Source organism: Streptomyces sp. NPDC056361 (assembly GCF_042262805.1).
Classification (GTDB): Bacteria; Actinomycetota; Actinomycetes; order Streptomycetales; family Streptomycetaceae; genus Streptomyces.
Genome location: NZ_JBHJQI010000036.1, coordinates 1 through 54,080 on the forward strand (window position 1 = coordinate 1; position 54,080 = coordinate 54,080).

Annotated in this window: 57 protein-coding genes (1 of these 57 running past the window's edge); 30 read left to right on the top strand and 27 right to left on the bottom strand. The window is 72.7% G+C overall.

Translation table 11 applies throughout. The features are described from left to right. Nucleotides 1-43: 43 nt before the first annotated feature. The 3 genes from ACFCY7_RS14455 to ACFCY7_RS14465 form a co-directional block, all read right to left on the bottom strand. Nucleotides 44-1,342, bottom strand: a complete 1,299-nt coding sequence (locus tag ACFCY7_RS14455) for a DUF2637 domain-containing protein (RefSeq protein WP_376484603.1) — start codon at nt 1,340-1,342, stop codon at nt 44-46. Nucleotides 1,343-1,461: 119 nt separating this feature from the next. Continuing rightward, nucleotides 1,462-2,193: a DUF3558 domain-containing protein gene (locus ACFCY7_RS14460; RefSeq protein WP_376484606.1), complete on the bottom strand. Its 732-nt coding sequence runs from the start codon at nt 2,191-2,193 to the stop codon at nt 1,462-1,464. A 137-nt stretch (nt 2,194-2,330) separates the two neighbouring features. Next, complete coding sequence (locus ACFCY7_RS14465; RefSeq protein ID WP_376484608.1) at nt 2,331-3,245, bottom strand: DUF3558 domain-containing protein; 915 nt, start codon at nt 3,243-3,245, stop codon at nt 2,331-2,333. 174 nt (nt 3,246-3,419) lie between these two features. On the opposite strand from ACFCY7_RS14465, the gene ACFCY7_RS14470 reads away from it, so the two are divergent. After that, complete coding sequence (locus tag ACFCY7_RS14470; RefSeq protein WP_376484610.1) at nt 3,420-4,613, top strand: RtcB family protein; 1,194 nt, start codon at nt 3,420-3,422, stop codon at nt 4,611-4,613. 49 nt (nt 4,614-4,662) lie between these two features. Here the strand turns inward: ACFCY7_RS14470 and ACFCY7_RS14475 are convergent, their stop codons facing one another. Further along, nucleotides 4,663-5,526 (bottom strand): LAGLIDADG family homing endonuclease, encoded by an 864-nt coding sequence (locus ACFCY7_RS14475; protein WP_376484612.1) that lies wholly within the window; start codon nt 5,524-5,526, stop codon nt 4,663-4,665. Nucleotides 5,527-5,668: 142 nt separating this feature from the next. Beyond that, entirely contained in the window at nt 5,669-6,433 is a 765-nt protein-coding gene (locus tag ACFCY7_RS14480; protein WP_376484614.1) for an SDR family NAD(P)-dependent oxidoreductase, read from the bottom strand. A gap of 165 nt (nt 6,434-6,598) precedes the next feature. On the opposite strand from ACFCY7_RS14480, the gene ACFCY7_RS14485 reads away from it, so the two are divergent. Beyond that, entirely contained in the window at nt 6,599-7,081 is a 483-nt protein-coding gene (locus tag ACFCY7_RS14485) for a hypothetical protein (RefSeq protein WP_376484617.1), read from the top strand. Between the two features lie 33 nt (nt 7,082-7,114). Here ACFCY7_RS14485 and ACFCY7_RS14490 read toward each other — a convergent pair whose 3' ends face one another. Then, the gene (locus tag ACFCY7_RS14490; protein WP_376484619.1) at nt 7,115-8,530 is read right to left on the bottom strand and encodes an FAD-dependent oxidoreductase; all 1,416 of its coding nucleotides are present in this window, start codon (nt 8,528-8,530) and stop codon (nt 7,115-7,117) included. A gap of 115 nt (nt 8,531-8,645) precedes the next feature. Between ACFCY7_RS14490 and ACFCY7_RS14495 the strand changes: the two genes are divergently transcribed. Further along, nucleotides 8,646-9,206, top strand: a complete 561-nt coding sequence (locus tag ACFCY7_RS14495; RefSeq protein ID WP_376484622.1) for a TetR family transcriptional regulator — start codon at nt 8,646-8,648, stop codon at nt 9,204-9,206. Nucleotides 9,207-9,238: 32 nt separating this feature from the next. Next, a complete protein-coding gene (locus ACFCY7_RS14500; protein WP_376484624.1) occupies nt 9,239-9,724 on the top strand; it encodes a MarR family winged helix-turn-helix transcriptional regulator in 486 nt (161 codons plus the stop codon). A 114-nt stretch (nt 9,725-9,838) separates the two neighbouring features. On the opposite strand, the gene ACFCY7_RS14505 is transcribed toward ACFCY7_RS14500, so the two are convergent. Beyond that, nucleotides 9,839-10,576, bottom strand: a complete 738-nt coding sequence (locus ACFCY7_RS14505) for a Mut7-C RNAse domain-containing protein (RefSeq protein ID WP_376484627.1) — start codon at nt 10,574-10,576, stop codon at nt 9,839-9,841. A 416-nt stretch (nt 10,577-10,992) separates the two neighbouring features. Beyond that, the gene (locus tag ACFCY7_RS14510; RefSeq protein ID WP_376484629.1) at nt 10,993-11,844 is read right to left on the bottom strand and encodes an NAD(P)H-binding protein; all 852 of its coding nucleotides are present in this window, start codon (nt 11,842-11,844) and stop codon (nt 10,993-10,995) included. Between the two features lie 165 nt (nt 11,845-12,009). On the opposite strand from ACFCY7_RS14510, the gene ACFCY7_RS14515 reads away from it, so the two are divergent. Then, complete coding sequence (locus tag ACFCY7_RS14515) at nt 12,010-12,459, top strand: GNAT family N-acetyltransferase (RefSeq protein WP_376484630.1); 450 nt, start codon at nt 12,010-12,012, stop codon at nt 12,457-12,459. Here the strand turns inward: ACFCY7_RS14515 and ACFCY7_RS14520 are convergent, their stop codons facing one another. Further along, entirely contained in the window at nt 12,460-12,990 is a 531-nt protein-coding gene (locus ACFCY7_RS14520; RefSeq protein WP_376484633.1) for a GNAT family N-acetyltransferase, read from the bottom strand. A 14-nt stretch (nt 12,991-13,004) separates the two neighbouring features. After that, nucleotides 13,005-13,976 (bottom strand): DUF6597 domain-containing transcriptional factor, encoded by a 972-nt coding sequence (locus tag ACFCY7_RS14525; protein WP_376484635.1) that lies wholly within the window; start codon nt 13,974-13,976, stop codon nt 13,005-13,007. Nucleotides 13,977-14,061: 85 nt separating this feature from the next. Between ACFCY7_RS14525 and ACFCY7_RS14530 the strand changes: the two genes are divergently transcribed. Beyond that, a complete protein-coding gene (locus tag ACFCY7_RS14530; protein WP_376484638.1) occupies nt 14,062-14,640 on the top strand; it encodes a TIGR03086 family metal-binding protein in 579 nt (192 codons plus the stop codon). A gap of 125 nt (nt 14,641-14,765) precedes the next feature. Here ACFCY7_RS14530 and ACFCY7_RS14535 read toward each other — a convergent pair whose 3' ends face one another. Next, nucleotides 14,766-15,014, bottom strand: a complete 249-nt coding sequence (locus tag ACFCY7_RS14535; protein WP_376484640.1) for a hypothetical protein — start codon at nt 15,012-15,014, stop codon at nt 14,766-14,768. 263 nt (nt 15,015-15,277) lie between these two features. Between ACFCY7_RS14535 and ACFCY7_RS14540 the strand changes: the two genes are divergently transcribed. Next, the gene (locus ACFCY7_RS14540) at nt 15,278-16,105 is read left to right on the top strand and encodes an ABC transporter substrate-binding protein (RefSeq protein ID WP_376484642.1); all 828 of its coding nucleotides are present in this window, start codon (nt 15,278-15,280) and stop codon (nt 16,103-16,105) included. Between the two features lie 239 nt (nt 16,106-16,344). Here ACFCY7_RS14540 and ACFCY7_RS14545 read toward each other — a convergent pair whose 3' ends face one another. Next, on the bottom strand, nt 16,345-16,746 hold the full coding sequence (locus ACFCY7_RS14545) for a MerR family transcriptional regulator (protein WP_376484741.1): 402 nt from the start codon (nt 16,744-16,746) through the stop codon (nt 16,345-16,347). A 136-nt stretch (nt 16,747-16,882) separates the two neighbouring features. Between ACFCY7_RS14545 and ACFCY7_RS14550 the strand changes: the two genes are divergently transcribed. Continuing rightward, nucleotides 16,883-18,841, top strand: coding sequence for an APC family permease (locus ACFCY7_RS14550; protein ID WP_376484644.1), 1,959 nt, complete (start codon nt 16,883-16,885; stop codon nt 18,839-18,841). 124 nt (nt 18,842-18,965) lie between these two features. Here ACFCY7_RS14550 and ACFCY7_RS14555 read toward each other — a convergent pair whose 3' ends face one another. Then, nucleotides 18,966-19,568: a hypothetical protein gene (locus tag ACFCY7_RS14555; RefSeq protein WP_376484646.1), complete on the bottom strand. Its 603-nt coding sequence runs from the start codon at nt 19,566-19,568 to the stop codon at nt 18,966-18,968. Between the two features lie 270 nt (nt 19,569-19,838). Here ACFCY7_RS14555 and hemL point away from each other — a divergent pair, with 270 nt between their 5' ends. The 8 genes from hemL (at nt 19,839) to ACFCY7_RS14595 (ending at nt 28,163) form a co-directional block, all read left to right on the top strand. Then, nucleotides 19,839-21,146: a glutamate-1-semialdehyde 2,1-aminomutase gene (gene hemL, locus ACFCY7_RS14560; protein WP_376484649.1), complete on the top strand. Its 1,308-nt coding sequence runs from the start codon at nt 19,839-19,841 to the stop codon at nt 21,144-21,146. Next, nucleotides 21,143-21,847 (top strand): histidine phosphatase family protein, encoded by a 705-nt coding sequence (locus ACFCY7_RS14565; protein WP_376484651.1) that lies wholly within the window; start codon nt 21,143-21,145, stop codon nt 21,845-21,847. Before hemL ends, ACFCY7_RS14565 begins: the two co-directional genes overlap by 4 nt. 229 nt (nt 21,848-22,076) lie before the next feature. After that, nucleotides 22,077-23,345: a hypothetical protein gene (locus ACFCY7_RS14570; protein ID WP_376484744.1), complete on the top strand. Its 1,269-nt coding sequence runs from the start codon at nt 22,077-22,079 to the stop codon at nt 23,343-23,345. A 77-nt stretch (nt 23,346-23,422) separates the two neighbouring features. After that, nucleotides 23,423-24,040, top strand: coding sequence for a TlpA family protein disulfide reductase (locus ACFCY7_RS14575; protein WP_376484653.1), 618 nt, complete (start codon nt 23,423-23,425; stop codon nt 24,038-24,040). A 4-nt stretch (nt 24,041-24,044) separates the two neighbouring features. Then, entirely contained in the window at nt 24,045-24,782 is a 738-nt protein-coding gene (locus ACFCY7_RS14580; RefSeq protein WP_376484655.1) for a cytochrome c biogenesis CcdA family protein, read from the top strand. 5 nt (nt 24,783-24,787) lie between these two features. Continuing rightward, nucleotides 24,788-26,500 (top strand): cytochrome c biogenesis protein ResB, encoded by a 1,713-nt coding sequence (locus ACFCY7_RS14585; RefSeq protein WP_376484656.1) that lies wholly within the window; start codon nt 24,788-24,790, stop codon nt 26,498-26,500. Continuing rightward, complete coding sequence (gene ccsB, locus ACFCY7_RS14590) at nt 26,497-27,582, top strand: c-type cytochrome biogenesis protein CcsB (protein ID WP_376484659.1); 1,086 nt, start codon at nt 26,497-26,499, stop codon at nt 27,580-27,582. The genes ACFCY7_RS14585 and ccsB overlap by 4 nt, the downstream gene beginning before the upstream one ends. A gap of 44 nt (nt 27,583-27,626) precedes the next feature. Further along, complete coding sequence (locus ACFCY7_RS14595) at nt 27,627-28,163, top strand: SRPBCC domain-containing protein (RefSeq protein WP_376484660.1); 537 nt, start codon at nt 27,627-27,629, stop codon at nt 28,161-28,163. Between the two features lie 18 nt (nt 28,164-28,181). Here the strand turns inward: ACFCY7_RS14595 and ACFCY7_RS14600 are convergent, their stop codons facing one another. The 5 genes from ACFCY7_RS14600 to ACFCY7_RS14620 form a co-directional block, all read right to left on the bottom strand. After that, nucleotides 28,182-29,717, bottom strand: coding sequence for a hypothetical protein (locus ACFCY7_RS14600; RefSeq protein ID WP_376484663.1), 1,536 nt, complete (start codon nt 29,715-29,717; stop codon nt 28,182-28,184). A 4-nt stretch (nt 29,718-29,721) separates the two neighbouring features. Beyond that, entirely contained in the window at nt 29,722-31,785 is a 2,064-nt protein-coding gene (locus ACFCY7_RS14605; protein WP_376484664.1) for a hypothetical protein, read from the bottom strand. A 116-nt stretch (nt 31,786-31,901) separates the two neighbouring features. Continuing rightward, nucleotides 31,902-32,810: an isopenicillin N synthase family dioxygenase gene (locus ACFCY7_RS14610; protein WP_376484666.1), complete on the bottom strand. Its 909-nt coding sequence runs from the start codon at nt 32,808-32,810 to the stop codon at nt 31,902-31,904. Further along, complete coding sequence (locus ACFCY7_RS14615) at nt 32,803-33,255, bottom strand: nucleoside deaminase (protein WP_376484668.1); 453 nt, start codon at nt 33,253-33,255, stop codon at nt 32,803-32,805. Before ACFCY7_RS14615 ends, ACFCY7_RS14610 begins: the two co-directional genes overlap by 8 nt. 31 nt (nt 33,256-33,286) lie before the next feature. Continuing rightward, a complete protein-coding gene (locus ACFCY7_RS14620; RefSeq protein ID WP_376484671.1) occupies nt 33,287-33,553 on the bottom strand; it encodes a GntR family transcriptional regulator in 267 nt (88 codons plus the stop codon). 162 nt (nt 33,554-33,715) lie between these two features. Between ACFCY7_RS14620 and ACFCY7_RS14625 the strand changes: the two genes are divergently transcribed. Beyond that, complete coding sequence (locus ACFCY7_RS14625; protein WP_376484674.1) at nt 33,716-34,051, top strand: hypothetical protein; 336 nt, start codon at nt 33,716-33,718, stop codon at nt 34,049-34,051. Then, entirely contained in the window at nt 34,048-34,401 is a 354-nt protein-coding gene (locus ACFCY7_RS14630; protein WP_376484676.1) for a hypothetical protein, read from the top strand. Before ACFCY7_RS14625 ends, ACFCY7_RS14630 begins: the two co-directional genes overlap by 4 nt. Here the strand turns inward: ACFCY7_RS14630 and ACFCY7_RS14635 are convergent. Beyond that, on the bottom strand, nt 34,374-34,991 hold the full coding sequence (locus ACFCY7_RS14635; protein ID WP_376484679.1) for a flavodoxin family protein: 618 nt from the start codon (nt 34,989-34,991) through the stop codon (nt 34,374-34,376). The two genes, ACFCY7_RS14630 and ACFCY7_RS14635, sit on opposite strands and share 28 nt — an antisense overlap. A gap of 152 nt (nt 34,992-35,143) precedes the next feature. Here ACFCY7_RS14635 and ACFCY7_RS14640 point away from each other — a divergent pair, with 152 nt between their 5' ends. Then, a complete protein-coding gene (locus ACFCY7_RS14640) occupies nt 35,144-36,079 on the top strand; it encodes a DMT family transporter (protein WP_376484680.1) in 936 nt (311 codons plus the stop codon). On the opposite strand, the gene ACFCY7_RS14645 is transcribed toward ACFCY7_RS14640, so the two are convergent. Continuing rightward, a complete protein-coding gene (locus tag ACFCY7_RS14645; RefSeq protein ID WP_376484683.1) occupies nt 35,976-36,866 on the bottom strand; it encodes a LysR family transcriptional regulator in 891 nt (296 codons plus the stop codon). The genes ACFCY7_RS14640 and ACFCY7_RS14645 overlap by 104 nt on opposite strands. Before the next feature lie 40 nt (nt 36,867-36,906). Next, the gene (locus tag ACFCY7_RS14650) at nt 36,907-37,293 is read right to left on the bottom strand and encodes a PLD nuclease N-terminal domain-containing protein (protein ID WP_376484685.1); all 387 of its coding nucleotides are present in this window, start codon (nt 37,291-37,293) and stop codon (nt 36,907-36,909) included. An 89-nt stretch (nt 37,294-37,382) separates the two neighbouring features. On the opposite strand from ACFCY7_RS14650, the gene ACFCY7_RS14655 reads away from it, so the two are divergent. Genes ACFCY7_RS14655 through mqnP form a run of 3 tightly spaced genes read left to right on the top strand, consistent with a single transcriptional unit; the run spans nt 37,383 to nt 40,149 of the window. Beyond that, complete coding sequence (locus tag ACFCY7_RS14655; RefSeq protein ID WP_376484688.1) at nt 37,383-38,840, top strand: menaquinone biosynthesis decarboxylase; 1,458 nt, start codon at nt 37,383-37,385, stop codon at nt 38,838-38,840. Further along, complete coding sequence (locus tag ACFCY7_RS14660) at nt 38,837-39,229, top strand: hypothetical protein (protein WP_376484691.1); 393 nt, start codon at nt 38,837-38,839, stop codon at nt 39,227-39,229. The genes ACFCY7_RS14655 and ACFCY7_RS14660 overlap by 4 nt, the downstream gene beginning before the upstream one ends. Then, on the top strand, nt 39,226-40,149 hold the full coding sequence (mqnP, locus tag ACFCY7_RS14665) for a menaquinone biosynthesis prenyltransferase MqnP (protein WP_376484692.1): 924 nt from the start codon (nt 39,226-39,228) through the stop codon (nt 40,147-40,149). Before ACFCY7_RS14660 ends, mqnP begins: the two co-directional genes overlap by 4 nt. A 31-nt stretch (nt 40,150-40,180) precedes the next feature. Here the strand turns inward: mqnP and ACFCY7_RS14670 are convergent, their stop codons facing one another. Next, a complete protein-coding gene (locus tag ACFCY7_RS14670; protein WP_376484695.1) occupies nt 40,181-40,903 on the bottom strand; it encodes a TetR/AcrR family transcriptional regulator in 723 nt (240 codons plus the stop codon). Nucleotides 40,904-41,116: 213 nt separating this feature from the next. On the opposite strand from ACFCY7_RS14670, the gene ACFCY7_RS14675 reads away from it, so the two are divergent. From ACFCY7_RS14675 to ACFCY7_RS14695, 5 genes are all read left to right on the top strand, one after another. Continuing rightward, a complete protein-coding gene (locus ACFCY7_RS14675; RefSeq protein ID WP_376484696.1) occupies nt 41,117-41,944 on the top strand; it encodes a glycosyltransferase family 2 protein in 828 nt (275 codons plus the stop codon). Continuing rightward, nucleotides 41,941-43,527 (top strand): glycosyltransferase, encoded by a 1,587-nt coding sequence (locus ACFCY7_RS14680; RefSeq protein ID WP_376484698.1) that lies wholly within the window; start codon nt 41,941-41,943, stop codon nt 43,525-43,527. Before ACFCY7_RS14675 ends, ACFCY7_RS14680 begins: the two co-directional genes overlap by 4 nt. A gap of 29 nt (nt 43,528-43,556) precedes the next feature. Then, nucleotides 43,557-44,942 (top strand): lipopolysaccharide biosynthesis protein, encoded by a 1,386-nt coding sequence (locus tag ACFCY7_RS14685; protein WP_376484701.1) that lies wholly within the window; start codon nt 43,557-43,559, stop codon nt 44,940-44,942. Then, nucleotides 44,939-45,943, top strand: a complete 1,005-nt coding sequence (locus ACFCY7_RS14690; protein WP_376484704.1) for a glycosyltransferase family 2 protein — start codon at nt 44,939-44,941, stop codon at nt 45,941-45,943. The genes ACFCY7_RS14685 and ACFCY7_RS14690 overlap by 4 nt, the downstream gene beginning before the upstream one ends. Before the next feature lie 62 nt (nt 45,944-46,005). After that, nucleotides 46,006-46,971 (top strand): polysaccharide deacetylase family protein, encoded by a 966-nt coding sequence (locus tag ACFCY7_RS14695; protein ID WP_376484705.1) that lies wholly within the window; start codon nt 46,006-46,008, stop codon nt 46,969-46,971. Between the two features lie 71 nt (nt 46,972-47,042). On the opposite strand, the gene ACFCY7_RS14700 is transcribed toward ACFCY7_RS14695, so the two are convergent. From ACFCY7_RS14700 to ACFCY7_RS14715, 4 genes are read right to left on the bottom strand one after another with little or no spacing between them, the layout of a single operon-like run. After that, nucleotides 47,043-47,879: a family 16 glycosylhydrolase gene (locus tag ACFCY7_RS14700; protein WP_376484707.1), complete on the bottom strand. Its 837-nt coding sequence runs from the start codon at nt 47,877-47,879 to the stop codon at nt 47,043-47,045. Continuing rightward, nucleotides 47,876-49,120 carry an FAD-dependent oxidoreductase gene (locus ACFCY7_RS14705; RefSeq protein WP_376484710.1) on the bottom strand — a complete coding sequence of 415 codons (1,245 nt, stop codon included), beginning with the start codon at nt 49,118-49,120 and terminating at the stop codon, nt 47,876-47,878. Before ACFCY7_RS14705 ends, ACFCY7_RS14700 begins: the two co-directional genes overlap by 4 nt. Beyond that, entirely contained in the window at nt 49,120-49,566 is a 447-nt protein-coding gene (locus ACFCY7_RS14710; RefSeq protein WP_376484713.1) for a hypothetical protein, read from the bottom strand. The genes ACFCY7_RS14705 and ACFCY7_RS14710 overlap by 1 nt, the downstream gene beginning before the upstream one ends. Then, a complete protein-coding gene (locus ACFCY7_RS14715; protein WP_376484714.1) occupies nt 49,563-51,440 on the bottom strand; it encodes a glycosyltransferase in 1,878 nt (625 codons plus the stop codon). Before ACFCY7_RS14715 ends, ACFCY7_RS14710 begins: the two co-directional genes overlap by 4 nt. Before the next feature lie 266 nt (nt 51,441-51,706). On the opposite strand from ACFCY7_RS14715, the gene ACFCY7_RS14720 reads away from it, so the two are divergent. Beyond that, nucleotides 51,707-52,954 (top strand): ATP-grasp domain-containing protein, encoded by a 1,248-nt coding sequence (locus tag ACFCY7_RS14720; RefSeq protein WP_376484715.1) that lies wholly within the window; start codon nt 51,707-51,709, stop codon nt 52,952-52,954. 112 nt (nt 52,955-53,066) lie between these two features. Beyond that, nucleotides 53,067-53,750: a UbiX family flavin prenyltransferase gene (locus ACFCY7_RS14725; protein ID WP_376484717.1), complete on the top strand. Its 684-nt coding sequence runs from the start codon at nt 53,067-53,069 to the stop codon at nt 53,748-53,750. Here the strand turns inward: ACFCY7_RS14725 and ACFCY7_RS14730 are convergent. Beyond that, nucleotides 53,747-53,884, bottom strand: coding sequence for a hypothetical protein (locus ACFCY7_RS14730; protein ID WP_367824551.1), 138 nt, complete (start codon nt 53,882-53,884; stop codon nt 53,747-53,749). The genes ACFCY7_RS14725 and ACFCY7_RS14730 overlap by 4 nt on opposite strands. A 112-nt stretch (nt 53,885-53,996) precedes the next feature. Between ACFCY7_RS14730 and ACFCY7_RS14735 the strand changes: the two genes are divergently transcribed. Beyond that, nucleotides 53,997-54,080, top strand: the 5' end (the start) of a protein-coding gene (locus ACFCY7_RS14735) for an Lrp/AsnC family transcriptional regulator (protein ID WP_128976305.1). It continues 372 nt past the right edge of the window; the window shows 84 of its 456 coding nt (coding positions 1-84); the start codon lies at nt 53,997-53,999; its stop codon lies beyond the right edge, outside the window.

A 54,080-nucleotide genomic window follows, 5' to 3' on the forward strand; every position in this document is an offset into this window, starting at 1 on the left:
CCCCGGAATCCGGGGAGCGGCCCTCTTCACGTACCTCAGCGGTCTACGGGATGTCGACGTCGGCCCTCGCCTGCTGCACCCGCTCCTCCGCCCTCGGCACGGCCCGCCGCAGCAGGTCGATGTCGGACGGGGGGAACTCCTGGAGGCCGTACTGCTCGGCCACCAGCTGCGCCAGCTCGGCCTCGCTCGGGGCCTGGCCGTACTCGATCACGAACGTCTCCAGGACCTTGTAGACGACGTCCTCGAACTCGTCGTCCCGCGGCTCCTGCGGCTGCTCCTCGACGTACTCCGGGTACTCGACGAACTCCTCGGGACCCGGCGGCGGCACGTCCTCCGGCCCCTGCGGGACCGGGACCGGCATGGGCTCCAGGCCCTCGACGATCTGCGGGTTGTACGTGCCCTCGTACGTCTCGCTGGTGACCTGCTGCGTGTCGAACCACGGGCTGTCGTGGTTCACGGGCACCGGCTGCCCCTCAGCGGGCGGGAGCCCGGGGTGCGGGAGCCCGGGCTGCGGGAGCCCGGGCTGCGGAAGCCCGGGGTGCGGCAGCTGCTGCGGCACGGCGGCCTGCGGGACCGCCGCCACCGGCTGGGACGGGGCGGGCAGCTCGGCGTGGGCCGGCGCCACCGGCTGGGGCTGCGGGGGCAGCACAGCGGGCTCGATGCCCGCCGCGGCGAGGCCGGCGGGGGCGGTTTCGGCCAGCGGGACGCCGTAGCGGGCGAGCCGGAGGGGCATGAGGGCCTCGACCGGGGCCTTGCGGCGCCAGCTGCGGCCGTAGCGGGCCTGGAGGCGGGCCTGGTAGATCAGCCGCTCCTGCTCCAGCTTGATGACCTGCTCGTACGAGCGGAGCTCCCAGAGCTTCATGCGGCGCCAGAGCCGGAAGGTGGGCACCGGCGACAGCAGCCAGCGGGTGATGCGCACGCCCTCCATGTGCTTGTCGGCCGTGATGTCCGCGATCCGGCCCACCGCGTGCCGGGCGGCCTCGACCGCCACGACGAACAGGACCGGGATCACCGCGTGCATGCCGACGCCCAGCGGGTCCGGCCAGGCGGCCGCGCCGTTGAACGCGATCGTCGCCGCCGTCAGCACCCAGGCGGTCTGACGCAGCAGCGGGAACGGGATCCGCAGCCAGGTCAGCAGCAGGTCGAGGGCGAGCAGCACACAGATGCCCGCGTCGATGCCGATGGGGAAGAAGTACGAGAAGGTGCCGAAGCCCTTCTGCAGCGCGAGCTCGCGCACGGCGGCGTACGAGCCCGCGAAACCGATCCCCGCGATGATCAGCGCACCGGCGATGACGAGGCCGATGAGTATTCGGTGTGTGCGTGTCAGCTGCATCGCGGCCACCCGCGATCCCTCCCGTCAAACGACATCCGGCGCGCACAGAGTGGCACATGCGCGCGAAACCCGGCCCCCGGGGGAGGGACGGGCTCCGCTTTAATGTGCCGCTCTGCGCCGGTCTGTGACTACTTGTTCGCCGCCGCGACGGCCGCGACGGCTTCCTTGGCCGCCTTCACGGCACCGTCCATGACCTGCTTGTCCGTCGGCCCGATGGCACCCGCGTATCCGGCGCCGTTGAACGAGAGGAGGACCAGCACGTTGCCCGTACGCGCCACGACCGAGGTGTAGACGAAGTCCTCGTCCGTCTTGCGCAGCTGGTAGGAGACGGCCTGCGCCTCGTCGCCGACACCCGCGGCCGTCGTCGTGCGGAGCTTCTTGGCGCCGGGGGTCTCCTGGACCTTCGCGACCTCCTTCGCCAGGTTCTCCTGGGCGCGCTCCTGGCCACTGCCGAGCGAGGCGTCCGACTCGTACCGGTAGAACGACACGTCGAGCCAGCGGTAGTGCGAGCCGTGCACGCCCTTGTCCTCCAGGCCGTTCCACGAGCAGCCGCCGCGGCTGGCCAGGTCGCTGGACGCGATCGGCGTGCCGTTCTTGGTCTTCGCCTTGGGGACCAGGGAGGCCGTGGTCTTGGCGGAGATCGACTTGCAGACGTCGGGCAGCTTCGCGAACTTCGCGGGCTCGACCGTCTTCGTCGACTGCTTCGGCGACGGGGTCGCGGAGGAGGAGGCGGACGTCTTGTCCTGGCCCTTGCCCGTGCCGGAGCCACCGGAGTCGGAGGAGCAGCCGGCGGCGACGAGCATCACCGGGACGGCGGCGCAGGCGAGTATGCGGGAGAGTCGCGGAGCTGATCGCTGCATGGTTCCTTCAGTCGCTTGTCGTACGGTCCGGCCGGCGGTCCGGTGGGGGTCGGCCATGGCCGTGGCCATGGGGGACGGTCACGGGTACGCCGACACGTTACGTGGTCGCCGACCGCTCACGCGGTGGAGCCGGACGGCTACTCCTCCAGGCGCTCGGCGAGCAGCCGGGCCAGGTTCCGGGCCTTTTCCTGCAGTTCCGTGCTGTCGGGGGCCTCGGTGGAACCGGTGGTCTGCTCCCGGTAGGAGATGGTCACGATGACGTTGGATGTGCGGAAGACCACGCTGACGGCGCGCTGGTGGCCGTTCGCGCCGACCTTGCCGAGGGTGTCGTCGAGGTACGCGATGTCGCCGAGGTCGTCGAGGAGGCGCGGTTCGAGGCCGGTGGAGGTGGAGGTCGGCGCGGGGTCGGCGGAGCCGGTGCCGGACGGGGTGGCACCGGTCGTCGGCGCCTTGGTCGCCGGGGGCTTGCCCGGGGTGGTGAGCGGGGCTCCGGTCGTCGCCTTGGTCGCGGTGGCCGTCGGCGTCGGCGTCGGGGCCGTGGCGGTCGGCGAGGGGGGAGCGGTGGGCGCCAGGGGGATGCCCGCTTCGAGCTGCCTGGCGGTGAACACGGACTGCGCGCGGTCGGCGTCGCTGATGGTCGTGTCGTACGAGACGACCCGCTCGATGTCGAGCGTGAGCCGGTGCGAGGCGTCCGGGCTGTCGGCCCGCCAGGTGCAGCCGACGCGCCGGTCGGTGTCGTACGTGACGGCGGCGGTGCCGCGGTACGCCTTGTCGCGCTCGGTGTCGGGCAGCGAGGCGGCGCCGGGCAGCAGGTCCTTGAGGGTGGCCTGGGGGACGGAGCCGCAGGGCTCGAAGAGGGTGCGGTAGCGGCCGGGCGGCGCGACGGGGGCGGCGGGGCCGGCCTTGGCGTCGACGGTGATGTCGTCGGCGGGCGCGCCGGCGGAGCACCCGGTGAGGCCGAGGCCGAGGCCCAGCCCGAGGACGCTGGTGAGGGCGACGGCGGTCCGAGCCGTGGACCCGGTGCGACCGGGGGCGTACCTCTTTCGCTGCACGGTCCCAGGCTCCCTTCTCCCGAAGTCTTTCCCGAAAACTGTTTGCCGCGCGAACCCGGCCGATGGACACAATGTCTATCGCACACGCAGCTGTTGATGCCGGTCCGCTGTCACCTGTACGGGCTTTGGCTCCGGTTTTTGCGTTATCAGACTTTTCGGGGGAATCGAGGAAGTATGTCGTACGTAGAGGTACCCGGAGCGAACGTACCGATCCGCATGTGGGCCGATCCCTCCACGGTCGAGGGCGGCGCCATGCAGCAGCTGCACAACGTGGCCACCCTGCCCTGGATCAAGGGCCTCGCCGTCATGCCGGACGTCCACTACGGCAAGGGCGCGACGGTCGGCTCGGTCATCGCGATGCAGGGCGCGGTCTGTCCGGCGGCGGTCGGTGTGGACATCGGCTGCGGCATGTCCGCCGTCAAGACGTCGCTCACGGCGAACGACCTGCCGGGCGACCTGTCCCGGCTCCGCTCGAAGATCGAGCAGGCGATCCCGGTCGGGCGCGGGCTGCACCGCGAGGCGGTGGACCCGAAGCGGCTGTTCCAGTTCCCGACGGCGGGGTGGGACGACTTCTGGTCGCGGTTCGACGGGGTCGCGGAGTCGGTCAAATTCCGTCGTGAACGGGCCGGACAGCAGATGGGTACGCTCGGATCGGGCAACCACATGATCGAAGTCTGTCTGGATCAGTCGGGGTCGGTCTGGCTGATGCTGCACTCCGGCTCCCGCAACATCGGCAAGGAGCTGGCCGAGCACCACATCGGCGTGGCCCAGAAGCTGTCCCACAACCAGGGCCTGGTCGATCGCGACCTGGCGGTGTTCGTCTCGGACACCCCGCAGATGGCGGACTACCGCAACGATCTGTACTGGGCGCAGGAGTACGCGAAGTACAACCGCGCGATCATGATGGCGCTCCTGAAGGAAGTGATCCGCAGGGAGTTCCGGAAGGCCAAGGTGACCTTCGGGACGGAGATCTCCTGCCATCACAACTACGTGGCGGAGGAGCGGTACGAAGGCATGGACCTGCTGGTCACGAGGAAGGGCGCCATTCGGGCAGGCTCCGGGGAGTTCGGGATCATCCCCGGATCGATGGGGACCAGCTCGTACATCGTGAAGGGGCTCGGCAACGAGAAGGCCTTCAACTCCGCGTCGCACGGCGCGGGGCGCAGGATGAGCCGGAGCGCGGCCAAGAAGCGCTTCACGGTGCGGGACCTGGAGGAGCAGACACGGGGCGTGGAGTGCCGCAAGGACTCCGGCGTCGTCGACGAGATCCCGGGGGCTTACAAGCCGATCGAGCAGGTGATGGAGCAGCAGCGGGACCTGGTCGAGGTCGTCGCGAAGCTGAAGCAGTTCATCTGCGTGAAGGGCTGACGCTGAGATGGGCCTCCGGCACGACGTGCCGGAGGCCCATCGGCGTGCCCTAGAGGCCGCGTGGATTCGGGCCGATGCCGTTGGCGAGGCGCCACCGCCGCACTTGGCAGCCGCTCTGGGACCGACCCAGTTCTGTGGCCGCGTGGGCCATTGTGGGCGCAGCGAGCAGGGTGCGGTCTTCCTCGGCGGTCCAGGGTTTCCGGGGAGGCCGGATCTTCATCCCGGGCGGGCGCACCCAGGAGGCGAGAGAAACGGCGGCACTCTTCTTGCGCTCCAGAGCGAGGCAGGCGGGGTAGTAGAGGTGTGCGGCCAGCTGGACGGCCGCCTCCTTCGTGTACAGGACGTTGTAGACCCCGTCGCGGGTGTTCCGGCTGATCCGGCGTTCCGCACCGGTGACCCGCTTCGCGTAGTGGCACAGGTAGGCGCCAACGGCGGTGCTGGACGTCGTGAGGGAGACGAACGGGAAGCCCTGGCCCGTGTAGCCGACGGAGCCGTCGGCGTCGATGATGCCGCGGAGGTAGTCACGGCGGGAGAACTCGACGCGGGGCGGCTTGATCTTCGTGGACTTCCTGCCGTAAGGCAGGCCGGCCTGGTTGAGCGTGGTGCGCGCTTCGAGTGCGCACAGGCTCCAGATGGCCGAGTGGTGCTCCTTCGAGAAGTTCGTGGACCTGGTGCGTTCGGTGATGCTGCTGTTGTACGGGGTCAGCCGCTGGAACTCACGGAGGATGTCGACGTCCCGCACGTTGACCTCGACGGTCAGTCGCCCCCGGTGACGTGTCTGTTCGCTGAGGTGTCCGTCGGCTTGCAGGAAGCCGAGCATGTAGGCGTACTCGGGGTCCTTGACGTTCATGAAGATGGGCGCGAGGGCGCTGATGTCGAAGAGCGCGGGCGCGCTAGGGTCCTGTTCAGCCATGGGAAGTCGTCTCTTCCTTCTGGTGAGGCCCTCGGCGGGGACTGCAATCCCTGCCGAGGGCCGTTCTGTATGGAGTTGTCTTCGACGTTAGGTCGGGGTTTCGGTTGTCGTGCGGGTGATCGGGGGGATTCACCCGGACGTGTCAGAGCTCGCGGTGGACCTTGGTGTTGGAGGCCTGGGCGCGGGGGCGGACGACGAGGAGGTCGATGTTGACGTGCGGGGGGCGGGTGCAGGCCCAGGTGATGGTGTCGGCGACGTCGTCGGCGGTGAGGGGTTCGGCGACGCCGGCGTAGACCTTGGCGGCCTTGTCGGTGTCGCCGCGGAAGCGGGTGGTCGCGAACTCGTCGGTCTTGACCATGCCGGGGGCGATCTCGATGACGCGGACGGGGGTGCCGACGATCTCGAGGCGGAGGGTCTCGGCGATGACGCGGGCGCCGTTCTTGGCGGCGACGTAGCCGGCGCCGCCCTCGTAGGTCGAGTGGCCCGCGGTGGAGGAGAGGACGACGACCGTGCCGTCCCCGCCGGCGGTGAGTGCGGGGAGCAGGGCCTGGGTGAGGTTCAGCGTCCCGATGACGTTGACCTCGTACATCCGGCGCCAGTCGTCGGGGTCGCCGGTGGCGACGGGGTCGGCGCCGAGGGCGCCGCCGGCGTTGTTCACGAGGACGGCGAGGGTGCGGAAGGCGGTGGCGAACTCGTCGACGGCGGCGCGGTCGGTGACGTCGAGGGCGTAGGCGGTGGCCTGGTGGCCGGCTTCGTTGATCTCGGCGGCCAGGGCCTCGATGCGGTCCTTGCGGCGGGCGGTGAGGACCACGCGGTAGCCGGCGGCGGCCAGCTGCCTCGCGGTGGCGGCGCCGATTCCGCTGCTCGCTCCGGTGATGACGGCGATGGGGGTACCGGGGCCGGTCATGACGTGCTCCTCGCGCAGGTGGTCGATTACGTCGATCGCCCGGTCAGGATAGGTGGGGGCGGGGGGCGGCGGCCGCGTGGGGCGAGTGCGGCCGGGGCGGGGGCTCGGGACACGCGGGCTGAAGGGTTGTCAGAAGATGTGATGGTAGGTGGGTATTTTGGGCCTATGCGTGGATTGCGGAAGGGTGTGCTCGGGGTTGCTCTCGCGGCCGTGGTGGTGATGGGCGCGGGGGTGAGTGCCGGCGCCGTGGGGCCGAAGGCCGGGCCCGAGGCGGATCTGTCCCATCACGGACACGCCTCCCTCTGGGACGGGAGGCTCGGCGTCTGGCTGGTCAGTGAGAACCACGGGCCCTCCGACCTCTCCCAGGCGACGGTCAGGCTCGCCTTCTCCGCGCAGATGGCGGGCGGCCAGGAGCTGCCGCCGGCCTGCCTGTGGAGCAGCGACCGGGTGGTGTCCTGCCGGACCGGCGAGCTGCGGGCCGTGGGGGGCGTCGGGGAGCTGGCGCTGGACCTGCGGACCGCGGGGATGCCGGACGAGCTGACGGTGGAGATCACCACGGCCTGGCGGGACGGGGTGGCCGACCGGAACTCGAGGAACGACCGGCACCGGGTCCTGGTGCTCGCCACCGGCGACCCGTACGTCTTCTGACGCGTTCCGGGGCGGCATCGGCAGGCCGGTGGGTCAGCGGTCGGCCGAGAAGACGTATCCGTCGGGGCGGACGAGGACGGTGGCGCGCTCGGCCGGGTCCGTCCAGGTGGCCCGGGTGAGGTGCTTCGCCGTGACGGGCGCGGTCGGCGGGAGGGCGGGGGACGCGCCTTCCGGGGCGATCAGGACGAACTCGCCCCCGCGGAGCAGCTCGTAGAGCCGGCCCTCGCGGAGGCGCACGTCGGGTGCGCGGCGGCCCGAGGGGCGGCCGGTGCCGGGCGCCGGCGCGTACGCGATGCCGATTCCGCTGATCATGCCCATGGCCCGGTTCGTGGCCGGCCGGATCGCGCCCAGGAGGCGGGCGGCGAGTGAGCGGGCGGCGCGGGTGAGCGGGGTGTGGGCCATCGCGAGGCGCACGATGGCGCCGCTGCTGCGGAGCACCGCGGCGCCGACCGGGTGCCGCTCGGACTGGTAGCTGTCGAGGAGGGCCTCGGCGTCGGGTGCCTCGCCGCGGAGGGCCGCGACGAGTTTCCAGGAGAGGTTGGCGGCGTCCTGGAGGCCGGTGTTCATGCCCTGGCCGCCGGCGGGGGAGTGGACGTGGGCGGCGTCCCCGGCGAGGAAGACCCGGCCGACGCGGTAGGCGGGGGCCTGGCGCTCGTCGCTGTGGAAGCGGGAGATCCAGCGGGCGTCGTGCATGCCGTAGTCGGTGCCGAAGGCGAGGCGGGCGATCTCGCGGACCTCGTCGAGGTCGACGGGCTCGCTGTCGGGGACCTGGTGGGTGCGGTCCCAGCCCATCACCCGGTACCAGCCGTCGCCGAAGGGGGCGAGGAAGCCGAAGGTCTTCCCGGAGCCGCTGACGGTGAACGACTCGGCCGGCTCCTCCGCGAGCCGGACGTCGGCGAGGACGATGGAGCGGATCACGGAACGGCCGGGGAAGGGCAGGCCGAGGGCGGAGCGGACGGCGCTGCGGACGCCGTCGGCGCCGACCAGATGGCGGGCGCGGAGGGCGAGGGGGCCGTCGGGGCCGGTGAGGTCGGCGGTGACCGCGTCGGCGTCCTGGCGCAGTCCGCGGAGCTCGGTCTCGTACCGGAAGGTGACACCGGCGGCCACCGCCCGGCGCTCCAGGAGGCGCTCGACCTCGTACTGCGGGGTGACGAGCAGGTGGTCGAAGCGGGTGGCGAGGCGGGTCAGGTCGAGGTCGAGACGGCCGAAGAGCCGGGCGTGGGTGAGGGTCGTGCCGGTGGTGAGGAGCTCGTCCGCGAGGCCGCGGGCGTCGAGCTGCTCCAGGGTGCGGGCGTGGACGCCGAAGGCCCGGGTGAGGTTGCCGAGGCCGTGCGGGCGGCGCTCGACGAGGGTGACGTCGATGCCGGCGGCGGCCAGGTCGCCGGCGAGGAGCAGGCCGGTGGGACCGGCGCCGACGACGAGTACGTCCGTGTCCGTGGTGGTGCTCATGGCTGCCTCCAAGGGGTCCACGCCCGTTGGCCAACGGTTGTTTGCCAACGCTCGTTGACCACGGTAGGGCCGCCCCTGATGACATGTCAACACCCGTTGGCCTACAGTCGTTGGTATGACGACCGTCCGCCGCTCCGACGCCACCCGGGCCGCCATCCTGGAGGCCGCCCGCGAGCGCTTCGCCTCCGACGGGTACGAGCGCGCCACCATCCGGGCCATCGCCCGTGACGCAGGGATCGACCCGTCGATGGTCATGCGCTACTACGGCAACAAGGAGGGGCTGTTCGCGGCCGCCTCCGAGATCGAGCTCGACCTTCCCGAGCTGGGCCTCCTGCCGGCGCGGCACATCGGGGCCGTCCTCGTCACCCACTTCCTGGAGCGCTGGGAGCGGGACGAGGTCCTGACCGGGATGCTGCGGGTGGGGGTCACCAACGAGGCCGGGGCCGCGCGCATGCAGGCGGTCTTCGCCCGGCAGCTGGGGCCCGTCACCGCCGGCGTCTGCCCCGATCCGGACGAGGCCCCGCGCCGGGCGGCGCTGGTCGCCTCGCAGATCCTCGGCATGGCGCTCGCCCGCTACGTGCTGAGGCTGCCGCCGGCCGTCGAGATGTCCACCGACGAGATCGTCGCCTGGCTGGGGCCGACCGTGCAGCGCTACCTCACGGCGGAAGCCCCCTGACCCCGGCGGTCCCCGAGCCGTACGATCTCTGCATGACGCAGAAGAGTTCCGCCCGGCGCGAGGCCCTCATGACCGAGCTGTTCGGGGAGGCGCGGCGCTACATGGCCGCCTACGCCCTGTTCAACCAGGCCGTCGCCGATCACCTGGGGCTCCACCCGACCGACGTGCAGTGCCTGAACCTGCTCAGCCTGGAGGAGGGCCCGGTGACCACCGGGCGGGTCGCCGAACTGACCGGGCTCACCACGGGCTCGGCGACCCGGCTCGTCGACCGCCTCGAACGGTCCGGGTACGTGACGCGCGAGCGGGACACCGAGGACCGCCGGCGGGTCCTCGTGGCCCTCGAACCCGCGCGGATGGCGGAGCTCGGCGCCCTGTGGCGGAAGCTGAACGGGACCTGGGGCACGATGTTCGACGTCTACACCGATGCCGAAGTCGCCCTGCTCATCGCCCACATGCGGCGCACCGTCGAGGTGAGCGCCGCGCAGATCGAGCGGCTGCGCGGCGGCGAGCTCGACTGATCGGACCGAGGCGAGCCGACCGGCCCCGGTCCGACCCGAGCCGACCGGGCAGACCGGAGCCGATCCGGCCGACCTGAGTCGACTTGGTCCGACCCGGCCCGCCTCGGGGCGGGGTCAGGCGGTCGTCGCGCCGCCGAACTCCCGTACCGCGTCGGCGACGATCTCCTCCAGGCGGGCGTGGTGGGCGCCGCGCCAGTAGACCCGGCCGCAGGCCGCGCACTGGGCGAAGACGTCGTACGTCTTCTCGGTGCCCTGTTCGAGGCGCTCGCGGACGGTGTCCTTGTCGGCGTCGGTCAGCTCGCCGTTGCACGCGGTGCAGCGGCTCCAGGGCGCCAGCTGCGGGGCGAACCGCTCCAGGACGTCGCGGAGCTGGTCGTCCGGCCGGTCGCTGTAGACGTAGGCGCCCGCCCACAGTTCGCGGCGGCGCAGCAGGCCGCGGTCGCGCGAGAGCATGACGCGCCGCTCGCGCGCGGAGAGCGCGGCGAGGGCGGGGTCGCCGATGTCCTCGCTCTCGTACGCCGCGTCCACGCCGAGTAGCCGCAACCGCCGGGCCAGCGTGCCGAGGTGCACGTCCAGCAGGAACCGGAGCGGTGCGCCGGGTACCGGCTGCGGACGGGCCACGCCCTCCACCTCGACCGTCTCGCCCGCCGCCGGGACGTGCGACGTGTCGACGGGGCGGCCGTCGACCAGGAGTCGCCCGGCCTCGGTGAGCGGCACCCCCAGCGACTCCACGACATGCCCCAGCGAGGAGCTGCCGTCGGTGGTCACCGGGGTGCGGCCCGAGCGCCGCTCCGAGGCGACGAAGACCTGCAGGCCGGGGGCGAAACTGATCTGGATCTCCGGTCCGTTCACGGGGACAGGATGTCACCGGGGCGAGCCGGACGGCCAGGGAATTCGCCCCGGGCGAGGGCCGCGGTGAGGCCTGCGGCAAGGGCGCCCGGGCGAGGTCTGCGGCGAGGGCGCCGGGGTGGGGGCTCAGCGCGCCTCGTGGGGTGTCCGGGGCGGGGGCCGGGCCGGTCTCAGTACGAGTCGGGGGCCGGGCCCGGGCTGAGCGCGAGTCGGGGCCGAGCGCGGGTCGGGGTCGGGTGCGGGGCCGAGCGCGGGTCGAGGGCGGGCGCGGGGCCGAGCGCGGGTCGAGGGCGGTCGGGGTGTCGTGCCTGGCCGGATGGGGTGGCTGAGGCGTCGGGCGGGAGCTCCGTGCTGAGGCGCCGGGCAGGCTGTGGGTGGCGGCGCCGTGGTGGGGGCGCCGCGCGGTGGTTCGGGGCGGGTCAGGGGCGGAAGGCCTCGGCGTGGTCGGCGACCCAGGTGGCGAAGGGGCGGGCCGGGTGGCCGGTGAGCTCCTCGACGGTGCGGGTCAGGGGGACGGGGCGGCCGTCGTGCGAGGCCCAGTAGGAGAGGAGGGCGTTCGCGAAGGCTTCCGGTATGAAGCCGGCGACCGACCGCTTCCATTCCTCGGGGGTGACGACGGTGTGGGGAGCGGGCCGTCCCGTCACCTCGGCGATGATCGCCAGCTGCTCGGTGAAGGTCAGCGACTCGGGGCCGGTCAGCAGGTACGAGGAGCCGCGCAGCCGGGGGTCGGTGAGCACCGCGAAGGCGGCCTCGGCGACATCGCACTCGTGGATCGGGTCGCCGTGCGTCCGCGGATGGGGGAGGGCCGGCGCCTGCCCGCCGCGGAGCGCGCCGGCCCACTGCAGGGCGTTGGTGGCGAAGGCGCCCGGCTGGAGGTGGGTGGCCTCGAAGGCCCCGGCGGCCGCGGCGGCGGAGAGGGCGCGCTCGGCCGCGAGGTGGGAGGCGGCGATGGGGTTCTCGGCGGCGTCCGGGGCGAGGACGGAACTGGAGGAGAGCAGGACGACGTGCTCGACGCCGGCGGCGCGGGCCCGGTCGGCGAAGGCCTCGGCGTGGGTGGCATCGGCGTACAGGAAGACGGAGTCGACCCCGGCCAGGGCGGCGTCGAAGGTGGCCGGATCGGCGAGGTCGCAGCGCACGGTCTCGGCGCCGCCGGGTGGGGAGAGGTCCTCCGGGTGCTTGGAGGCGGCTTTCGCCTTGATGCCCGCGGCGTCGAGCAGGCCGAGCAGGGTGGTGGCGACGCGGCCGCGACTGCCGGTGACGAGAACGGTCATGGGAGGTCCTTTCGGAGGGGCGGGGCGGCACACGGCGCACGGCGCACGGCGCACGCGCGCCACTGCCGGTATCGCTGCGTTGCGAATAATCTGCGTTACGCAGATAAATATCCGTGAGGAAGCCTCGCCCGTCAACCCCGAAAAAACCTGGGGTACCGTCCCGGCATGAAGATCACCGACCTCGAACCCGGCGACCTCCGGCTGGAGAGCGACCTCCTGCCGGTCCTCTCCGAGCTCCGCCCGCACCTCACCCCGGAGCTCTTCCGCGAGGTGTACGAGGCCGGGCACCCCCAGGGCCTGCGGTTCAGCGCCGCCTACACGGACGACGGCCGCTGCGTCGGTGCGGCCGGCTGGCGGATCGTCAACAACACCAGCTCGCTGCGCAAGCTCTACGTCGACGACCTGGTGACCGCCGCCGCCGACCGCTCGACCGGCGTCGGCCACGCGCTCGTCGCCCACCTGGAGACCCACGCCCGCGCGGCCGGCTGCCACGAGCTCAACCTGGACTCCGGCACCCACCGCACCGGAGCCCACCGCTTCTACCTGCGCGAGCGCTTCGACATCGTGGCCTTCCACTTCACCCGGCCGCTCACCGCGCAGGACGACACCCCCTAGCTAGGGGGTGTCTCGCCGCAGATCGGCCCGCCAGTCGTTGCAGCGCATCGGACGCCCCGGCGGGTACTCGAAGTCCCGCTCGCCGAGCAGCTCGAACCCCGCCTTGCGGCACACCGCGTTCGACGCGGCGTTGTCCGCCGACGGGAAGGCGTGCAGGTGGTGGTGGCGGCCCGCGGCACGGGCCCGCTCCACCACCGCGCGCGTGGCGGCCGTCGCCAGGCCGCGGCCCTGGAAGCCCGGCAGCACCGACCACCCGGTCTCGTACACCGGCTCGCCGTCCCAGGTCTGCGCCCAGTAGCCGATGCTGCCCACCACGGCCTCCTCGGGCAGCAGCACGATCCGGAACATCCGCCCCGCGCCCGTGTCGTCGGCGCTCAGGTCCACGTACCGACGGTGGCGCCGGGTGAGCTGCTCCTCGGTCTCGGGGCCGCCGAGGTGGTGCGTCGACTCGGGGGAGTTCAGGGCGCGCAGCAGGCCGGCGTCCTCCTCGGACCAGGCCTCCAGGCGTACGCGTGCGGTGTCGTCGTCCATGCCCGAACGGTAGGTCAGGGCACTGACAGCCCGCGGGCGTACGCGGTCGGCGACACCCCGATCGTCGCCGTGAAGTCCCGTACGAGATGGGCCTGATCGCTGTAGCCCAGTTCGGCCGCGAGCCCGGCCCAGTCCGCGGACTCCGCCGACTCGGCCCGTTCCAGGGCCTCGTGGATGCGGTAGCGCAGGATCACCCACTTCGGGCCGACGCCGACGTGGGAGGCGAACAGCCGCTGGAGGGAGCGCGCCGAGAGGCCGGACGCGGCCGCCAGCAGGGACACCTTCCGGACGCCGCGGTCCGAGCGGATCAGGTCCACCAGCTCCATCGCCTGCTCGGCGGCCGGGTCGGGTGCCGGCTCCCGGGCCAGGAGGAAGGCGTCGAGCGCCGCCACGCGCGCGTGGTCGGTGTCGGGGGTGAGGACGGCGGCGAGCGGACCGGCGTCCCCGTTCCCGATCGGCTCGGCGGTGCAGGAGTCCCCACCCCCGGCCGGCTCGGCGGTGCGAGGGTCCCCGCCCCCGGCCGGCTCGGCGGCGAGCGGACCGGTGTCTCCGCCCCCACCCGGCTCGGCGGTGCGCACGGCCTCGTCACCGAACACCTCCGCGAGGGGGACCCGGCGGCCCGTCCAGGTCGACGCCGGCCACGCGGGCGCGAAGGGGCGGAAGCCGCCGGGTCGGAACTGCACGCCGCAGACCCGGCCCGTGCCGGTCAGCTTCTGCGTGAAGAGGCCGAGGCCGATCCCGGAGACCTCGGCCGACGACTCGGCCTCGTCCGGCGGGCCGTACCGCTGGAAGACGACGTTCACCGACGGGTGCGGGACGACGTGGCTCGCGTACGGCTCCGGCAGGTCCCAGTCGATGAGCCAGTAGTGCTCCAGGTAGGGCCGCAGGGCGGGCGCCGGGGTGTGGCGGCGGAAGCGGACGCGGGAGAGCAGCTCGGCGGGGTCGACGATGCCCCGGGTGTCCCGGCGGGGAGCGGAGGCGGACATGACCCGCATGCTAGATCGGGGACCCGCTCGCGCATGGCGTGTTTCTTCAAGACCGGGGCGGGCATGCTCGCCTAGCGTCGATTCCATGACGAACCAGGACACGCCCCGCATCGCCGACCTGCTGAACACCGCCGCCGCGCAGGCCGCGCCCCTGGTCGAGGGCACGGACGACGCCTCGCTCGGCGCGCCCACGCCGTGCGCCGAGTACGACGTGCGCGATCTGCTCAACCACCTGTTCTCCGTCGTGGTGAACTTCCAGGCCCTCGCCGCGAAGCAGGCGCCCGACTTCTCCGTGACGCCCGACCGGGTCGCCGAGGCCGGGTGGCGGGCGGGCTTCGAGGCGGAGGCCGGGAAGCTGGTCGAGGCCTGGGCGGCGCCGGGTGCGGAGGAGGGCACGTCCGGGGCGATGGGGCTGCCCGCGCGGACCGTCGGGTCCATGGTGCTGCTCGACCTGACCGTGCACGCCTGGGACCTGGCGCGGGCCACCGGGCGGTCCTTCGAGCCGGACCCGGCCGTGGTGGCGGGGCTCGTGGAGGAGGTGGAGCGGATGGCGCCGATGGCTCGGGAGATGAACGTCTTCGGGGAGGCCGTCGACCTGCCGGAGGGGGCCACCGCCTTCCAGCGCCTCCTCGCGACGACCGGCCGCGACCCGCGCGCCTGGTAGGACCGCGCCTGGTAGGACCGCGATGTGAGGACCGCGATGTGAGGGCCGTGACGTGAGGGCCGCGATGGTGGGACCGCAGCAGGGGGACAGGGTCCTGGGCGGTGGCGTCCGGGGCTCGGCGGCGGTCAGCGCAGGCGGCCGGGGGAGCCCGGGGAGAGGCGGGAGACGACCTGGCCGAAGGCGTGCTCTTCGGCGGGCGTGAGGGCGACGGACTCCTGCGGGTGCCAGACGCGTTCGAGCGGGGTGTTCGCCCGGTCGCGGCGGTCGCGGGCGCGGGCCCGCAGGCCCAGCGTCAGCCAGACGACCGTCGAGACGGCGAGGACGCCGAAGAGCGTGAGGACCCGGGGGTCGGACAGCTGGCCGGGCAAGGACATGGCTCACTCCAGGACGTGAGGGCCGTCCGTGATCCGCGCGCCCCGGCAGGCGGCGCGCTGTGCGACGGCACCGGTGATTCCTTCTGCTTCCTCCCGACCTGTTCAGTTAACACCACCCTGGGGGACTTTCGGCAGGGGGTCCGGGACCGAAGTCCCGGCCGGCCGGCACGGCGCCCCGTCGGCCGCAGGCCCTCTTGTGCGGGCCGGAGAACCGCTTCAAGGTGACGGGAGAGGGTGATTCCGGCCGGGGAGGGAGCTGCCGCATGTCCGGAGCACAGGCATGGGGATTCACGGACGACAGAGGCGCGGAGCAGAGTGCGGCGGCCGTGCCGCGGCGGGTGGTCGCGTACGTCCGGGCCGGAGCGGCCCTGCACGACCTGGGGGTGACACCGGTCGCCGTCTACGGCTCCGGGCACGACGGCGAGGTGCTCGATCCGGCGAAGGCTGGCGGCCTCGCGGAGGCCGGGGTCCCGTACGTCGGTCCGGGCCGGGCCCTGGACGAGGAGCGGCTGCGGGAGCTGCGGCCGGACCTGGTCGTGGACGTGACCTACGACGGGAAGAGCCCGTACGCGCTGGACGAGGGGGTCGCCGAGCGGCTCGGGGTGCCGCTCGTCGCGCTCTCCGTCGGCAACGAGCTGCCCCTCGCGGCGATCCTCGACCGGTTCGGCGCGCTGGCCGCGTCCCTGGGGGCGGCCCCGTCGGAGGAGTCCGGGCTGGGGGCCGCCGAGGCCGCCCTCCGGGAGGCGGCCGGCCGGATCGGGCTCGGGGTGCTCGTCCTCTCCGGTGCGGGCCCCGACCAGGTCCATCTGGCCCGGCCGCAGGCCTGGCCCGAGCTGGCGCGGCTCGCGGAGCTCGGGGTGCGGCTGCTCGACCCGGGCCCAGGGCCGGGGGCCAACTGGCTCACCGCCGACTGGGACCGCGCCGCCGAACTCCGTCCCGGCCTCGTCCTCTTCGACAGCCGGGAGCACGCCACCCCGCCGCACGGGGCTCCGGCCGCGGCCCGGCTCGCCCCCTGGAACCCGGAGACACCGCCCAGCCCGGCCGCGTACGCGCGCTTCTTCCACGACCTCGCCCGAGCGCTGACGGCCTGAGCGGTCGCGCACCACCCGGGCGGCCCCCGAGCGGGCAGCCGCGCACGGCCCGGGCGAGGGCGAGCCCCGGGGCCCGTCCTCGGGCCTGTCGTCACCTTCCCGTCTGCCCCGCCCTTCGGGCCCCCGCCCTTCGGGCCCCCGCCCTTCGGGCCCCCGCCCTTCGGGCCCCCGCCCTTCGGGCCCCCGCCCTTCGGGCGACGGCGGGAAGTGACGACAGGCCCTCGCGCAGCCCTCGGAGGTCAGGCCGGGGTCGTCGTGAGGCGGGTGCGGAGGGAGTCGGCGAACTCCTCGGCGCGGGCGAGCTGGGCGCGCAGTTCGGCGACGCGCTCGGCGGCGGCCTGCTCGTAGCGGCGGACGCGGGCCGTGAGCGCGGCCCGGTCGTCGGGGTCGAGTTCCGCGGCCGTGCCGGCGCGGTCGGCGGCGAGCCGGTCGACGGCGGTGAGGAGTTCGCGGGTCTCGTCGAGGGTGAAGCCGAGGGGCTTCATGCGGCGGACGACCATGAGTCGGGAGACGTCCGCGTCCGTGTAGAGGGGGAAACCGCCGGGGGAGGCGGCGGACGGGACGACGAGGCCGCTGTCCTCGTACTGGCGGATGGTCCGCAGGGACAGTTCGGTCCGTGCGGCGACCTCGGCGATCTGCATGGGTCCGCCGGTCGTGCGCACTCCTCGTGCTCCGCTCACGCGTGGTCCTTCCTCGTTCGGGGCTTCCCAGGGCGTACGGCTCCCCTAGGGCGCGGCTTCCGTGCATTACATACCATTCGTCCTAACTTCAGCACTTATGAGAGCTGGAAGTGCGGCGAAACGCCTGCTCGTGGGTCGGCCGTTGGACAGCGGACGGCTCGGGGAGACCCTGCTGCCGAAGCGGGTCGCCCTGCCGATCTTCTGCAGCGACCCGCTCTCCTCGGTCGCGTACGCCACCGAGGAGATCCTGCTGATCCTCGCCCTCGGCGGCCTGGCCGTGCTCCACCTGGCCTGGTACGCGGCGGTCGGCATCGTCATCCTGCTGCTCGTCGTCGTCGCCTCCTACCGGCAGACCTGCTACGCCTATCCGGGCGGCGGCGGGGCCTATGTCGTGTCCGCCGAGAACCTCGGGCAGCGCGCGGCCCTCACGGCCGCCTCCGCGCTGCTCATCGACTACGTGATGACCGTCGCCGTCTCGGTCGTCTCCGGGGTCGCCGCGATCACCTCCGCCGTGCCCTCGCTCGACGGGCACGCCGTGGCCATGTCGGTGGCCTTCGTCGTCGTGCTGGCCTGGATGAACCTGCGGGGGGTGCGCGAGTCGGGGCGCTGGTTCGCGATCCCCACGTACGCCTTCATCGGCGTCATCTACCTGATGTTCGCCGTGGCGGCGGTGCGGATGGGGACGGGGACGACGATCCGCGCCGAGTCCGCCGACCTGCCCGTGGACGCGGTCTCCACCTATTCGGGGTTCGCGCTCGTCCTGCTCGCCCTGCGCGCCTTCGCCTCCGGCTGTACGGCGCTGACCGGTGTCGAGGCCGTCAGCAACGGCGTACCGGCGTTCGCGAAGCCCAAGAGCCGCAACGCGGCCATGACGCTCGCGATCATGGGCGGGCTGTCGGCGACCATGTTCTTCGGGATCACCGTGCTCGCCATGGTCTACGAGGTCCACGTCGCCGAGGACCCCACCGAACTCGGTCTCGCCCCGGGCACCCCGATGTCCACCGCGCTCGCGCAGATCGGACGGGCCACCTTCGGCGACTGGCACGTGCTCTTCTACGTGCTCCAGGCCGTCACCGCGGGAGTCCTGGTCCTGGCGGCCAACACCGCCTTCAACGGCTTCCCAATGCTCGCCTCCGTGCTCGGACGCGACCGCTACGCGCCCCGCCAGCTCTTCCACCGGGGCGACCGGCTCGTCTACTCGAACGGCATCGTCCTCCTCGCGCTCGCCGCCATCGTCCTGATCGTGGCCTTCGACGCGCAGCTGACCCGCCTCATCCAGCTGTACATCATCGGCGTCTTCGTCTCCTTCACCCTTTCCCAGGCGGGGATGGTCAAGCACTGGCGGCGAGAACTCGCCACGCCGGCCGGGGCCGCCGACCGGCACCGCATCCGGCGCCGCCTCGCGATCAACGCGTTCGGCGCCTGTCTGACGGCGGTCGTCCTCGTCATCGTCCTCGTCACGAAGTTCACCCACGGCGCCTGGATCGTCGTCGTCACGATGCCGGTGCTCTACGCGGGGATGAAAGGCGTGAAGCGGCACTACGACGCGGTCGCCGAGGAGGTCGCCGTCGGCCCCGGGGCGCGGCCGCGGGCCCTCGCCGAGAACCACGTCCTCGTCCTGGTGGCCTCGGTCAACGCGCCCAGCCTCCGGGCGCTGTCGTACGCGAAGACGCTGCGCCCCGACTCCCTCACGGCCGTCACCGTCGCCGAGGACCCGGCGGACGCGGAGGTGCTCAGGGCGTCCTGGGAGGCCCACGGCATCGACGTGCCGCTGCGGGTGCTCAGCTCTCCGTACCGCTCGGTCGTCCAGCCGGTCCTGCGGCACGTGCGCGAGGCGCCGGAGCGGAAGGAGGACGGGGTGGTCACGGTCGTCATCCCCGAGTACGTGGTGGGGCGCTGGTGGGAGCAGCCGCTGCACAACCAGATCGCGCTGCGCCTCAAGACGCGGCTGCTGTTCATGAAGAACGTCGTCGTCATCGACGTGCCGTACCGGCTCGCCTCCGCCCGCGAGCTCGCCGCCGAGCACGCCCGGCGCGCGGACACGAACGCGCCCTGAACGCCGAGCACGCCCTGAACGCCGAGCACGCCCTCGCCCCGGGAGCCCAGGGCCGGACGGGACGCCGCCGGCTCAGGCCCGGACGGGCCGCCGCCGGCTCAAGGTCGGACGGGACCGTGTCGGCTCACGGCCAGACGAGACAGTACGGCTGGTGGCCCGCCTCGTGGAGGCGGACGGAGAAGTCCTGCCACTCGTGGAGGAGCTGGTAGACGTCGAAGGCGTCGCGGGGGCCGCCGCGGTCGGGGACGGTGGACCAGATGAAGGCGGCGGCGCCGACCGACTCCTCGCCTATCCCGCGCAGGGGGTCGACGACGGTCATCGGCAGTTTGACGACGGCGTAGTCGGGGTGGAGGACGACCAGTTCCAGCGGGGGCACCTTGTTCAGGGGCATGCCCTGGATTCCGGTGAGGACCATCGCGGCTATGGTCTCCGGCTTGATCTTGGTGAACATTCCGCCCATGCCGAGCTCGTCCCCGCCGAGTTCCTCCGGCCGCATCGAGATCGGGACGCGGGCGGCGGTGGCGCCGTCGGGCGCGCCGAAGTACTTGTACGTCACCCCCAAGCTCCGGCCTCCGGTCGTGGGGGGTGCGTCCGCAGCGGGGTCCGGCTTCGGCCGGCCGCCCGACGCGGTCTGGTCCTCGGTCCGCCGGCGCCGGTGCCTCCCGCGCCGGGCAGACTCCGGACCCAGGTCGTCCGTCCCCTCGCCCGGTCCGCCACCGCGATGCATATCTCCACCCGACTGCTTTTTCTCGGCAACACGACCCCGCCGCGCAACCCGATCATCGTGTCAGTGACCTCCCCCGCGTTCGTACGGTGAAACACCTGTCCGCAAGAACGCCGTGGCCTCTGACACCATGGATTCCGTGAGTCATCCCTCTGACGCCCCAGTTTCGCAGACGCGGAGGGCGAGCGCCCCGGCGTAATACAGAGGATGTCCACCACCGTCCCTCCGTTCCCGATGTCGTGCCCGAAGTCGTTCTCGCAGGTCAGGATCACAGTGCCGTATTCATACGAAGCCCCAGTCTCACAGACGCTTTTCGACCGCGCTTCCCTCGTGACGCCCGGCGGCGTGAACTCACCGGTGCGTGCCTTCCGGGCCGTGGGCGGAACGCCCCGGTTCATGGTGTCCGGTTCCGGTCCGTACCTCACCGACGCGGACGGTCGTGAGTACGTCGACCTGGTCTGCTCGTGGGGGCCGATGATTCTCGGCCACGCGCACCCCGAGGTCACCGCCGCGGTGCAGGCCGCGGTGGCCCGCGGCACGTCGTTCGGTACGCCCGGCGAGGGCGAGGTCGCGCTCGGCGAGGAGATCGTCGCGCGGATCGAGCCGGTCGAGCAGGTGCGCCTGGTCTCCTCCGGCACGGAGGCGACGATGTCCGCGATCCGGCTCGCCCGCGGGTTCACCGGGCGCGCCAAGGTCGTCAAGTTCGCGGGCTGCTACCACGGCCACGTGGACGCGCTGCTCGCCGCCGCCGGTTCCGGTCTCGCCACCTTCGGCCTTCCGGACACGCCCGGCGTGACCGGCGCGCAGGCCGGCGACACCATCGTGCTGCCCTACAACGACCTGGACGCGGTCCGGGCGGCGTTCGCCGCGCACCCGGGCGAGATCGCCTGCGTGATCACGGAGGCCTCGCCGGGCAACATGGGCGTCGTGCCGCCGGCCGAGGGCTTCAACCAGGGCCTGGCGGACCTGTGCCGGGAGAACGGCGCGCTGTACATCTCCGACGAGGTGATGACCGGTTTCCGTACGAGCCGGGCCGGCTGGTACGGCGTCGACGGCGTGAAGCCCGACCTGATGACCTTCGGCAAGGTCATGGGCGGCGGCTTCCCGGCCGCGGCGTTCGGCGGTCGCGCCGACGTCATGGGGCACCTGGCGCCGGCCGGGCCGGTCTACCAGGCGGGCACCCTGTCGGGCAACCCGGTCGCGACCGCCGCCGGTCTCGCGCAGCTGCGGCTGCTCGACGAGGCCGCGTACGCGACGGTGGACGCGGTCTCTGCGGAGATCCAGGGCCTGGTCACGGGCGCGCTGGCGAAGGAGGGCGTGGCGCACCGGCTGCAGACCGCGTCCAACATGTTCTCGGTGTTCTTCACCGCCGACGAGGTGCGGAACTACGACGACGCGAAGAAGCAGGAGGCCTTCCGCTTCAACGCCTTCTTCCACTCGATGCTGGCCGACGGCGTGTACCTGCCGCCGTCCGCGTTCGAGTCGTGGTTCGTGTCGACCGCGCACGACGAGCGGGCGATCGAGCGGATCGCCGCGGCCCTGCCGGCCGCCGCCCGCGCCGCCGCGGAGGCGACGGCATGAGCGACGTGACGAGCTCCCCGAAGAGCGATCAGGACATCACCGTCGTCCATCTGGTGCGGCACGGCGAGGTGCACAACCCGGAGGGTGTCCTCTACGGCCGCCGCGCCGGCTACCACCTGTCCGAGCTGGGCCGTCGGATGGCGGACCGGGTCGCCGAGCACCTGGCCGACCGGGACGTCACGTACGTCGTCGCCTCCCCGCTGGAGCGGGCGCAGGAGACGGCGATGCCGGTCGCGAAGGCGCACGGCCTCGACCTGGCCAGCGACGCGCGGCTCATCGAGGCGGCGAACGTCTTCGAGGGCAAGACCTTCGGCGTCGGCGACGGGGCGCTGCGCAAGCCGGCGAACTGGAAGCACCTGACCAACCCGTTCCAGCCGTCCTGGGGCGAGCCGTACGTCGAGCAGGTCGTGCGGATGATGGGGGCGCTCGACGCGGCGAAGGACGCGGCCCGGGGGCACGAGGCGGTGTGCGTCAGCCACCAGCTGCCGATCTGGATCGTCCGCAGCTTCGTGGAGAAGCGGCGGCTGTGGCACGACCCGCGGCGGCGGCAGTGCACGCTGGCCTCGCTGACCTCGTTCACGTACCAGGGCGACACGATCGTCTCGGTCGGGTACAGCGAGCCGGCCCGGGACCTCGTCCCGGCGCACCTCCTCGCGGGCGCGAAGCCGGTGAAGGGGAAGTCGAAGGCCTTCGGGGCGTAGTTCCCGCGGGAGCCCCGCGCTCGGGGCGCCTCCGCTGTCCGGCCCACTGGACAGCGCGGTGGCGAAGGGCCACAGTTCAGGGCGGTCGGTGATGTTCATGTCATCCGACCGCCCTGAAATTTTTGTGCTATTTCCCGGAACCTCCGTGTTCCTCCCTGCATCTCACTCATTGTCGGTTTGGATGACGTTCAGGTCATACGTCAGCGCGAATGGGGTAGTCATGCGCGGGATCAGTGGAATCAGTCGAAGGGGGCTGCTCGGGGCGGGTGTCGGCGCCGCGGCGGCGATCGGTATCGCGGGATGTAGTACCAAGAACGAGGACAAGCCGGGGCGTTCCGGACCCGGCAAGGGCGGCGACACCACGGCGGACCCGGGGACGCCCACCCCGACCAAGGACGACGCCCGGCCCATCGGCGACGGTTCCACCGCCGACACCGGCAAGCAGCCGCACCAGCCCGACGCCCCCGTCCCGCTCGAACCCGGCCAGACCCCGCCGCAGTTCGTGATCTTCTCCTGGGACGGCGCGGGCGAGGTCGGCAACGGCCTCTTCCCTCGTTTCCTCGAACTCGCCAAGAACCACGACGCGGCGATGACCTTCTTCCTCTCCGGGATCTATCTCCTGCCCGAATCGAAGAAGGACCTCTACCGCCCGCCGAACAACCGCGTCGGCGCCTCCGACATCGGCTACCTCACCGACGCCCACATCAAGGACACCCTGAAGTACGTCCGGCAGGCCTGGCTCGAAGGCCACGAGATCGGCACGCACTTCAACGGGCATTTCTGCGGCGGCTCCGGCTCGGTCGGAAACTGGACCCCGGCCCAGTGGCAGAGCGAGATCGACCAGGCGATGAAATTCGTCACCGAATGGAAGACCAACAGCGGCTGGACCGACCTCGACCCGCTCCCCTTCGACTACTCCAAGGAGCTCGTCGGCGGCCGCACCCCCTGCCTCCTCGGCCAGGACAACCTGCTCCCCACGGCCAAGCGGCTCGGCTGGCGCTACGACGCCAGCTCGCCCGGCGGCCGCCAGACGTGGCCGGTCAAGCGCCAGGGCATCTGGGACCTGCCGCTGCAGGCGGTGCCCTTCCCCGGGCACTCCTTCGAAGTCCTGTCCATGGACTACAACATGCTCGCCAACCAGTCGAAGAACACGACGAAGGGCATGCCCTCCCGCTACCCCGGCTGGCGCAAGCAGGCCACCGAGGCGCTCCTGGGCGGCTTCACGCGCGCGTACGAGTCGAATCGCGCGCCCTTCTACATCGGCAACCACTTCGAGCAGTGGAACGGCGGCATCTACATGGACGCCGTCGAGGACGCGCTCAAGGGAATGGCCGGAAAGAAGGACGTCCGGCTCGTCTCCTTCAAGCAGTTCGTCGACTGGCTCGACGTCCAGGACCCGAAGATCCTCGACCAGCTGCGCACGCTGGAAGTGGGACAACGGCCCGACGGCGGCTGGAACACCTTCCTGAAGGCCGCGTCTCCCACCCCGACCGCTTAGGCGATCTTGACAAGGGGCTTTACGGGCACGTAGGGGGGTGCCCAAGATCCCCCAAACGCCCATGCGAAACTTTTCACATGAGCCTTAGCCGTGCCCCTCGACGCACCCGGCGCACCCTGGTCGCCGTCGGAATGCTGTCCGCCGCCGCCCTCACGCTCTCGGCCTGCGGCGGCGACAGCAACGGCAAGTCCGGCGGCGGTGGCAACACCAACTTCGTGACCAACACGGGTGGCATCTCCACCGTCGCCAAGGGCGAGCGCGCGGCCACCGGCAAGCTCGCCGGCGAGACCCTCGAAGGCGAGCAGCTCGACGTCGCCGGCCTCAAGGGCAAGGTCGTCGTCCTCAACGTCTGGGGCTCCTGGTGCGGCCCCTGCCGCGCCGAGGCCCCGCACTTCGCCAAGGTCGCCAAGGACCTCAAGAGCCAGGGCGTCGAGTTCGTCGGCCTCAACACCCGCGACCCCAACAAGCAGCCCGCCCTCGCCTTCGAGGAGGACTACGGGGTCCCCTACCCCAGCCTCTACGACCCGCAGGGCAAGCTGATCCTCTTCGGCTTCCCCAAGGGCACCCTCAACCCGCAGGCCATCCCCTCCACCGTCGTCCTCGACAAGGAGGGCAAGATCGCCGCCCGCTCGCTCATGGCGCTCGACGAGAAGAAGCTCCGGTCGATGATCGAGCCCCTTCTCAAGGAGAAGTGAGCCCGTGAACGAGACGGTCACCAGCGGAGCCCTGCTGCTCGCCCTCCCCATCGCGGTCCTCGGCGGACTGGTCTCCTTCTTCTCGCCGTGCGTGCTCCCGCTCGTGCCGGGCTACCTCTCGTACGTCACCGGCGTCACCGGCACCGACCTCGCGGAGAGCCGCCGCGGCCGGATGACCGCCGGCGCCGTCCTCTTCGTCGCCGGCTTCACCGCCGTGTTCGTCTCCGGCGGCGCGCTCTTCGGCTACTTCGGCGCGACGCTCCAGGAGTACCGCGAGACGCTCACCACGGTCCTCGGCGTGCTCATGATCCTCATGGGCGTGTTCTTCATGGGCCTGATGCCCTGGATCACGCAGCGCGAGTTCCGCTTCCACCGGAAGCCCGTCGCCGGCCTGGTCGGCGCCCCGCTGCTCGGCGCGCTCTTCGGCATCGGCTGGACCCCGTGCATCGGCCCGACCCTCGCCTCGGTCAACGCCCTCGCCCTGGAGCAGGCCAGCGCGGGCCGCGGCGCGGTACTCGCCTTCGCGTACTGCGTCGGCCTCGGCGTACCGTTCGTCCTCGCGGCCATCGCGTTCCGCAAGGCACTCGGCGCGTTCGGATGGGTCAAGAAGCACTACGCGTGGGTCATGCGGATCGGCGGCGGCATGATGATCGTCACCGGTGTCCTGCTCCTCACGGGCGCGTGGGACAGCATGGTCGCCACGATGCAGGGCTGGTCCAGCGGTTTCACGGTGGGGATCTGAGTTCCATGAGCAAGACCGATACGACGGAGACCGAGCGGACCGGCGACGAAGCCGCCGGCGCCCAGCTGTCGACCGCCCCCCTGGAAGAGACCGCCGTCGGCGGCCCCACGCTCGGGGTCGTCGGCTGGGTCCGCTGGTTCTGGCGGCAGCTGACCTCCATGCGGGTCGCGCTGATCCTCCTCTTCATGCTCTCCCTGGGCGCCGTCCCCGGCTCCCTCGTCCCGCAGACCAGCGCGGACGAGCTCAAGGTGGCGACCTTCAAGGCGGCCCACCCCACCCTCACGCCGCTGTACGAGAAGCTCCAGTTCTTCGACGTCTACAGCTCGGTGTGGTTCTCCGCGATCTACATCCTGCTGTTCGTCTCCCTCATCGGCTGCATCGTGCCGCGCACCTGGCAGTTCGTCGGCCAGCTCCGCAGCCGACCGCCGGGCGCCCCCCGGCGCCTCACCCGGCTGCCCGCGTACACCACCTGGCGGACCGAGGCCGAGCCCGAGCAGGTCCGCGAGGCCGCGCTCGCCGTCCTCAAGGGGCGCCGCTTCCGCGCCCATACCGTCGGGGACGCGGTCGCCGCCGAGAAGGGCTATCTGCGCGAGGCCGGGAACCTGGCCTTCCACGTCGCCCTGATCGTGATGCTCGTGGCCTTCGCCTGGGGCCAGCTCTTCAAGTCCGAGGGCGGCAAGCTGATCGTCGAGGGCGACGGCTTCTCCAACACGCTCACCCAGTACGACGACTTCAAGTCCGGCTCCCAGTTCGGCACCGACGAGCTGGAGCCGTTCGGCTTCACCCTGAACTCCTTCAACGGCACGTACGAGAAGGGCGGCCCGCAGCGCGGCACCCCCCGCACCTTCGAGGCGGACGTCACCTACTCGCAGGGCGGCGCGGGCAAGAAGGCCGTGATCCGGGTCAACGAGCCGCTGAAGGTCGGCGACTCCAAGGTCTATCTGATCGCCCACGGCTACGCGCCGGTCGTCACCGTCAAGGACGGCCGCGGCAAGACCGTCTTCCACGGCGCCGTGCCGATGCTGCCCATCGACAACAACATCACGTCGACCGGCGCCATCAAGGTCATGGACGGCTACCGCGACAAGAACGGCAAGAAGGAGCAGCTCGGCTTCACGGCCCTGTTCGTGCCGACGTTCGCGGGTGCCGGCAGCGGCACGATGTTCTCGCAGTTCCCGGCGCTCGACTTCCCGGTCATGGCGCTCACCGGCTACCACGGCGACCTGCGCGTGAACTCCGGTCTGCCGCAGAACGTGTACCAGCTCAACACGACCAAGATGAAGCAGTTCAAGATCGACAAGGGGACCGGGGTCGCGCAGCGCATGCTGCCCGGCGAGACCATGACGCTCCCCGACGGCGCCGGCTCGATCACCTTCGAGAAGGACATCAAGGAGTGGGCGAGCTTCCAGATCTCGCAGCAGCCGGGGAACGGCCTCGCCCTCGCGGGCGCCATCGCCGCCATCGCCGGACTGACCGGTTCGCTCTTCATCCAGCGGCGCCGGATCTGGGTCCGGGCCGTGCGCGGTGAGGACGGCGTCACCGTCGTCGAGATGGCCGGCCTCGGCCGGAGCGAGTCGGCCAGGCTGCCGGAGGAGCTGGGCGACTTCGCGGTCGCGCTGACCGCCCAGGCGCCGCCCACGGCGGAAGCCGTACCGGAAACGGAAACCGCGGAAGAACCCGCAGAAGACCCTGCCCCTTCTGGAGAGGCCGACAAGTGATCCTCGCCGCCACGACCAACGAGAGCCTGGCGCGGATGAGCGACCTGCTCATCTACTCCTCGATGGCCGTCTACACCCTGGCCTTCTTCGCCCACATCGCCGAGTGGGTCCTCGGCAGCCGCAGCAAGGTCGGCCGCACCGCCGCCGCCCTCACGCAGCAGGCCGCCGGTGCCGCGACCCCGGCCGTGACCGTCCAGGTCACGAAGGCCGGTGGCACCGCCGTACTCGACAAGCCGCAGGTCGTCACCCGCTCCGCGGCCGGCACCCGGGACGTGCCGGACGGTCCCGGCGCGGCCGGCGGCACGGTCAAGGGCGACCTGTACGGCCGGATCGCCGTCTCGCTCACCGTCCTCGCCTTCCTGGTCGAGGCCTCGGGCGTGGTCGCCCGCGCGCTGTCCGTGCAGCGTGCCCCCTGGGGCAACATGTACGAGTTCTCCACCACCTTCTCCACGGTGGCGGTCGGCGCGTACCTCGGCTTCCTCGTCGCCAAGAAGAACGTCCGCTGGATCGGTCTGCCCCTGGTGACGACCGTCCTGCTCGACCTGGGCATGGCCACCACCTGGCTGAAGACCCCCAGCGACCAGCTGGTCCCGGCGCTCGACTCGTACTGGCTGTGGATCCACGTCTCCACCGCGATCTTCTGCGGCGCGGTCTTCTACATCGGCGCGGTCGGCACCCTGCTGTACCTCTTCCGCGACTCGTACGAGAACAAGCTGGCGACCGGCGGCAACCCGGGCTCCTTCGCCCGCTCCGTCCTGGAGCGGCTGCCCTCCGCGGCCTCGCTCGACAAGTTCTCGTACCGGATCAACGCGGCCGTCTTCCCGCTCTGGACCTTCACGATCATCGCCGGCGCGATCTGGGCCGGCGACGCGTGGGGCCGCTACTGGGGCTGGGACGCCAAGGAGGTCTGGTCCTTCATCACCTGGGTCGGTTACGCCGCGTACCTGCACGCGCGCGCGACGGCCGGCTGGAAGGGCCGCAAGGCCGCGTACATCGCGCTCATCGCCTTCGCCTGCTTCCTCTTCAACTACTACGGCGTCAACATCTTCGTCAGCAGCAAGCACTCCTACGCGGGCGTCTGAGCCCTGCGCTAGCGGCCGACCGGCCCCGGGGCCACGCTTGAGGTATGAGCGAGATATCCCGGGGCAGGTGCGAGACCCACGACGGCGACGTCCACCTGGTGCGGTTCGTGGTGGATCTGCCGCATCCGGTGCCGGCGGTCTGGGCGGCCGTCGCCTCGCCCGAGGGCCTGCCGGGCTGGCTCTGCGAGGCGGATCCGCTGGAGCCGCGGCTCGGCGGGCGGGTCACGCTCCGCTGGCTGAACAGCGACACCGAGGTCTCGGGGCGGGTGACCGCCTGGGATCCCGACTACGTGGCCGAGTACACGGTCGATCCGACCACCCACGGCCGGATCCGGTTCCATCTGGAACCGGGGTCCGGGGGTGGGGGCGGGTCGACCGTTCTGCGTTTCACGAACGAGTTCCAGGGGTCGAAGGACTACCGGCTCGACTGCGCCGCCGGGTGGCACGAGCACCTGGAGCGGTTGGCCGCGGCGCTGGACGGGCGGCCGACGGATTGGCGCGACTGGTCGGACGAGCGGTGGCGGCACCTGCGGGGGCTGTACGAGCGGGACGACGAGCCCTGGCCCAAGTGGGTGCCGTAGGGGCGGGGCGCCCGGAGGTCACTGCTTCTTCGGCGGGAGGCAGGCGGTGGTGGGGGGTTTGCCTTCGGGCCAGGCTATCTGGACGAAGCGCTGGGTGCCGTCGAGGGCGAGTTCGACGATGGGGACGGCCTTGTTGTAGGGGTTGCCGTAGTTGTCGAGGCAGATCCAGCCGCCGGCGCCCTGGACGCGGAGGGAGCCCTTGACCTGGGGCCATTGGGTGACGACGTCGGCGAGCTCGGGGTACTGGGAGCCCTGGGGGGTGGCCTGGCGGATGGCGTGGACGGCGGTGGCCATGGCGTCGTAGGCGACGATGGCCTGCCCGTCGGAGAGGGCGACGGGCTTCTTCGAGGCGCGGGCGATGTCGGTGACGAAGGTCGAGTACGCGACCGTGGAGCCGCCCGTGGCGGGGATGCGGCGGCCGGGGGCGGGCTTCCAGGCGTCGGGGTGGGCGAGGGCCGCGTACCGGACGGTGAGCTTGGCCTTGAGGGCGTCGCGGTCGAGCTCGTCGTCGGCGCCGAGGTAGGAGCCCTCGTCGCCGGTGAGGATCGTGAAGGCCCGGTCGGTGCAGCCGCGGGCACCGAGGGCGTTGATGAACTGGCGCAGCTGGGTGTGGCGGCCGGCGAAGAAGACGGTCTCGGCGCGGGTGTCGCAGATCAGGTGGGTGATCTGGCGGAAGGTGTTGGCGGTGGTGCCTTCCTCGGTGGGGTCGGCGGGCGAGGTGAAGAGCTGCGGCTCGTAGGGCGCGCCCTTGAGGGACGCGGAGAAGGCGGCCTTGAGGGTGTCGGTGTAGTGGTCGCCGCTGCGGGTGTCCTGGACGAGGAGGGCCTTGGCCGCGTCGACCCGGCCGAAGTGGGCGAGGGCCTTGGCCTCGTCGCTGTTGGTGGGGGAGACGCGGGCCAGGCCGGGGTAGCGGTTCGCGGCTCCGGGGCCGTTCGCGATGTCGTCGGCGGTGATGGTGGTGCCGACGACGGCGATCCCGCTTCCGGTGAGGGCGGTGACCGCCTCGCGCATCTCGGTGGACGAGGTGGCGACGCCGGACACCGCCCGCAGCCGGTGCGGGGCCTCGGTCATGCCGACGAGCCGGTCGACGGTGGTGCGCCAGTGGGCGTTGCCCTTGCCGGTGTTGGCGAGGACCAGCCGGATCTTCGGGGTCTCGCTGTTGGACGCGTGGTTGGCGCGGTACTGGTAGGCGTACGCGCCCTGGAGCTCGTGCAGCACCTTGGTGCGCATGCCGGCGTCCGTGGAGGTCATCGGCAGGAGGACGGCGACGGTGGCGTACTCGCCGTCCTTGAGCGCGGCGTTCTCGCGGCCGACGGCGCCGGCGATCTCGGTGAGGTAGGAGACGCGGAAGTCGTACCCGTCGCCGTTGACGCCGACGCACTCGTCGGTTCCGGCGGGACGCTCGACGCCGGTCGCACAGGAACGGTTCTCCGGCTTGGCGATCCGGAGGCCCACGTAACTGCCGGCGCCGACGACGACGGCCGAGACGACGATCCAGGTCAGGAACTTCTGGCGGGGTGTCCAGTAGAGGTGGCGGCGCAGCCAGTCGAGCATGGCGTCAGACTCCGTCCTCGCTGCCCGGCGGGAGCGAGAGCTCGCGCCAGGAGCGGATGTCGCGCGGCCAGTGGGTGGCCGCGTCCCACAGCGGACCGCTGCCCGTCAGATGGCGGCCGGACAGCCGGCGCAGCTCGTGCGCCAGCCGGTCGGCCACCTCGTCGTCGGGCAGCGCCAGCGGATCGGTGAGCAGCCATACGGCGTGCAGCAGACGCCGTACGGACAGGTGGAGTTCGGTGGTGTCGGCGTCGAGGCCCTCGGGCGGCGCGGGCGCCGGACCCTGCCCGAGCGCGATGGCCCGGCGCGGGTCGGGGCCGGTTCCGTGCCGCTCGCGCGGGTACGGGGCGGCGGCGACGAACCGCAGCTGCCCGAGCCAGCCCAGGATGTCCGGACCGGCGAACGACAGCCGCAGGTGGACGACGGCGAGCTCGGTCCGGCCGAGCGCCAGATCGTGGTGGAGCCGGTACGGGCCCGGCTCCGGCCCGTAGTGCCGGTGCAGCGTCTCGTGGACCGCCCGCCAGGCCGCGTACCGCGGATGGTCGCCGTCCTCGAAGCGCAGCCGGTGCAGCAGCAGGGCCCGCAGCAGCGGGTCGGCGACGAAGTGCCCCGGCCCCTCGGGCCAGTTCTCGGCCCGCAGCCGGTCGCGGACGCGCAGGGCCACGTCCCCGTCCAGGGACTCGCCCTGGAGCCGGGCGTGGGCCAGCATCCGCGCCGACTCCTCGTCGTGGGTGGCGGCGAGCACCGCGTACGGCCCCGGCCGCTGCACGGGCAGGAGCTCGGCGAGGAGGGCCGGGGCGACGGGCACCGGCTCGGTGTCCTCCCGCAGCTCCACCGTCAGGTCGAGGAGCGCGCCGGGGGTGAGCGCGGCCCGCAGCGCCGGCGGCGCCTCCCCGGCGGCCCGGCCGAGGAGCGCCACGCCGAGCGGCCGGCCGCCGGTCAGCCGGTGCACCGCGCGGGCCAGCTCGGCCGGGGTCCGGCCGTCCGGGTCGTGCCGGTCGAACACGGACCGGGTCTGCGCCGCCGACAGCGGCGTCAGCTCGACGGCGAGGATGCCGGAGCCGATGCTCGTCCCGCGCGGACACGGCGCCCGGTGCGCCGTCTCCGGCAGCCGGGTGCGGGTGGCGTTCCGCATCCCCTGGTAGTCGCGGTCCCGTGACGTGGCGAGGACGACGACCCGGTCGCGCCGCCCGTCGGCCCGCGCCCGCAGCATCGGCTCGACGAGCTGCCGGCCCACCGCCTCGTGCGCGTTGTCGAGGAGGAGCAGGGGGCGCCCGATGCGCGTGCCGCGCTGCCGGAGGCCCGTGTAGGCCCGGAACAGGTCCTCGGTCAGCGCGCCGACGAGGAACGCCTCGGCCTCCCGCCGCCGCTCCCCGCCCTGCTCGAAGTCGATCGCGAGCTGCTGCAGCCCCGCCTTGCCGCGCCCGCCCGCGTTGCGGTAGCCCCCGTACCAGCTCTCGGAAGTGCGCTGGAAGCGGCTGAACACCTCCTCCAGGACGGTCTCCACGGTCGCCTCGGCGAGCAGTCCGGCGAGCGGGGCGGCGGCGTCGGCGAAGGTGGCGGCGAGCTTGGAGAGGACCTTGCCGACCCAGTTCGTCGCGGCGCCCCGCGTCGCGTCGACCGTCGCCAGCAGCGGTCCCAGCCGCTGGAGGTCGCGCCGCGCCCGCTCGTCGTCCTCCTGCGACCAGGCCAGCGAGGCCACGGCCACCAGGCCGAGCGAGAGCCGGGGGAACTGCACGGCCCGCACGACCGTCCCCCGCGGCGCCAGTTGGACCGCGAGCTCGGCGAGCGCCCCCGTGACCGGCGTCCACCCGGGTCCGTGATCGGCCGGCGGCTCCACGCTCGCGCAGTCGAGCAGCGCCAGCGGCGTGAACCCCTTGTACCGGTTGCGGACCTCCTTCAGCAGCGCGGTCTTCCCCATGCCGCGCCCGCCGGTGAACACCGTCACCGGCGGATCGTCGCCGTGCTCGTACGCGACCCGCGCCCCGCCCTTCCCGGCCAGCCCGACCAGCCGCGCGGCGAGCCCGCCCTCGTGCAGGACCGCTTCGCGGCCGTACAGCTCCCTTTCCACGCCCCCCGACACCCCCCTGATTCCCCATGAGGTGTGCCCCGTCACAACCTCAAGTGGAGGATATCTACCGGCTGTTGTTCTCGTTCAACCATTCGGGCGAGGGTTCGCGGGCGCGGTCAATCCGTGGCGATGGCGTCCAGTTGGGCCCGCAGGTACCCGTGCGACTCGATGCCGTGGATCGTCGTCCCCGGCGTGCACTCGTAGAAGTACACGAGCGACATCAGCTCCTCCGCCGGTGCGTCGGCGGGCGGCGGCAGCACCCTGTGCCGCCCCGACCTCCACCGTCCCCCGGTCCAACCCGCCATCAGATCCCCGATGTTCACCGTGAACGCGGCCGGGTCGAACGGCGCGTCCTGCCACCCCCCGGCGTCCGTGAACACCTGCAGCCCGCCCTTCCCCGCCTCCCGGTCCAGGACGGTCACCGTCCCGAAGTCCGTGTGCGGCCCGATCCGGAACTGCCCCGGCTCCGGCTCACCCGTCCGCTCCCGCCCCGGATACCAGTTCACGTTGAACCCGAACGTCGGATGCCCCGTGTGCCGCGTGAAGAAGTCCCGCTCCTCGCCCAGCGCCTCCCCGAGCAGGTCGAGCACCCGGTCCGACAGCGCCTTCATCTCCGCCAGGTACCGCTCCACCAGCGGCCTCAGCTCCGGCACCTCCGCGGGCCAGGTGTTCGGCAGGAACCACTCCGCGTCCACCGCCGCGTCCCCCGTCGGCTCCTCCGCCGCGAACGACAGCGACTCCTTCAGGTCCGGCGGCGTCTCCGTCCCCTCCGCGTACCCGTTCGCCTCCGCGCCGGGCCCCAGCCACCCCCGCCCCCCGACCCGCACGGCGTACGGCTCCTTGGTGGCGGCCGGCAGGTGGAAGAAGCGGCGCGCGACCGCCCGGATCTCCGCACGCAGCCCGCTGTCCACCCCGTGCCCGGTGACCAGCAGAAACCCCGCCTCCCGCAGCGCGCGGTCGACGGCGGGCAGCTGCGGGGCCGGATCGCGGGCGAGATCGATCGTGGGCAGGCTCGCTTCACTCATCGCCGATGTCCTCGTTCCACAGCGCGGGCTCCCGCTCGATGAACTCCCGCATCAACCCGACGCATTCGGGATCGTCGAGCACCACGACCTCGACCCCGTGCTCCACCAGCCACTCGTGCCCGCCGTGGAACGTCTCCGCCTCCCCGACGACCACCCGCGAGATCCCGAACTGCCGCACCAGCCCCGAGCAGTACCAGCACGGCGACAGCGTCGTCACCATCGTCGTCCCCCGGTACGAGCGCTGCCGCCCGGCCGCCCGGAACGCGGCGGTCTCCCCGTGCGCCGACGGGTCCCCGTCCTGCACCCGCCGGTTGTGCCCGCGCCCGAGCAGGCTGCCGTCGGCGCCGTACAGGGCGGCCCCGATCGGGATCCCGCCCTCCGCGAGCCCCGTGCGGGCCTCGTCGAGCGCGGTGGCGAGCCATCGCCGTGCTTGTTCCTGGTCCATGTGGGGACTGTTCCCCGGTGGACCGCCTACGTCACGTCCCGGCGGTGGGGGTGACGTAGGAGCCCTTGCCGCGCACGGTGATTACGAGCCCGCGGTCCCGCAGCTCCTGGGTGGCGCGCCGGGCGGTGAGCCGGGCTACGCCGTACTCCTCGGCCAGACGGTTCTCGGAGGGGATGGGGCGGTCGGGGGCGAGAGCACCAGAGGCGATCTGCTTGCCGATGATCTCGGCCAGCTGGATGTAGAGCGGGGTGGCGCTCTGGGGGTCCAGGGGGCCGCTCGGTGCGGAGTTATCGCTCATGTGTCCAATGTAGAGCGATAGGCATATACACGATCGGGTGGATCTCTCTTCACTTGTCTACAGAGGACTGTAGTCAAGCTAGGTTTTCAGGCAAGCGAAAACCCCGGCGACCGCTGGAACGGCCCCGGGGCATGGCCACCAACTCATAAGGGAGTTGATGACGTGCGGAACCCTATCGCGCGCGCACTGGGTCGGGCCTGGATCCCGCTCCTCCTCTGGCTTCTCATGCTCGCCCTGCCCCCTACCGGCAGGCACCGCCCCCGCCCACCGGCCCCGCCCGCCGCCGCCCCGCGCCGGCACCGCGCCCCCGCCCGGCGTTCCCCGTACGCCCGGGAACAGGCGATGCCCCTGGACGGCGCCCGCTCGCCCCTGGTGCGCCCGTACCTCGCCGGCCCCTGCACGCGCTCGGCCCAACGCAGGCATCGCCGGACGCTGTGGCTCGCCACCGTCGGCCTCGACGTCGACCACCGCAACATCCATGCCGGGAGCACCCGATGAGCCGCTGCGGGGCACGACGGTCCGTGCTCGACGTGGCCGAGGTCGTGCGTCCGGTGTGGGGCGGCTCGGTCTGCGTACTCGCGGTGGCGCACGACGGCCCGCACCGCGACCGCGCGGGCGACGGATGGTGGGTGACGCCCGAGATCGCGGACGCGGTGACCGTCTCCCTGCTGGCCCGTGCCCTCGCGGCCCCGCCCGAGCCGGAGTTCCGCTCCCCGCGCTGCGTCGTCGGCCGCCACGACCGCTGCCGCGACCACGCACCGCGCGACAGCGGCGTACCGGGGGTCCGGTACCTGGTGTGCGGGTGCCTGTGCCACGGCCCTCACGCGGCCGCGTCGGCCTCCTCGTAGGGGAAGCGGGCGAGGGGGGTCGGGCGCTGGAAGAAGGTCTTGGCGTGGATGAGGGCCTGTTCGTCGGCGTGGATGTCGCCGGGGCGGGAGGCGGTGCCCTTGAGGACGCCGCCGAAGTGCATGTGGAGGTAGGCGGCGGAGTGGCTGAGGGTGGTGACGAGGCCGTCGGCGACTTCGTGTTCGTCGTGGGCCATGGCGGTGACGCCCCAGAGGGTGTGGCCGGCCATGCGGGCCTTGAAGTCGGAGCCGGGGACGTTGAGCCAGCCGGACCAGTAGTCGAGGTAGCGCTTGGTCTGGGCGGAGAGGCTGTACCAGTAGAGGGGGGAGACGATGACGATGTCGGTGGCTTCCAGGGTGGCCCGGCGGAGGAGCTCCTCGGTGTCGCCGGGGCGGCGGTCGGCGTCTTCGTGGCGGCCGTCCTGGAAGTCGGACAGGGGGAGCTCGTTCAGGTCCACCCAGCGTTGCGGGACGTCCGAGGGGAGGTGGGCGGCGGCGGCGCGGGCGAGGAGCTCGGAGTTGCCGTCGGCGCGGGAGCTGCCGAGGACGAAGAGGAACGAGCGGTCCGGGCCGTGCGGGCTGTCCTGGGTCATGTCTGATGCTCCGGTGTCGTCGGGTATCCGGTGCCAACTCCGGTTTTCCCGGGGGTATTCCGGGGCTCATCGGCCGGGCCGATCGGGCCCATCGGGAGGACGCCCCACTGGCTCGTGGACCGGTACCCGGCTCTCTCCGTAGCGTCGGGGACATGAGAAACGAGACCAGGGGAACCGTCGAACTGACCCTCGCCATGGTGCTGTCGGGCACCCTCGGCGTGTTCGTCGTCGAGTCGGGGGCGTCGCCCTTCGAGGTGGTGTTCTTCCGGTGCCTCTTCGGGGCGCTGGCGCTGGGCGCGTACAGCCTGGTGCGGGGGTTCTTCACCGGGCACGGGTTCACCGCGCGGAAGCTGGGGATGGCGGCGCTCGGCGGGGTGTTCATCGTCTTCAACTGGGTGTTCCTGTTCGAGGCGTACGAGGCCAGCTCGATCTCGCTCGCGACCGTCGTCTACCACACGCAGCCGTTCTTCCTGGTGCTGCTGGGGGCGGTGTTCACGAGGGAGCGGATCCCGGGCGGGAAGCTGGCGTGGCTCGTCGTCGCCTTCGTGGGGCTGGTGCTGGTGTCCGGGGTGAGGCCGGGGGACACGGCGTCGCTCAAGGGGATCGGGTTCGCGCTCGCGGCGGCGGTGCTGTACGCGTTGTCGACGTTCGTGACGAAGCGGATCACCGGGGTGCGGCCGCACCTGATCGCGCTGGTGCAGGTGCTCGTGGGGATGCCGCTGCTGCTGCCGTTCACGGACTTCGGCGCGGTGGCGGGGCTCGGGGCGGGATGGGCGTGGCTGGTGGGGCTCGGGCTGATCCACACGGGGCTGATGTACGTGCTGATGTACGCCGCGTACGCCAAGCTGCCGACCGCGAAGATCGCGGTGCTCGCCTTCACCTACCCGGCGGTCGCGATGGGGGTCGACTGGGCGGTGTACGGGCACCACATCGGTCTCGTGCAGGCGCTCGGGGTCCCGCTGATCGTGCTGGCGAGCCTGAAGGTCACGCTGGCGGGGTCTGCTCGGACACGAGGCGGCGCGCCTGCTCGACGAACAGGCGGACGTGCGGGGGAAGCCGCTTCCCCCGCCGCCACGCGAGTTGGGTGAAGAGGGTGAAGGGGGCCTGCCAGGCCAGGGGGACCAGGGCGCCGGAGGCGAGCTCCTCGGCGACGGCCACCCGGGGGAGGAGGGCGATGCCGAGGCCGGCGGCGACGCCGCGCTTGGTCGCCTCGATGGTGCCGAACTCCATGAAGGGCGGCGCCCACTCCCGGAGCTCCCGCTCGAAGAGGTCGCGGTAGGGGCAGCCGGGCTCGGTGCCGACGAGCCGGGCGTCGGCGAGGTCCGCGCTGGTCAGGTCCGTGCGGTCGGCCAGGGGGTGGCCCGGGCCCGCGACGAGGACGAGGGGCTCGGGGGCGAGGACCTCGGACTCCAGGCCCTCGTGCTCCGTGTCGGGCTCCATGAGGAAGCCGACGTCGTAGGTGCCCTGGCGGAGGGCCTGGCGGGTCTCGTCGCCGAGGGTGGGTCGGAGGGTGAGCCGGACCTTGGGGTAGCGGTGGTGGAAGTACTCCAGGAGCGGCGGCAGGCGGTAGGAGGTGAGGGACTCCATGGTGCCGACGGCGATCGGACCCGAGGGTTCCCCGGTGGCTGCGACGGCGGTACGGGCCTCCTCCGCGAGGTCCGCCATGCGGCGGGCGTACGGGAGGAGCCGCTCACCGGCCTCGGTGAGGCGGATGCGGCTGCCGAGCCGCTCGAAGAGCTCCACGCCGAGGGACGACTCCAGGGAGCGGATCTGGCCGGTGACGCTGGACTGGGCGTAGCCGAGGTCGGCGGCGGCCCGGGTGAAGGAGAGGACGTCGGCGACCTTCTCGAAGGTGGCCAGGAGCCGCAGCTCCATCAGCGCGCCGCCCCTTCGGTCCGTCCGTGCCGGGGTGCCATCAGCCGTCCGTGTCCTCGCCGCGCTCGCGCTTCTTCAGTTCTTCCTCGCGGCGGCGGAGGTCGGCCTCCCAGTCCTTGAGGAGGGACTCGTCCTTCTTGTTCTCCTCGCGGAGGGACTTGAGGAAGTCGGGGTTGTCGTCGGGGGCGACCCACTCCTGGCGGTGGTTGCGGTGCCACTCGGAGGGCGTACGGCCCCCGGCGGGCGCGTGGCGCATCTTGCCGGCGGCGAACCAGACGATCGGACCGACGATCCAGAAGAGCAGGATGATGATGACCCAGACGACCTTGGGGAGGTGCTTGGCCTCGTCCTCGGGGGTGTTGAGGCAGTCGATGAAGGCGTAGATCGTCAGTGCCAGCGGCAGGATGTACATCAGTGCCCTGAGCATGTGGGACAGCCCCCTGGAAGCAGCGGCGGGGCGTGTTGCGACGGCCCCGGTGACGAGCCAAGCCTAGCCCGTGGCGGATACTGGCCCCTATGGCTTACGACGATCTCCGCTCGCTGCTCAGGGCCCTGGAACGCGAAGGCGACCTCAAGCGCATCAAGGCCGAAGTCGACCCGTACCTGGAGGTCGGGGAGATCGTCGACCGCGTGAACAAGGCGGGAGGCCCGGCGCTCCTCTTCGAGAACGTCAAGGGCTCCGCCATGCCGCTCGCGATGAACGTCTTCGGGACGGACCGGCGACTGCTCAAGGCGCTCGGCCTCAAGTCGTACGGCGAGATCAGCGAGAAGATCGGCGGGCTGCTGAAGCCCGAGCTCCCGCACGGTTTCGTCGGCGTCCGCGAGGCCTTCGGGAAGCTCGGCTCGATGGTCCACGTGCCGCCGAAGAAGGTGAAGTCCGAGGCGGCCCCCGTGCAGGAGGTCGTGCTCACCGGCGACGACGTCGACCTCGACAAGCTGCCGGCGCTCTTCACCTGGCCGAAGGACGGCGGGTCCTTCTTCAACCTGGGCCTCACCCACACCAAGCACCCCGAGACCGGCGTGCGAAACCTGGGGCTCTACCGGCTCCAGCGGCACGACAAGCGCACCATCGGCATGCACTGGCAGATCCACAAGGACAGCCGGAACCACTACGCGGTGGCCGCGGCCAAGGGCGAGCGGCTGCCGGTCGCCATCGCCTTCGGCTGCCCGCCGGCCGTCACGTACGCCTCGACGGCCCCGCTGCCCGGCGACATCGACGAGTACCTGTTCGCCGGCTTCGTGCAGGGCAAGCGGATCGAGATGGTCGACTGCAAGACCGTCCCGCTCCAGGTCCCGGCCCACGCCGAGGTCGTCGTCGAGGGCTGGCTCGAGCCCGGCGAGACGCTGCCGGAGGGGCCCTTCGGCGACCACACCGGCTTCTACACGCCGCAGGAGCCGTTCCCCGCGCTGAAGATCGACTGCATCACGATGCGGAAGCGCCCGCTGCTCCAGTCGATCGTCGTCGGCCGGCCGCCGACCGAGGACGGGCCGCTGGGGCGGGCCACGGAGCGGTTCTTCCTGCCCCTGCTCAAGATCATCGTGCCGGACATCGTCGACTACCACCTGCCGGAGTCGGGCGGCTTCCACAACTGCGCGATCGTCTCGATCGACAAGAAGTACCCGAAGCACGCCCAGAAGGTCATGCACGCCATCTGGGGCGCCCACATGATGTCGCTGACCAAGCTGATCATCGTCGTCGACAAGGACTGCGACGTCCACGACCTCCACGAGGTCTCCTGGCGCGCCCTCGGCAACACCGACTACGCCCGCGACCTGACGGTCGTGGAAGGCCCGGTCGACCACCTCGACCACGCCTCCTACCAGCAGTTCTGGGGCGGCAAGGCCGGCATCGACGCCACCAAGAAGCTCCCCGAGGAGGGCTACACCCGCGACGGCGGCTGGCCCGACATGGTCGAGTCCGACCCGGCGACGGCGGCCCTGGTGGACCGCCGCTGGAAGGAGTACGGGCTGTGAGCCCGGAGCTCCGGATCGGCGACGACGCCGCCTGGGTCGCGCTGGCGCACGACCCGGGTTCCGCCGAGGGCTGGCGGGTGACGGCGGACTGGGACGACGTGTTCTCGGCCGGTTTCGGCGCCTACCTGGACCCGGACGAGGTCGCCGCGTTCACGGACGCGCTGTGGAACCGGGTGATCGACGGCGGGTCGTTCCGTCTCGTGGTCACGGAGGCCCGGAGCAACCCGCTGACGCTCCAGTCGGTCCCGGCGGGCGACGGGCTCGCGTTCCTCGTCCGGCTCACGCCCAACGGTCACGACGCGGTCGTCCACCTCGACCTGGAGATCGGCCCGGCCGACCGGGTGGAGCTGGCCGGTCGCATCGAAGAGTTCCGGAGGTCCCTCGTATGACATCGGCCGCCGAAGGCGTCCTCGGCCAGGGGCCCGCGCCCGAGGCCGGCGGCAAGGTGAAGGCCTTCCTCCGCCTCGTGATGATCGAGCACTCGATCTTCGCGCTGCCCTTCGCGTACATCGCCTCGCTCACCGCGATGTTCCAGCTCGACCGGAACATCCACTGGTGGACGCTGTTCCTGGTGACGGTGTGCATGGTGGGGCTGCGGACGTTCGCGATGGCCTGCAACCGGATCATCGACCGGGAGATCGACGCGCGGAACCCGCGGACGGCCAACCGCGAGCTGGTCACCGGCGCGGTGTCCGTGCGGTCGGCGTGGGTCGGGGCCGGGATCGCCGTCGTGGTGTTCCTGGGGGCGGCCGCGCTGCTCAATCCGCTGTGCCTGGCGCTGGCGCCGCTGGCGGTGATCCCGATGGTCGTCTACCCGTACGGGAAGCGGTTCACGAACTTCCCGCACGCGATCCTCGGCCTCGCGCAGGCGATCGGGCCGATCGGGGCGTGGCTCGCCGTGACCGGCGAGTGGTCGTGGGACGCGGTGATCCTCGGGCTCGCGGTGGGCGTGTGGATCGGCGGGTTCGATCTGATCTTCGCCTGCCAGGACGTGCAGGCCGACCGGGCGCACGGCGTGATGTCGGTGCCGGCGCGGTTCGGGGTGCCGGCGGCGCTGTGGGGCGCCCGGGCGTCGGCGGTCGTGACGACGGGGCTGCTCGTCTGGTACGCGCTGGCCACGGACGCCGGGACGTTCTTCTGGATCGGTCTCGTGATCGTGGTGGCGGCCTTCGGGTACGAGCACTCGATCGTGAAGCCGCACGACCTGTCGCGGCTGAACCGGGCGTTCTTCACGACGAACGGGTTCATCGGGATCAGCCTGTTCGTCTGCGCGCTGCTCGACCTGCTGGTGCGGGGCCTCTCGATCTGACGGCGGGCCCCTGACGCCCCCGGCCCGCGCTTCAGGGGCCGGGGGCGAAGCCGTCGAGGAGGGCGTCGAGGCCGACGGCCAGGCCGGCCGGGCCGCCGTGGCGGGCGAGGACCGGGGCGGCGCCGCGGAGGCGGGGGAGCTCGCGGGCCGGCATGCGGTGGAGACCGAGGCGGAACGCCGGGTCGGGCTCGTCGGGGTTGTCGACCATCGCGCGCAGGTCGCCCAGGACGTAGCCGAGGACCCAGCTGGTGACGGCCCGGAAGGCCATGACGGTGGCGTCCTCGTCGAGGCCCGCCCGGCCGAGCAGGGTCAGGATGCGCTCGTGGCCCCGGAGCACGGCGAGCGGGCGGCGGGCGAGCGGGACCGCCAGCATGCGGGTGGCCAGGAGCGGGGCCACGTGGGGGTGGGCGAAGGCGACCCCGTAGGTCTCGGCGGCGATCCGGTGGAGCTCGTCCCGCCATTCGGGTGCCTCGGGGGAGGCGGCGAGCCGTTCCTCCAGTTCCGTGTAGAGGGCCTCGACCAGGCCGTCGAGCAGCGCGTCCTTCCCCGCCGCGTACCGGTACAGCGCCATGGCCTCCACGCCGAGCTCGGCGCCGGTCCGGCGCATGCTCAGGGCGGACAGCCCCTCGCGGTCGACCAGATCCAGGGCGGTGGCGAGCACGCGCTCCCGGCTCAGCCGGCCGTAGCGGCCGTGGTCGCCGGCGCGGCGGGCCGGTGCCCGGCGCCCCCGCGCGGGGTCCTTCTCGATCGGCATGTGCCCGCCTTCGCCGTGCGGTCCCGGTGAGGGGCGTGCCCGCGTTCGCCGTGCGAGCGCCTCGCCTTGACCGATGAACATCCAGGGATAAAGTGTACATATACGTCGTAAACGTACGGTGCAATCGGCAGGGTGAAACCCGCCGGTCACCACGTCCGGCGGACGGCCTCCGCAGCACGGCACGACCGTGCACCGATTCGATCCGGAGCCATCATGACCACTCACCCGACCCTGCCGCAGAGCACCGGCTCACGGCCCGACGACCACCCCATCCACCGCTCCACCGACCCGCCCCCGCACCCGATGCGGCGCGCCGAGGACAGGGCGCCGACCCGGCTCGCGGTGAGCCTCGTGGTCCCGGCGCTCAACGAGGCGCGCAACATCCCCTGGGTGTTCGAACAGATCCCGGACTGCGTCGGCGAGGTCCTCCTCATCGACGGCGACTCCCACGACGCCACCGTCCGCGTCGCGACCCAGATCCTGCCCACGGTCCGCAGCATCCCGCAGAGCGGGAAGGGCAAGGGGAACGCGCTGCGCACCGGCTTCCTCGCGGCACGCGGCGACTACATCGTCATGATGGACGCCGACGGCAGCATGTCCCCCGCCGAGATCCCGCACTTCGTGCACTTCCTGGAGAACGGGTACGACTTCGTCAAGGGCTCCCGCTTCGTCGAAGGCGGCGGCTCCCTCGACATCACCCGCTTCCGCAGGCTCGGCAACCACGCCCTGCTCGCCCTCGTGAACCGGCTCTACGACGCCACGCTCACCGACCTCTGCTACGGCTTCTGCGCCTTCCGCCGCACCTTCCTCGACCAGCTCGACCTGCACGCCACCGGCTTCGAGATCGAGACCGAGATGATCGTGCACGCCCTGCGCTCCGGACTCCGGATCGCCGAGGTCCCGAGCCTCGAACTCCCCCGGCGCAACGGACGCTCCAACCTGCACGCGATCTCCGACGGGCGACGCGTGCTCCGCACCCTCCTGTCCGAGCGACCCGGCGCCATGACGGCGCCCGCCCCACGGGAGCGGAGCGCGTCGTGACCCCGGCCCCGCCCGGGCTGTCCGTCCCGATGCCCGTCGTGGACATCGACCTCGCCGAGCCGGGCGCCTTCCGGCGCCCCGGAGGCCGGGTGCGGATCGGGCCGTCGGGCCGCGCACTGGGCCTCGTACGCCTGCACGGCCGCCCCCTGGGGATGGCCGAGGCGTCCGGACACGGACCCGGGGAACTGTGGCAGGCGCTCGCGGACGCGGCCCTGCGCGACTTCCCCGCCGCGGACGTCGCCGATCCGGGCCCACGGGCTGCTCCCGCGGTCGCCGCCTCGGATCCGGGCGCCGGAGGTCTTCCCGCGGCCGCTTCGTCACCGGGCCCGCGCTCCAGGACCGGCGTCGCCCCGGCCCCGGAGATCAGCGTGATCGTCGCGACGCGGAACCGCGCCGGGATGCTCAGGGACTGCCTGGACTCGCTGCTCGCGCTCACGTACCCGCGGTTCGAGGTCATCGTGGTGGACAACGCCCCGGCGGACGGATCCACCGAGGAACTGATCCGGCGGGAGTACGGTCCGCTCCGCGACGGCGACGGAGCCGTACGGAAGCAGCGGCCCGTCGTCCGCTACCTGCGCGAGCCGGTGCCCGGCCTCGCCCGGGCGCACAACCGGGGGCTGGCCGCGGCCCGGGGCCGCATCGCCGCCTTCACGGACGACGACACGCTCGTCGACCCCGGCTGGCTGACCGCGCTCGCCGCGCCCTTCCTGGCCGACGCCCGGACCGGCTGCGTCACCGGCCTGATCGTCCCCGCCGAGCTGGACACCGAGGCGCAGGTCGCCCTGGAGCGGCACGGCGCGTTCGCGAAGGGGTACGCCCCGCGGACCTGGTCGCTGCGCGCCCCGCCGGCGGACCCGCTGTTCCCGTTCACGGCGGGCCGGTTCGGCTCCGGCGCGAACATGGCCTTCCGTACGGACCTGCTGCGCGAGCTCGGCGGTTTCGACCCCGCCACCGGCGTGGGCACCCCCGCGCACGGCGGCGACGACCTGCTGTCGTTCTTCCGGGTCCTCGCCCGGGGCCGCTCCCTCGCCTACGAGCCCGCCGCGATCGTCTGGCACCGCCACCGTCGCACCCCCGAGGCGCTCGAAGCGCAGGCATTCGGCTACGGCGCCGGCTTCGGCGCCTACCTCGCCGGGGCGCTCGTCCACGAACCGCGCATGCTGCCCGCGCTGCTGCGACGGCTGCCGGGCGGCGTGCGGTACGCGCTGGCCAGGAGCCGGGAACGAGCCGGACGTGACACCGGACGTGACACCGGACCCGACACCGGACCTGGCGCCGTAGGTGGCGCCGGGGCGGGCGCGGGACCCGCCGCCGGGTCGGAGGCCGGGTCGGACGCCGGGGCCGATGCGGCGGCGAGGGCCGCCGCGTCCCGGATCGCCCAGCTGGAGCTGCGCGGCCTGCTCTACGGGCCGTTCGGCTACCTGCGCAGCCGGCGTGACGAGCGGCGGCTGCGCCGACGGGCCGCACACGGCCCGGGCGCCCACACCCCCTGGCCCCCCGGCTCCGACGGTCGCGCCCGCGTGGGGCGCGGCGGGGCCGTCCGCGCCCGGCCCGGCCCACAGAGGCGGGGCGGAAGACGATGACCGTGCAGCAGCCACGGCGGGGACCCGAGGTGTCCGCGTTCCGTGCCACCCGCACCGCCCCGGTCCCGCGCCACGAGCGGACGTCGCAGGCGGACGGAGGGGACGGGCCCGCCCCTGACGGGCGGCGCTCGTTCGGGGCGGTGCTGCGGTCCGGCGCAGGGTCGCTGCTCTCCCGGGACCCGCTGCTGCGCAACGGGCACCTGCTCGCGGTGAGTTCGCTCGTGAGCGCCGGCCTGGGGTCCGTCTTCTGGATCCTCGCCGCGCACTGGTACGACGACGAGGTCGTGGGCGTCAACTACTCCGCCCTCTCCATGGCCCTGCTGCTCGCGGGCGTCGGCCAGCTCAACCTGGCGGACTTCCTCGTCCGGTTCGTGCCCTCCGCCGGACACCACACGCGGCGGCTGATCCTCACCTGCTACGCCCTGAGCGCCGCCGTCAGCACCCTGGCGGCCCTCGGGTTCCTGCTGCTCGTGCCCGTGATCGCCCCCGACCTGGACTTCCTCCTCACCCCGGTGACCGCCGGCTGCTTCGTCGCGGCCACCGCCGGATACGCGGTGTTCGTGATGCAGGACGGCGCGCTGACCGCGGTCCGGCGACCCGGCTGGGTGGTGGCCGAGAACATGGTCTTCGCCTGCGTGAAGATCGGGCTGCTGGGCGTGGGGGCGGTGCTGGCGCTGCGGTCCGGCATCCTGCTGTCCTGGGCGGGCGCGCTCGCGGTGTCCCTCGTCGTCACCAACTACGTGCTGCTGCGCCGGGCCGTGCCCCGCCACGTACGGACGTCGGAGGCGTCGGAGCGCCCGGAGCGGGCGCTGCGGTACGCGGCCGCCGACTACTTCGGCTCACTGTTCCGGATGGCGGCGTACGCCCTGGTCCCGCTGATCGTCCTGAACAACCTGGGCGCCGAGCAGAGCGCGTACTTCTCCCTCGCCTTCAGCGTGGGCTACGTGCTCTTCCTCGTGGCCCGCAACCTGGGAAGCTCCCTGGTGGTGGAGGCCGTGCGGAGTCCGGGCCGGCTGGTCGAGCACGCGCAGACGGTACTGCGCCACGCGGTCCTGCTGCTCGGGTCCGCGGTCGTCCTCGTCGTGGCGCTCGCACCGCAGATCCTCTCCCTCTTCGGAGCGGAGTACGCCGAGCACGCGACCACGCTGCTCCGCCTCTTCGCCCTGGCCGCGCTGCCGAACGTCGTCGTCGGCATCGCCATCGACGCCGCGCGGGCCCGGCGGCGGCTGCGCTGGGCGGTCGGACTGCAGATCGCCGAATGCGCGCTGGTGCTCGGGCTCACCAAGCTGCTCCTGCCGGTCGTGGGGATCACCGGGGCCGGCATCGCCTGGGTGGTGACCACGTCCCTGCTCGCCGCACCCCTGCTGATCTGGCGTTCCCGCTGGCTCACGGCAGAACCCGGGAGGTCCTCGTGAACACCCTGCCGAGCGTGACCGTCGTCGTCTGCGCCTACACCCTCGACCGGTGGGACGACCTGCGGGCGGCGATCGGGTCGCTGCGCGCCCAGCGGCACCCCGTGGACGAGGTCGTCCTCGTCGTCGACCACTGCCCCGAGCTGTACGAGCGGGCGTCCACCGCCTTCACCGGGGTGCGGGTCCTCGCGAACGCCGGCCGTCAGGGACTGTCGGACGGCCGCAACACCGGCGTCGAGGCCGCCCGTTGCGAGGTCGTCGCCTTCCTCGACGACGACGCGGCCGCCGAACCCGACTGGTCCGAGGGGCTCCTCGCCCGGTACGCCGACCCCGACGTCGCGGGCGTCGGCGGCCTGGTCCGGCCGTGGTGGGCCACCCGGCGGCCGGCGTGGTTCCCGCCCGAGTTCGACTGGGTCGTCGGCTGCTCGTACCGGGGCCTGCCCCGGCACCTCGCGCCCGTACGGAACTTCATCGGCGCCAACATGTCCTTCCGCCGCGCCGAGGTCGTCGCCGCCGGAGGCTTCCGCGCCGACCTGGGCCGCGTCGGCACCCGGCCGCTGGGCTGCGAGGAGACCGAGCTCTGCCTGCGCATCGCGGCCCGCCGCCCCGGCTCCGTCCTGCTCCACGAGCCCGCCGCCGCCGTCCGCCACCGGGTGCCCGCCGCCCGCGCCACCTGGGCGTACTTCGTCTCCCGCTGCTACGCGGAAGGCCTCTCCAAGGCGCAGGTCGCCCGGCTCGGCGGCACCCACGCCGCCCTCGCCAGCGAACGCGCCTACCTCCGCTCCACCATCCCCCGTGCCGTCGCCCGAGCCCTGCGGCCCGGCCGCACGGCCGGCCTGCGCACGGCCGGCGCGCTCGCCGGAGGCGTCGGGGCCACCGTCGCCGGCTACGCGGTGGGCCGCGCCCACCGCCCCGCCCCCGACGCCGGTCCCCGGCCGGCCGCCGGCCCGCGGGCGCGGTCGTCGGTGCCCCGGCCGGCCGCGGCGGGCAGGGGGCGGCCATGAACGCGGCGCCGGGGGACAGGACGGGGCGTCCGCCCGCCGGACCAGGGGCTGGGGAGGCGCGTGTGACTCCCGCGCCGGGCGACCGGGAAGACCGTACGACCGCCGCGTGGGGCGGCCCGGGGGGACGGGTGGCTGCCGTGCCGGGCGGCCGGTCGGGGCCCGTGGCCGCCGTGCCGGGGCGCCGGAAGGGGGTGGTGGCCGCCGGGCCCGCCGGGCTGGACGGGTCCGTGGCCGCCGTGCCGGTGTTCCTGTACCACTCGGTGGCGGTCGACCCGCCCTCGTGGATCGCGCCGTTCACGGTGAGCCCGCGGACGTTCGCGGAGCAGCTGGGGCTGATCGCCGACAGCGGTCTGCGGGTCGTGCCGCTGCGGGCGCTGGTGGCCGCGCAGCGCGGTGGCGCGCCGCTGCCGGAGCGGGCGGCGGTGCTGACGTTCGACGACGGGTTCGCGGACTTCCGGGCGACCGTGCTGCCGCTGCTCGCCCGGTGGGGGATGCCGGCGACGCTGTACGTCACCACCGGTGGCCTGGCCGACGGCCGGGCGGGCGGGCCGTTCCCGCCGGGGTCGCGGATGCTGAGCCGGGACCAGCTCGCGGAAATCGACGCGGCCGGGGTGGAGATCGGCGGGCACACCCGGACGCACCCGCAGCTCGACGTCCTCCGGTCCGGCCGGATGCGCGAGGAAGTGGCGGGGTGCGGGCGGGAGTTGGAGGACGTCCTGGGGCATTCGGTGACGGCGTTCGCGTACCCGCACGGGTATTCGAGCCGCGCGGTGCGCGCGCAGGTGCGCGCGGCCGGGTGGACGTCGTCGGCGGCGGTGCGCGACGCGTTCAGTTCGGCGGGTGACGATCCGTGGCGCTTCGCCCGGCTGATGGTGCGGGCCGACACGGGCCGGGAGCTGTTCCGGGAGTGGACGAGGGGAGCCGGGGCGCCGGTGGCGCCGTTCCCCGAGGGGTTCAGGACCCGGGGCTGGCGGGCGTACCGGCGGACGAGGGAGCGGTTGCACGTGCCGTACAAGGCGCTGGCCTGACGTCGAACGTGCCCTGCAAGGGGTTGCACTGACGTCGAACGTGCCCTGCGAGGAGCGGTGCTGACGTCGGTTCACTTCTGCCAGACCCGTACCCAGTCCACGTTCATGCGGGCCAGGTCGACGGTGTCGGGCGGCTCCTTGGGCACGCCGACGGCCAGGTTGACCATCACTTCCATGGGGACGTCCGGGATCCGCCCGGGGTCGGTCACGCGGAAGGTCTCGACGCCGTCGACGTACCAGACGAGGGCGTCGCGCTCCCAGAGGAGGCCGAACACGTGGAAGCGTCCGGCGAAGTCGGAGGGGCCGTACGTGCCGCGCTGGCGGGCGCGGTCGCCGTCGGGCTCGCGCCAGTGGACGTACATGCTGACCTGGGTCGTGGAGTCGAGGAACTCCATGATGTCGATCTCCGGCGGGGTGTAGCGGGAGGCGGGCATCATCCAGAACGCGGGGAACATGCCCGCTTCGGCCGGGATGCGGATCGAGGCCTCGAAGTACCCGTAGGTGAAGGTCCGGCGGGGTTCGCCGTACCACTGGTCGCGTCCGGTGGAGATCATGCCGGACCGCCAGGGGTAGGTCTTGCCGTCGCTCCCGCGCGTGGCGCGGCGTTCGGCGGTGAGGGTGAGCCGGCCGTCGCCCACGGAGACCTGGCTCGGCAGGTACCACTGCGACTCGTTGTTGCTGCTGATGGTGCAGCCGCCCTTGTTCCAGTCGTAGCAGGTGGTCCAGAGGGCGGGGTCCAGTGTCGTGCCGTCGAACCCGTCGTCGAGGACGAGCCGCCAGGGTCCCGGGGTCGCGGGGCCGGAGAGTGCGGTGTCGGCCGGGCCGCCGCAGGCGGTGAGCGCGAGGAGGGCGGCGGCGAGTGTCAGTGCCGCCGACCTCCTGCGGGACCGGGTGCCGCCTCGGGTCACCCCGGCCTGCCCGCGACCGATCCCGCGACCCGGCGGGCGGCGAAGTCCGTACCGCAGACGAAGCGCAGGACGGGGCCGAACGTGGGGGCCGCGGCCAGGCTGGTGAAGTACAGGCCTGGTACGGACGACTCGAAGCCCGCCGACAGCACCGGCGCACCACCGGGCAGGGTGCGTACCGACTGCCGCAGGGTCGGCTCCAGGAGGGAGAGCCGGCCCACGTCCACGCGGTAGCCCGTGGCCGTGAGGATGTGGTCGGTGTCCACGAGCTCCGTGCCGCCGGCCGTGTCGGCGACTTCGAGCCGGATCGTCCCGTCGCCGTTCTCCTGCCGTGCCGAGGCCACCCGGTGCCCGCACATCACGGGGAAGTGGCCGTCCACCCGGTCCCGCAGCCACCAGGCGCCCGACGGGCCGAGCACGGTCCGCAGGAAGTGGTTGCGCACCGGGAGCGGCAGCCGGCGGTAGGCGCCCGCGCCGCGGCTGACGGCGGCGTGGGACCAGCCCGGGCCCAGCGAGGAGGCCGGTTTGAGCAGCCGGGTCGCCCGGGAGCGGGACGAGGGCCGGTCCGTCTTCGGGGGCACGCCGAACAGGAGGGACCCGGTGCGGGCGATGACCGTGGGGTGGGCGCCCGCCTCGTGCAGCAGCGCGGCGCTCTCCAGCGCGGACTGGCCCGCGCCGACGACCGCGACCCGGCGGCCGGCGAAGGGGGAGAGGTCGGCGTGGTCGCAGGGGTGGGACGCGAGGCCCGCCGGGAAGAGCGGGGCGAGGCCGGGCGGCCGGTACGCGTACGGCACGAGACCGCTGGCGATCACCACGGAGCCCGCGGTGATCTCCTCGCCGGAGTTCAGAGTGACGCCGAACCCGCCGTCCGCGGCCCGCACGTCACGCACGGCCGTCCGCTCGACCTCGGGCACCCGGTGCTCCTGGAACCAGTCGCCGTACGCGATGAACTCGTCGACCGGGATCGGATACGTGTCGCCCACCGGCCGTCTGCCGTGGGCGGTGCGGAAGTCCGCGAACCGGTGGCCGCCGTCGGGGGTGGAGATCGACGAGGCCGTCGGGACGGACTTGAGGAACATGCCGTCGGGCATGTGGGCACGCCAGCTCTCCATCGGTTCGCCGAAGACGCGGGCCGTCACGCCGGCGGCTCGCAGCCAGGCGGCGGTGGCGAGCCCGTACGGACCCGCTCCGACGACCACGACGGGAAGCCGGCCACGGTCGGTTCTGCCAGGCTCCGGGGCCATCACGGACCTCCTCTCCCCCCGATTCCCCCTCCACCAGATTGCACCCCGTCGTCCTGTTCCCGCGCGCCGTGGCGGCGGGGCAGCAACGCGAGGACGGATGTCAGCACGGCGAGCACGAGCAGGCCCCGGGTGGCGGTGAAGACGCCGCCGAGGAAGAGCCCCACGGCCACGAGCGTGGCCATCGCGAGGCCGAGCATCAGGCTGAGCAGGGCGGCCTCCAGGACCGCGTACCGGTGCGCGTCGCGGCCGACGGCGGCCGGGCGCAGCGCGAGGACGGCCGCGAGACCGGGGCAGGTCAGCAGGAACACGGTCACGATCGCCACCCGCAGAGGTGACGCCTCCGGCAGCAGGGTGGCGAGCAGCGCGAGCCACCCCGAGGCGGCCAGCCCCAGGCGGGGGAGCGCTCCGGCCTCGGGGAGCCGCGGGCGGGGGAGCGTCCCGGTCACGGCGCGCCTCCGGCGGGTCGGGGCGTCACATAGCGGTAGACCACGGCGTCCTCGTCGGCGTAGACCCGCGTGAAGCCCGGCGCGTTCGGCAGCGCGGACCGCAGCCGCTCCGACGTGTCGGCCGGCAGCGAGCCGGTGAGGTAGCCGTTCATGTCCTGGGCCCGGCTGAGCACGAGGTACGCGGGCCGCTCCTCGGTGGCGCCGTAGGCGAAGTCGGTCACCCCGGCCACCGGGTCGTCCACCAGCCTCCGGGTGTCCTTGGGGTCCTGGTAGGCCAGCTCGATCCTGGGGTGCAGGTCGTAGTCCATGTCGATGCCGGGGACGTCCGAGGTGAGCATGATGATCGTCGAGTCCGGCGGGGCGTGTTCGGTCACGTAGCGGGCGGCAGCGACCTCGCCGGGGGTGAAGCGGTTCACGGCTTCCTTGCCGTAGTAGCCGAAGAACAGGCCGCCGAGCAGGGCCAGGAACACGACGGGGTAGACGACGAGCGTGCGCGGGGCGTACCGCCGGGCGTCCGACGGCAGCAGGAGGGCGGCCACCAGGAACGCGGCGGCGGGCAGCGCGAACAGATAGGCCCGGAAGAGCATCTCGCCGCCGTAGGCGTTGACGGCGAGCAGCGGGATCGGGGCGACGGCCAGCAGCGGCAGGCCGGTGCGCCGGGTCCAGCGGCGGACCAGGAATCCGGCCACGGCCAGGACGACGACCGTCGCGGACAGCCCGCGGTCGATCCAGGACAGCAGGATCTGCCCCGGCGCGGCGTCCCCCAGCGGGGCCAGCCCGGCCGTGACGTTCCGGTCGGGCTGGACGAGGGACTGCGTGAGGTTGTCGATGTGGACGGAGATGTACGAGCGGGCCACGGTGGTGTCCCAGATCGCGGTGAGGACGACCGTGGCGGCGAGCAGCGGCAGGATCACCGAGCGGTTCCTGCGGGGCAGCGACAGCGCCACCAGGGCGCTGATCAGCATCAGCGGGGTGAGCGGATGGGAGACCACGATCGCGGCCACGAGCACCACGACGGCCGCGAGCAGCGCCGGCGGCCAGCCGCCCCGGCGGCGCGCGTCGGGCCGTGGCAGCGCCGAGGACGGCAGCTGCCGGAAGGCCAGGGCCGTCACGGTCATGAAGAGCAGGAAGGCGAAGGACTGCGGCGCGAAGTAGTCCTGGCCCACCCAGGAGCAGCTGTAGAAGATCCAGACCGCGCCCCACACGAGCCGCCGGTCGCGGGTCACGCACCGGTACAGCAGGAGCAGCGGGGCGAGCAGCAGGGCGTTGGCGAACGCGGGCGTCCAGGCGGCGTAGCCGACGGCCGAGTCCAGGCCGGTGGCCCGCAGGAACAGTGCGTTGAGCTGGAAGAAGCCCGGCCAGTCGTTGTAGACGGAGAACTTGTTCGCGTTCGGCACCTCGCCGTTGTGGCGCATCATCGCGTCGACGACCGCCAGGTGCTTCCAGGCCCAGGAATAGCGCAGCGTCGGGTACAGCAGCGTGGGGGTGGCGTGGATCAGGGCGATCAGGCCGAGCACGTAGCCGGTCAACCAGGCGCCGTGCGTGCGGCGGTCGCTCAGCGCGACGCAGAAGCCCAGGGTGAGCAGGACGGTCGCGACCCAGAAGAGCGGGGGCAGCACCTGGAGCAGTCCGAGGTCGCGCATCCCGTCGAGCGGGACCGAGCGCAGGGACAGCAGCCACAGGCCGAGGGATACGGGGAGGCCGGCGCGGACGGCCCAGTGGCGGGCCGTCTCGGCGCGGGTGCGTGCGGGGTGCGGGGGCGCCGCCCGGGGAGCCGTCCCGTGTGCCCGATCGTTCCGTTCCACGGGACGGTCGCCCACGCGGGCGGTGGTGGCGGCGGCCGGGTCTTCGGGGCCTTCCCCTGCGCCCGTCATGGCGTTCCTGCGCGAAGGGCGGCCGCGTGCCGCGGCGCCGCCGCCGCCGCTTCGCAGGGTCCCGCGCGCCGCGTCATGCCGTGCGCCGCGGTCCGGTCGGCCGGTGTTCTCGGGGGCCGTGGCGTGCTGAGCGGGAGGACATTCCCAAGCTGGACATATCGGTACCAACTTTAGAACACCCCCTGTTTTCCTGCCTTATGGGACAATAGGGGAGGCGTCGGGGCGCCTGCCCGCACCTCCACCGGGTCGCGGGCGAAGGGAGAACCGTGAGGCGCGCGTCGGACGGACCGCTTCTCGACCCGGCGGTGCCCGCGCTGCTCGCCAAGGTCGGCAGGTACCCGCAGCATCACGGCGGGCTCGGTGTGGTGCGCACCCTCGGCCGGGCGGGCGTCACCGTGCACGCCGTCGTCGAGGACCGCCTCACCCCGGTCGCGCTGTCCCGGCACGTGTCCCGCGCGTTCGTCCGGCCGACGACCGGCCTGGAGGACCCGGACGCGCTCCTCGCCGCCCTGCTCGCCGTCGGGCGGTCCGTCGGCGCGCCCTGCGTCCCGGTGCCGACCGACGACGAGGCGGCGATCCTGATCGCCGAGAACGCCGACGCCCTGTCCGAGTGCTTCCTGCTGCCCCGGGTCTCCCCGGGGCTGCCGCGCCTCCTGGCGGGGAAGGCGAGCCTGCACGCGATCTGCGAGGAGCTGGGCGTCGGCTCGCCCCGCAGCAGGGCGCCCGCCGACCGCGACGAACTCGTGGACGCGGGGCGGGAGCTGGGCTTCCCCGTCGTCCTCAAGAACCGCGACGCGTGGACCAGGCTCCGCACCCCGGCGGTGGGCAGCACCACCGCGGTCCGCGACGAGCGCGACCTCCTCGGCCGGTTCCCGCCGGGCGCGCTGCCCCCGGTCCTGGTGCAGGAGTACATCCCGAGGGAGGGTGCCGAGGACTGGATCACCCACCTGTACTGCGGTGCCGGCGGCGCGCCCCGGGTGGTGTTCACCGGCCTGAAGCTGCGGTCCTGGCCGCCGAACGCCGGGGTGACGACCCGTGCGGTGGCCCTGGGCAACCCCGTCCTCGGGGAGCTGGCGGCGGACCTGTGCCGCCGGATCGGCTACGGCGGGGTGGCGGACCTCGACTGGCGCTACGACGGCCGCGACGGGCGGTACAAGCTGGTGGACTTCAATCCGCGGACCGGCGCCCAGTTCCGGCTCTTCGAGACCGTCCAGGCGGTGGACGTCGTACGGGCCCTGCACCTCGACCTGACGGGCCGTGACGTGCCGCCGGCTCCGCAGGCCGACGGGCGGGTGTTCGTGGCCGGCCACCTCGACCTGCCGTCGGTGGCGGCGTGGCTGCGGGAGGAGGGCAGGCTGCCGCCCGGCCTGCTGCCGGTGGCGGAGACCGAGCGTGCCTGGCTCAGCGGCGAGGACCCGCTGCCGGCCCTGGCCGAGGCGGTCCGCTTCCTCGGCACGGTCGCCCGCCGCCTCGGCCGCGAGCTGCGCGCGAAGGCGACGGCCGGCCGGGCCTGACGGCGCGGAAGGGTCGGGGAGGTCCGGTCGTCCGGTCTGCCGCCGGCTCCGGATCTCCCGGGTGGCCGCCTTGCCACGGCCTGGTTTTTCGCGGCCGGATAGGCTCAGCGTCGTGGAGTCGCAGGAGAAGAAGAGTCGTCGGCCCTGGGTGGTGGGGGTTTCCGGGGCGTCGGGCACGCCGTACGCCGCCGCCGTACTGAGGGGGCTGCTGGCCGCGGGGGAGAGCGTCGACCTCGTCGTGTCGCGGGCCTCGCGGCTCACGCTGCTCGACGAGACGGGGATCTCCTTCCGGGACGCCCACTGGCGCGAGGACCTGGCGGCCTGGCTGGCGCGGGGCGCCGACGGGAAGCCGGACGCGTTCGACGTCGCGGACTCCCTGGGCGACGTGCGGTACTGGGCGGCCGGGGACCTGGCCGCGGGGCCGTCCTCGGGTTCGTACCCGGCGAAGGGGATGCTCGTGGTGCCGGCCTCGACCGCCGCGGTGGCGGGAGTGGCGCTCGGGCTCTCGAAGGACCTGCTGCAGCGGGTCGCGAGCGTGACGTTGAAGGAGCGGCGTCCGCTGGTGGTCGCCGTGCGGGAGACCCCGCTGAACGGACAGACGCTCAAGCACATGGTGGCGCTGGACGAGGCGGGCGCCGTGGTGCTGCCCGCCTCTCCGGCGTTCTACGCGGGGGCGACGCACATCCAGGATCTGGTGGACTTCGTCGCCGGGCGGGTGCTCGACGCGGCAAGGGTGCCGCACGGGCTGTACCGCCGTTGGGAGGGAGAGCTCGGTGGAGCGCTCCCGGCTGATTAGCGCTTCTTGGCGCGCTTCTTCGCGGCGCGCTTCGAGGCGGCGGACGGCTGGTGGGCACGCGAGCGGTCGGCCAGGTCCTGCAGCTCGCGCATGCGTGCGTAGGCCATCTCGATCGTGTACACGGTGAACACCACTCCTGAAAGATCGTCTTTGATCTGCTGAAAGATTCACAGGGTGTCGCCCCTGTGTACCTTAGATTCTACACCTAAACTCGCGGTATCGCTGGACAATGGAAGGTTCCTCCCTATGGACGCCGTGGACAGGCAGCTCATCCAGGCCCTGCGTGAGAACGGCCGTGCCTCGTACGCCGAGCTCGGCCGCCTCGTGGGG

Excerpts from the sequence above, each read along its gene's own strand:
- ACFCY7_RS14460 (WP_376484606.1), bottom strand. The coding sequence starts at position 2,193 with ATGCAGCGATCAGCTCCGCGACTCTCCCGCATACTCGCCTGCGCCGCC.
- ACFCY7_RS14470 (WP_376484610.1), top strand. The coding sequence starts at position 3,420 with ATGTCGTACGTAGAGGTACCCGGAGCGAACGTACCGATCCGCATGTGG.
- ACFCY7_RS14475 (WP_376484612.1), bottom strand. The coding sequence starts at position 5,526 with ATGGCTGAACAGGACCCTAGCGCGCCCGCGCTCTTCGACATCAGCGCC.
- ACFCY7_RS14480 (WP_376484614.1), bottom strand. The coding sequence starts at position 6,433 with ATGACCGGCCCCGGTACCCCCATCGCCGTCATCACCGGAGCGAGCAGC.
- ACFCY7_RS14485 (WP_376484617.1), top strand. The coding sequence starts at position 6,599 with ATGCGTGGATTGCGGAAGGGTGTGCTCGGGGTTGCTCTCGCGGCCGTG.
- ACFCY7_RS14490 (WP_376484619.1), bottom strand. The coding sequence starts at position 8,530 with ATGAGCACCACCACGGACACGGACGTACTCGTCGTCGGCGCCGGTCCC.
- ACFCY7_RS14495 (WP_376484622.1), top strand. The coding sequence starts at position 8,646 with ATGACGACCGTCCGCCGCTCCGACGCCACCCGGGCCGCCATCCTGGAG.
- ACFCY7_RS14500 (WP_376484624.1), top strand. The coding sequence starts at position 9,239 with ATGACGCAGAAGAGTTCCGCCCGGCGCGAGGCCCTCATGACCGAGCTG.
- ACFCY7_RS14510 (WP_376484629.1), bottom strand. The coding sequence starts at position 11,844 with ATGACCGTTCTCGTCACCGGCAGTCGCGGCCGCGTCGCCACCACCCTG.
- ACFCY7_RS14515 (WP_376484630.1), top strand. The coding sequence starts at position 12,010 with ATGAAGATCACCGACCTCGAACCCGGCGACCTCCGGCTGGAGAGCGAC.
- ACFCY7_RS14520 (WP_376484633.1), bottom strand. The coding sequence starts at position 12,990 with ATGGACGACGACACCGCACGCGTACGCCTGGAGGCCTGGTCCGAGGAG.
- ACFCY7_RS14525 (WP_376484635.1), bottom strand. The coding sequence starts at position 13,976 with ATGTCCGCCTCCGCTCCCCGCCGGGACACCCGGGGCATCGTCGACCCC.
- ACFCY7_RS14530 (WP_376484638.1), top strand. The coding sequence starts at position 14,062 with ATGACGAACCAGGACACGCCCCGCATCGCCGACCTGCTGAACACCGCC.
- ACFCY7_RS14535 (WP_376484640.1), bottom strand. The coding sequence starts at position 15,014 with ATGTCCTTGCCCGGCCAGCTGTCCGACCCCCGGGTCCTCACGCTCTTC.
- ACFCY7_RS14540 (WP_376484642.1), top strand. The coding sequence starts at position 15,278 with ATGTCCGGAGCACAGGCATGGGGATTCACGGACGACAGAGGCGCGGAG.
- ACFCY7_RS14545 (WP_376484741.1), bottom strand. The coding sequence starts at position 16,746 with ATGCAGATCGCCGAGGTCGCCGCACGGACCGAACTGTCCCTGCGGACC.
- ACFCY7_RS14550 (WP_376484644.1), top strand. The coding sequence starts at position 16,883 with ATGAGAGCTGGAAGTGCGGCGAAACGCCTGCTCGTGGGTCGGCCGTTG.
- ACFCY7_RS14555 (WP_376484646.1), bottom strand. The coding sequence starts at position 19,568 with ATGCATCGCGGTGGCGGACCGGGCGAGGGGACGGACGACCTGGGTCCG.
- ACFCY7_RS14565 (WP_376484651.1), top strand. The coding sequence starts at position 21,143 with ATGAGCGACGTGACGAGCTCCCCGAAGAGCGATCAGGACATCACCGTC.
- ACFCY7_RS14575 (WP_376484653.1), top strand. The coding sequence starts at position 23,423 with ATGAGCCTTAGCCGTGCCCCTCGACGCACCCGGCGCACCCTGGTCGCC.
- ACFCY7_RS14585 (WP_376484656.1), top strand. The coding sequence starts at position 24,788 with ATGAGCAAGACCGATACGACGGAGACCGAGCGGACCGGCGACGAAGCC.
- ACFCY7_RS14595 (WP_376484660.1), top strand. The coding sequence starts at position 27,627 with ATGAGCGAGATATCCCGGGGCAGGTGCGAGACCCACGACGGCGACGTC.
- ACFCY7_RS14600 (WP_376484663.1), bottom strand. The coding sequence starts at position 29,717 with ATGCTCGACTGGCTGCGCCGCCACCTCTACTGGACACCCCGCCAGAAG.
- ACFCY7_RS14610 (WP_376484666.1), bottom strand. The coding sequence starts at position 32,810 with ATGAGTGAAGCGAGCCTGCCCACGATCGATCTCGCCCGCGATCCGGCC.
- ACFCY7_RS14615 (WP_376484668.1), bottom strand. The coding sequence starts at position 33,255 with ATGGACCAGGAACAAGCACGGCGATGGCTCGCCACCGCGCTCGACGAG.
- ACFCY7_RS14620 (WP_376484671.1), bottom strand. The coding sequence starts at position 33,553 with ATGAGCGATAACTCCGCACCGAGCGGCCCCCTGGACCCCCAGAGCGCC.
- ACFCY7_RS14630 (WP_376484676.1), top strand. The coding sequence starts at position 34,048 with ATGAGCCGCTGCGGGGCACGACGGTCCGTGCTCGACGTGGCCGAGGTC.
- ACFCY7_RS14635 (WP_376484679.1), bottom strand. The coding sequence starts at position 34,991 with ATGACCCAGGACAGCCCGCACGGCCCGGACCGCTCGTTCCTCTTCGTC.
- ACFCY7_RS14640 (WP_376484680.1), top strand. The coding sequence starts at position 35,144 with ATGAGAAACGAGACCAGGGGAACCGTCGAACTGACCCTCGCCATGGTG.
- ACFCY7_RS14645 (WP_376484683.1), bottom strand. The coding sequence starts at position 36,866 with ATGGAGCTGCGGCTCCTGGCCACCTTCGAGAAGGTCGCCGACGTCCTC.
- ACFCY7_RS14650 (WP_376484685.1), bottom strand. The coding sequence starts at position 37,293 with ATGCTCAGGGCACTGATGTACATCCTGCCGCTGGCACTGACGATCTAC.
- ACFCY7_RS14655 (WP_376484688.1), top strand. The coding sequence starts at position 37,383 with ATGGCTTACGACGATCTCCGCTCGCTGCTCAGGGCCCTGGAACGCGAA.
- mqnP (WP_376484692.1), top strand. The coding sequence starts at position 39,226 with ATGACATCGGCCGCCGAAGGCGTCCTCGGCCAGGGGCCCGCGCCCGAG.
- ACFCY7_RS14670 (WP_376484695.1), bottom strand. The coding sequence starts at position 40,903 with ATGCCGATCGAGAAGGACCCCGCGCGGGGGCGCCGGGCACCGGCCCGC.
- ACFCY7_RS14675 (WP_376484696.1), top strand. The coding sequence starts at position 41,117 with ATGACCACTCACCCGACCCTGCCGCAGAGCACCGGCTCACGGCCCGAC.
- ACFCY7_RS14705 (WP_376484710.1), bottom strand. The coding sequence starts at position 49,120 with ATGGCCCCGGAGCCTGGCAGAACCGACCGTGGCCGGCTTCCCGTCGTG.
- ACFCY7_RS14715 (WP_376484714.1), bottom strand. The coding sequence starts at position 51,440 with ATGACGGGCGCAGGGGAAGGCCCCGAAGACCCGGCCGCCGCCACCACC.